The following is a 54,590-nucleotide window of genomic DNA, read 5'->3' on the forward strand; positions in this document are numbered from 1 at the left end:
CGCGGCGTCGAGCGCGACGTTGTAAGTCGTCGCACCCACCTGCACCTGCGCGCTCGCTGCCCCTTGCGGCGGGTGATCGAGCTGGATCGTGAAGGTCACGCCGAGGTCGTCCTCGGTCACGTCCGCGGCCGAGATGCTCACCGTCGTCACGTCGGTCGTGTCGCCGATCGCCACCACCGCCGGCCCCGGGTTCACCGCGAGTTGTTCGAAGTTGCCGCCGCTCGCGCCGGTGATCGTCACCTCAGCGTTGGCAGGGTCGACATAGACGTCGTCGCTCGCCGCGAAGGTGTACTCGACCGTGCCGCTCGTCGCCCCGTCCGCGATCGTGATCGTCTGCCCGTTCGACAGCTTCACGCTCACCGCCCCCTCGGCCGCGTGCGTAAGCGTCGCGGTGTAGGTCACCGTGCCGCCCGCTTCAGTGATCGACGCCGGGCTCACCGCGAGGCTCACCGTCGTCGGGTCGAGCGTGTCAGCGACATGCGAACTGACTGGGCCGGAGACAGCGAGCTTGTCGTACCCTCCGCCAGCACTGCCCTCGATCGTCACGATCAATGTTTCAGCGTCCAGATATACGTCGTCGCCCGGCGCAGCGACCTGGACGCTCCCCGAATTTTCTCCCGGCAAAATAACGATTTCCGCGCCGTTCGACAGCGTCAAGACGAGCGGCGTTCCCGCGGGCGGGTTATCGACGGTTGCCACATAAACGATCGCACCTCCCTCGGAAGCAGTTTCGGGCGCGCTCAAAGCGACATTTCCGACATACGGAGGCGGGGCAATCTCGACTTGTACTGACGTCGCCGCCCCAGTTTCGACCGCTTCGACCTCCCGAGTGGCCGCTGAGTCGAACTCGAAGTCAGCGGGATTTACATCTTCAGAGATCCGCAGCAGCCTCACGAAGCTGCTGCCCTCGCCGCCGCCGCCACCGGCGAGACCGGCTGCGGGGGCCTCGATGACGTCGTCGAGGCTCGCCCCCTGATTGATCGCGTCGATGACCTGGTCGATCGTTCCGTCGGCGAGGTGCGCGTCCTGGGCGTCGGGGCGGGACGCTTCGCTGAGGTCGGTACTCAGTTTGAACGTGACGTTCTCTTCGACGCCGAACGTTTCGCCGTCGGGCATCGCGATCTCGACGCGTCCGCCGGCGGAGGTGATGATGGATTCGCCTTCCTTCAGCGTATCGCCCGGTTTGAGGGGGCGAAGGTTGCCGTCGATGTCGCGGGCGAAGGCGTTGCCGGTGACGGCGACGACGGTGGCGGTCAGTGCAGTCATGATTGCAGCTCCGAAAGATTGGGGTGGCCCGCCAGCGCGCGGGGGTTGATGTCTTTGTCCTGATTCGACCCTACGTGGGACGGCGGCCCCGTTCTATTGGACCGGAGGACAGGCGGCGCGAAAAATGTCACACCGATATGCAGAAAGGCGGGGATCGGACGCCGACGTGAAGCGCTGCTGAGAGGAACGGGCCTGCCGGACATCGTTATTCCCGTCGCCGGCGCCCGCCCCGGCAGTCAGACTGGCCCGCGACTCGCGCGCGAGTCCGCTCAACGGGCAGATCCGTTCAGATGACGCCGTCGTCTTCGAGCAGGCTGGAACGCTGCATCGCCTCGCGCGACCCACGGCGCTCGAGCAGCTTCGACTGGGCGGGCAGCGGCAGATCGGTGAATCGGATGACGGCGCGGTCGACGAGGAGATCGATGAGATCCTCGAGCACTCGCACCAGCCCCAGGTCGGACGGGCTCATCGGGTTTCCCGCCTCGACGATCGCGCGCGAAAACGCGAGCACTTCCGGCTCGGCGCCGCTCACCGGGTGCCAGTCTTCGCCGCCGTCGCCCTCGACGGGGCCCCGGCTGACGGCCGTCACATCTCCGTTTGCATTGCGTTTCACGAAGATCATTGCGACTCCGGATAGGGCACGTCCGCCGGCACGCGCAGGCGCAGGACGAGTTGGAGCCGGTCGCGCACGCCGAGCTTCTCGAAGATCGCTCCGAGGTGTGCCTTGACGGTCCGTTCGGTGATGCCGAGTTTGGCAGCGATTTCCTTGTTGCTGAGGCCGGCCGCGACCTCGTGCGCGACCTCCCGTTCGCGCGCGGAGAGGCCGTCGAGGCAGGCGTCGGCCGGCGGAGGAGGCAGTTTGCGACGCGCGGCGTGCACAACGCGGGCCATCAGTTCCGACCCGATCCACAGCCCGCCGTGATGCACGACGAGCGCGACTTCGCGCAGCAGCGTCGGAACCGACAGCGCGTGGCAATAGCCGCGTGCGCCGTGTTCGAGCGCTAGCATCGCTTCCGCGACATCGGGCGCGAAGCTGAGCACGACGAGCGGGCATCGAGGCAAGCTGCGAGTCAGCTTCGCGACGAGGTCCTGCCAGCCGGGATGCGCGGTCACGAGCCAGATCACGTCGGAAGGTCTCGCTGCGGCGGCAAGCGAATCGAGGCCCATCACCGCGCCAAGGGGAAACGCTTCGCGCCAACGCGCGGTCGGCTCGACTTTCGCGGAGTACAGGAAGAAGTTCTGACTCATCGTTCGGACAGGGCGTTGGCCTTGGCCCGCAGCACGGGCTTCAGCAGGTAGGACAGGACAGTCTTCTTGCCGGTGAGGACATCGACCTCGGCAACCATCCCGGGAATGATCGGCAGGTTTTCGCCGAGGCGTGATTCGAGCGTGCGCACGCGCACGGTGTAGAACGCGTTGCCCTTGTCATCGGTGACGGTGTCGGCGCCGATGTGTTCGACGACCGCGTCGAGCCCGCCATAGATCGCGAAGTCGTAGGCGGAGAACTTGACGAGCGCTTCCTGCCCGGGTCGCAGGAACGCGATGTCCTTCGGCTTGACCTGCGCTTCGAGAATCAGCGCGTCATCGAGCGGAACGATCTCGACGACTTCCTTGCCGGGCTGCACGACGCCCCCGACCGTGTTGACGAGCAGGCGCTTGACCGTGCCGCGCACGGGCGATCGCACCTCGGCGTGCTTCACGCGGTCTTCGAGCGCGCGGCCGCCTTCGGTCAGCGCGCCCAGTTTCGCCATCGTGTCGGAGAGCTCGTTGCGCAACTGGTTGCGCACGTTCAGTTCGACTTCCTGGACCTTGCGCGTCGCTTCGGAAATTGCCGACTGGATGCGCGAGATCTGCGCGGCGGATTGGTCGCGCTCGCCGCGCAGCCGGGACACGTCGCGCTCGAGACGGAGGATGTCGACTTCAGACACGGCGCCCGACTGCACGAGCGGACGCGTGACCGAAAGCTCCTGCTGCGCGAGCTGGTAGCCCCGGCTCGCCTGCTCGTGACGCGCACGCACTTCGTTGAGCTCCTGTTCCCGCTGCATCAGTTGTTGACGCGCGATCGACACCTGGGCGTCGAGCTCGGCAACGCTCGACTCGTACAGCCGGCGCTCGTGCGCGGCGATCTCGGGGACTTCGCGCGCAATCTCCTCCGGAATCTGGAACGGCTTGCCGCCCGTCAACGCCTCGAGCCGTGCCGCCTTCGCGCGCAGCGCGAAATACTGCGAGCGGTTCTCGGCGAGCGACGAGACGAAACGGGTCGGATCGATTTTCAGCAGCAGCGTCCCCGCTTCGACGTTTTCTCCTTCGCGTACCAACATTTCCTCGACGACGCCGCCGTCGACACTCTGGATGATCTGCACCTGCGACGACGGGATCACCTTCGCCTCGCCGCGGGTGACTTCGTCGACCTTCGCGAACCCGGCCCAGACCAACAACAGCAGCAGGACCACCGCGGCGCCGCGCAACAGCAGGCGGGCGCGCAGCGGCTCTTGCTGGATGCGCGCCCAGTCGGCATCCGCGGACCAGTCGAGGCCGGCTTGTCCGGCGGGTGCGATCAGCCTCGCGAAAAAGCGCTCGAGCAGCGGACGTGCGGGCTTCGCGATGCGCTCGGACACGCTGCCGATGCGTTCGAAGGCTTTCTGGCCGGGCGCGCCCATCAGACGCCCCTCCCGATACGTCCCTGGCGCAACGCTTCGACGACCCGGTCCTTCGGCCCGTCGGCAACGATGCGCCCGGCATCCACGACGACGATGCGCTCCACCAGGTCGAGCAACGACGTGCGGTGCGTCACGACAATCAACGTCTTGCCCTGCGCGAAGTCGCGCAAATTGCGCTTGAGCGCTTCTTCGCTCGAGTGGTCCATCGACGCGGTCGGCTCGTCCAGCAGCAGGATCGGTGGATCGTGGATCAGCGCGCGTGCGATCGCGACGGCCTGCCGCTGACCGCCGGACAGCTGCGCGCCGCGCTCCCCGACCTGCATGTCGAATCCCTGTGGATGCGTGTTCGCGAAGTCGGTGATGCCGGCGACTTCCGCAGCGCGGATCACCGTCGCGTCATCGGCGAGCGGCGCGGCGATCGTGATGTTGTCGCGCAACGTGCCGTAGAAGAGCGTCACGTCCTGCGGCACGTAGCCGATATGACGACGAAGTTCGGCCGGATCGAGCTGACGCTGGTCGATGCCGTCGATGAGCACGGCACCGCCGGTCGGGCGGTAGAGACCGAGAATCAGCTTTTCGAGCGTCGTCTTGCCCGAGCCAACCCGCCCGAGGATCGCGAGGCGTTCGCCTGCGCGAATGCGCAGCGAAACGTTGCGCAGCGCGTCGACGCCCTGCCCCGGGTAATGGAAGCTCACGTCGCGGAATTCGATCTCGCCGCGGAACGACTGCCGGCTGATGAAACTGGTGTCTTCCGGGCGCTCGACTTCCTGCTTCATCAGCGCGTCGAGCGAGGCCAGCGCGGTCGCGGCGTTGTGGTACTGGACGAGGAGGCCCGCGACCTGGCCGATCGGCGCCATCGCGCGCGACGACAACATGTAGCACGCGATCAGGCCGCCCATGCTGAGCGCGTTGTCACGGATCAGGTAGACGCCGGCGATGATGATGACAACGCTGACCGTCTGCTGCACCCATGCGGCGCCGTTCGTCGTCGTCGCCGACAACAGCCGCAATTGCGCGCCGACGCGGGCGAGCAGCGCGGCGCTCTTTTCCCACTTGCGCTGCAGCGGCGCCTCGGCCCCGAGCGCCTTCACCGTCTCCATCGCGACCAGCCCCTCGACGAGGGTCGCGTTGCGTTGCGCTCCGGCACGGTACGTCGTCTCCGCGAGCTCGTGCATCCGTCCCTGCACGGTCATTGCATAGACCAGCACCAATACGACGCCCACCGCGAACGGCAGCATCAGCGGCCACGCGATCCAGCCGATGACGAGCAGGAACACCAGCGCGAACGGCACGTCGATGAATGCGACGACGGACGCCGAGCCGATGAAGTCGCGCACCGACTCGAACGCGCGCAGGTTCGCGGCGAACGAGCCGGCGGACTCGGGGCGCTGCTCCATGCGCAGGCCGAGCACGCGCTCCATGATCGCGGCCGACAGCTTGACGTCCGCGCGGCTGCCGGCGAGATCGACGAAATAGCCGCGCATCGAGCGCAGCACGGCGTCGCCGGTGAGCGCGAGCAGCACGCCGACCGCGAGCACCCACAGCGTCTCGACCGCGTGGTTCGGTACGACGCGGTCGTACACGTTCATCACGAACAGCGGCATTGCGACGGCGAACAGGTTGATCATGAACGCCGCGAGCAGGATGTCGCGATAGAGCGCGCTGTTCTCGGCGATCACCCCCCAGAACCAGTGGCTGCGCCTCGCCGGCCGGACTTCGGGCGTGCGCGCGTCGTAGCGGTGCAACGGCCGCGCGTAGATCGCATCGCCGGCGTAGCGATTCGACAGCTCCGCGAGCGGAAGATCGACGGCCGATTCGTTCAGTTCGGGGAAGATCACGCGGGCGCTCTCGCGGTCGCGGCTCCAGCCGGTCAGCACGCAGGCCTTGTCGCCGGCGAGAAGCAGCACCGCCGGGAACAGCGCATCGTTGAGTGCGTCGAGTGGCAGTCTGACGGACTTGCTGTTCAGCCCGGCCCGCTTCGCTGCGCGCGCGAACAACGACGGCGAGAGGCGGCCTTCCTCGAGCGGCAGCCCCGCAGTCGCAGCGTCGGCGGTCAGGCTGTTGCCGTGCGCCCGCGCAATCAACATCAGGCATTCGAGCAGCGGATCGGCCAGATCGGTCGGATCGGCACGCCCTCCGCCTTCGTCCGCGGCACGCTGCGACACCTGGGGGCGCGACCGCCCCCGCACGCGCTCGTCCGCGTGTTCCAGCACTCCCGTGAGTCCGTCTGCCTCTGCCAAGCGACACTCCCTCCGACGCGGAATTCCGCAAGGGTCGCGGGTTCGCGCCCTCGTTCTTGTCCGTGGGAAATTCTTGCACGTGGCGCCGCAAGTCCCCGTGACAGGCTGCTCACTCGGGAAGCTTGCGGTGCGGCGGCACTCCTTGCAGAATCGCCGCCGCATGAATCGTCATAATCGGCAACAGAACAAGGGAACGAAGGGGATCGGGCATGCAGCACGAACAATCGCACCGAGCGCAGCGGCGCCTCTATTCCCGCATCCCGTTCCGGACGACCGCTACGTTCTCGATGGGCGACGTAACCGTCGACTGCGAGCTGTGCGACCTGTCCCTGAAGGGCGCGCTGGTGAAACCGGACGGCTTGCCACCGCTCGTGCCCGGGCAGCATTGCGAACTGGAATTGCGGCTCGACGACCGCGAAACGGTGATCCGGATGGGCGCGAGTGTTGCTCACGCCGAGCACGGTCGGGTCGGGATCGTGTGCCGCGAGATAGACCTCGACAGCCTGACGCACCTGCGCCGGCTGCTGGAACTGAACCTCGGCGACAGCGAGGCGCTTTACACCGAACTCGCCGCCTTGCTGTCGACTTGAACTGCGCGAGGCCGCTGGAGTATTCGCAGCGCAAAATGCTACACTGTTGCATTAGCATTTTTACGTCCTCGAACTCCGCGCCATGTCCGCGACGCTTCACCCGCCCCGAAACAGCGCCGAGCTGATCGCCGCCCACGGCGGCCGCATCACCCGAACCCGCCTGGCAGTACTCGAAATCCTGCAGAGCAGCGGGCACTCCCTGAGCCACGATGACCTTGCCGCGCGGCTCTCCGCCGCGGCCGTGCCGCACGATCGCGTCACCCTCTATCGAACGCTCGATTGGCTCGTCGAACAGGGGCTCGCTCACCGCATCAAGGGGCCGGACCGAGCATGGCGCTTCAACTTCGGCGGCGAAAATGCCGCACCGCACGCGCATTTCCATTGCGATCGTTGCGGTCACGTGCTGTGCCTCGAATCGGTCCGACCCGACGAAGGTTTCGCGCTGCCGGAGGGCTACCGCCCCGAACGCACTGAACTCGTCTTCCACGGCACCTGCGCAGACTGCGGGCGACAGGTCGGCCGCAACGAAGCCGGCGGAAGCTGAGCGTACTGCCCTTCCGCCGTTTCGAATTCTCCGACGCAGCCCGATGAATCATCCTTTCCATTCTCCCGCACCCGCCGATCCCGACGTCCGGCCGCCCCACGCTCACGCCGGCAAACGAGGCACTCCACCGAGCCCCCTCGTCACGTCGGTGCTCACGCAAAGCGTCGGGGTGCGACTCATCATGGCCGCGGCGGCGGCGGCACTGCTCTGGATCACCGTGGGATGGGCGCTCGCATGACCGCCACCGGAACCGTTCCCGCCGTACGTTTCGAAAACCTGACGCTCGGCTACGACCGTCACCCGGCGGTGCACCACCTTAGCTGCGAAATCGCGAGCGGCGCGCTGGTCGCGGTCGTCGGACCGAACGGCGCGGGGAAGTCCACGCTGCTGAAAGCCCTCGTCGGCGAACTCTCGCCGCTGCAGGGCAGCTTCCGACTGAAGAACGGGCGCGACGGCATCGCCTACCTGCCGCAGCAAAGCGAGCTCGACCGCAGCTTTCCGGTGTGCGTGTTCGACATGGTCGCGATGGGGTTATGGCGCGAGATCGGCGCGTTTGGGCGGCTGCGCCGCGAGCAGGCCCAACGCGTCGAAGCCGCGCTCACCGCGGTCGGACTCTCCGGGTTCGAATCGCGGCAGATCGGCGCGCTCTCCGGCGGCCAGCTGCAGCGCGCCCGTTTCGCGCGGATGATGCTGCAGGACGCGCCGCTGCTGCTCCTCGACGAGCCGTTCAACGCGATCGATGCGCGGACGATCGAAGACCTGGTCGCGCTCGTCGTCGGCTGGCATGCCGAAGGGCGCACCATCCTCGCCGTCCTGCACAACCTCGAACTCGTCCGCCGGCATTTCCCGGACTGCCTGCTGCTCGCCCGCGAACCGGTCGGGTTCGGCAAGACGTCCGACGTGCTGACCCCAGAGCGGCTCGCCGCCGCGCGCCGGCTCGCCAGCGAATTCGACGCGGCGGCGGGAATCTGCCACCGCCATCCGGCGGCGGAGGTCGCATGACGCCCGAAAGCCTCCTCGCGCCGTTCATCGAATTCGAATTCATGCGCCGCGCGTTCGCAGGCTGCCTCGCGCTCGCACTCGGCGCCACACCGGTCGGCGTGTTTCTGCTGCTGCGCCGCATGAGCCTGATGGGCGACGCGATGGCGCATGCGATCCTGCCGGGCGCCGCACTCGGATATCTCGCGTTCGGCCTGTCGCTCGGCGCGATGACGATCGGCGGCATCGTTGCGGGACTGGTCGTCGCGCTTGGGGCCGGCCTCGTCGCGCGCTCTTCGCGGCTCAAGGAGGACGCCAGCCTCGCGGCGTTCTACCTGCTATCGATCGCCGCCGGTGTGATGATCGTGTCGCTGCGCGGGCGCAATCTCGACCTGCTGCACGTGCTGTTCGGCTCGGTGCTCGCGCTCGACGACAACTCGCTGCTGCTGATCAGCGCGATCTCGACCCTGACGCTGATCGCGCTCGCGCTGCTCTACCGGCCGCTCGTGCTCGAATGCTTCGACTCTGCGTTCCTGCGCAGCGTGAGCCGCGCAAGCCCGCTCGCGCATTACGGCTTCCTGATCCTCGTCGTGCTGAACCTCGTCAGCGGTTTCCACGCGCTCGGCACGCTGATGGCGGTGGGCATCATGATCCTGCCTGCCGCGGCCGCGAGCCTATGGGCCAGGAGCCTGCCTGGCATCCTCGGGCTCGCGATCCTTATCGCGCTCGCGAGCGGGGTGGCGGGCCTGCTCGTCTCGTTCCACGCCGACGTCCCGGCCGGGCCGTCGATCATTCTCGTCGCCGGTGTCGCGTACCTGCTGTCGCTCGCGTTCGCCCCCGGCGGCATGCTCGGCGCACGGTTCGTCCGGCGCCCCCACCTCGAATCCTGACTCGCTCCCTACTTCCATGTCCGTCCGACGCGCCCTTCTCGCGGCATTCGCCCTCGCTTCCGCCCTCGCCGCCGGCGCCTTGCGCGCCGCCCCGCTCGAAGTCGTCGCGAGCTTCAGCATCCTCGGCAATCTGGTGAGCGAAGTCGGCGGCGAGCGTGTCGCGGTCACGACGCTCGTCGGGCCCGACGCCGACGCGCACAACTACCAGCCCCGCCCGTCCGACGCGCGGCGACTCGGCGCCGCGACGCTGGTCGTCGCGAACGGGCTGGGCTTCGACAGCTGGGTCGAGCGGCTCGCCAAATCGGCGGGTTACAAGGGCCGATTGCTCGTCGCGAGCACCGGGATCGAACCACTGGCGAACGCGGAAACGTCAGAGCACGCGCACGACCACAACGAGCCCGCTGTCGATCCCCACGCGTGGCAGGACGTACGCAACGTCGTGCGCTATGTCGGCAACATCGCCGACGCTCTCGCCGAAGCCGATCCAACGGGCGCCGCCACCTACCGCGCGAACGCCGCGCGTTACAGCGCCGAACTCACGTCGCTCGACGAGACCATCCGGCAGACCTTCGCCGCGATCCCACGCGAGCGCCGCAAGGTCGTGAGTTCGCACGACGCCTTCGGCTATTTCGGTCATGCCTACGACATCCGCTTTCTCGCTGCCGTCGGCATCAGCAACCAGGCCGAACCGTCGGCGTCCGGGATCGCGCAGCTGATCCGGCAACTTCGCCGCGAAAAGGTGCCGGTAGTATTCGTCGAAAGCATCAGCGATCCGCGCCTCGTCGAACGGATCCGGAAGGAAAGCGGCGCCAAGCTCGGCGGCACGCTTTACTCCGACGCGCTCTCGGGGCCCGGCGGTCCCGCACCGACCTATATCGCACTGATGCGGCACAACCTGCGCACCTTGATGGCAGGCTTCGAAGGCGGGAACGGCTGAAGACAGGACCTGTGGAGCAGGCCGAAAGGTATGCTCCACAGGTTCATGCATCGATTCGCGAGTGCCGCGGCACGCCGCAGGAGCTGCCCCGTCGTCCGCGTCCGGCGCTGCAAGCGCCCGTTGAATCCGCTCAATCCGCGTCGGCGGCGAGGCGCAGGCCCTGGAACTGCCAACGCTCGTGCGGGTAGAAGAAGTTGCGGTAGCTCGGCCGGATGTGATCGGCCGGCGTTACGCACGAGCCGCCGCGCAGCACCATCTGACTGGACATGAACTTGCCGTTGTATTCGCCGAGCGCGCCCTCGGCCGTGCGAAAGCCCGGGTACGGAAGGTAGGCCGACGCGGTGTGCTCCCACACGTCGCCGTAGAGCTGGCGTAGCCCCTCGCCCGCGCCTGCGGCAGCCGGCTCCAGATAGCCACGATCGCGGAGATTGCCTTCGATCGGCCGGCCTGCTGCGGCGACTTCCCATTCGGCCTCGGTCGGCAGCCTCCGCCGCGACCACGTCGCGAACGCGTCCGCCTCGTAGTGGCTGACGTGGCACACCGGCTCGGCGGGATCAACGGGGCGCATCCCGCCGAGCGTGAAGCGCCACCAGTCGCCGTCGATCCGCTCCCAGTACAGCGGAGCGTTCCAAGCCAACTGCCGCACCCGCGCCCAGCCATCCCACAGCCACAGCGCCGGATTCGAATAACCGCCCGCGTCGATGAACGCGAGAAATTCCCCGTTCGTGACCGGGCGCGACGCGAGCCGGAACGGTTCGAGCCAGACGCGATGGCGAGGGCGCTCGTTGTCGTACGCGAAACCATCGCCGACCTTGCCGATCTCCACGAGACCGCCGGGAAAATCCAACCATTCGACCGGCGACGCGGACGCTGCCGGCCGCTCTGGGAGGTCGAGGCGATAGGCCGGACGCAGCGGATTGACGCTGAAGTTGCGCTTGATGTCGGTCAGCAGGAGCTCCTGGTGCTGCTGCTCGTGGTTGAGCCCGACCCCGAGCCGTTCGAGGATTTGTGGCCACGGCCGCTCGCCCGCGCCGTCGAGCAAGGCCTCGATGTGCCGGTCCACGTGCGCGCGGTAGCGATACACCTCTTCCACCGTCGGCCGCGACAGGAAACCGCGCGCGTCGCGGGGATGAAACGCGCCCACCTGCTCGTAATAGGAGTTGAAGAGGACGCGGAAGGATGCGTCGAATTCGCGGTAACCCGGAAGGAAGGCCCGCAGGATGAAGGTCTCGAAGAACCAGCTGACATGCGCGAGATGCCATTTCGCCGGGCTCGCCTCCGCGGTCGTCTGGATCACGTAGTCCTCGACGGCGAGCGGAGCGCACAGCGCTTCGCTGTCGGCCCGGACCCTGCGGTACTGTGCACGCCAGGCCGCAAGCGTCGCGGGCTCCTCCGTGGTGATCGATTCGTCCGTACGCGCTCGCTGCATGTGCCGTCCTCCTTCGCGTGGCGCCAACGGCGCGAAAGCGGCAGGGGACGGCGACTCCGGCTCGACCGGGCGCGCCGGCCGCAGCCGCGCGGATCAGTAGAAGATCGAATGCAGCATCTTCGCACTCAGCAGCATCAGCACGACGGCGAAGATCTTCTTCAGCGTTGCGACCGGCAGGCGGTGCGCGAGTTTCGCGCCGAGCGGCGCGGTGAACATGCTCACCGAGCTGACGAGCACCAGCGCGGGCAGATAAACGAAGCCGAGGCTGTACGCCGGCGTCCCGCCCGCGTTCCAGCCATTCACCAGGTAGCCGAGCGTGCCGGCGAGCGCGATCGGCAGCCCGATCGCGGCCGACGTGCCGATCGCGTTATGCACCTTGACGTTGCACCACGTCATGAACGGCACCGACAGCGAGCCCCCGCCGATCGCGACGAGCGCGGACACTCCGCCGATACCGACGCCCACCGCACCCATGCCGAGCGGCCCCGGCAGTTCGCGCGACGGCTTCGGCTTCACATTCACGAGCATTTGCAGCGCCACGTAAGCCATGAAGCAGACGAAGAAGATCGCGAGCGGCGCGGACGCCACCCGGGACGCGATGAACGTCGCGCCGAAGGTGCCGAGCAGGATGCCGGGGGTGATGAAGCGCACGATCTCCCAGCGCACTGCGCCGTGGTTGTGGTGCGCCCGCAGGCTCGACATCGAGGTCATCACGATCGCCGCCATCGAGGTGCCGAGCGCCAGATGCACGACCCCGCCCGCGGGAAAGCCCTGTGCGATGAAGAGGCTGGTCAGGACCGGCACCATGATGCCACCTCCGCCCACGCCGAGCAGGCCGGCGAAAAAGCCGACGACCGCCCCCAGCACCGGGTAGCTCAGCCACCAGACATCGAAATTCATTTCTCCAGCCTCGGGTCGAACAGGATCCGTCGTTCGGAAGCGGCCTGCGCGGAGTGTCGCGGTGCGCGGCGTCGCCGGCGGGACGGAGACGAAAACAGGGCGCGCCCTTGCGTCCGCTCCTGCCCTTCATCCGTCTCCGCCCGGTCCGCCTGCACAGGCGATGCGGGAGCCGAAATTCCTTGCGACGCCAGCACCTCGAGCAACTCGCATATACGCCGGCTCTGCGCAGGCGATGCACGGGCCGAGCCCCGCTGCGGCTCCGGCCCCGCTTTCACGCAGTGCGAGGATCTGCCCGGAACAGTGGCTTCCGATTGACGACGAAAAACAAAAGAGGCGCGGATCGGAATCCGCGCCTCATGAATGGTCCCCCACCTGTGCCGTCTCCGCCGGCATCCTGAACCTAGGGTTCAGGGAGGTCGCTTTCCTTCCGCTTAAGGCTCACCCGGCTAGGGGCGGGCACACCAGCGGCATCCATGGTCTGCGACCAAGTCTCTCGACATTGGTCCAAGGAATCTACGACTTCAACGACCAGGCGGGGGATTGATCTTCACGCGCCATCGCCTCGCGCCAAGCCCTTGTTAAAAAAGCTTTTCCTGCTGCGCGAGCACCCCGTCGAGGCGTGCATTTACGAGACCGATTCTACGCTTCACGGCCTGCATGTCAAACCCACCGGAACGCTGGAACTGCAAAAACTCGTGCGCGATGTTGAGCGCCGTCATCACCGCGAGCTTCTCGCCGGACGAGCCGGTTTTGATCGCGAGGCTGTTCAGTTTTTCGTCCAGATAGGACACCGCTGCGAGGAGTGCGTCCTTGTCTTCGGGCCGACAGGCGACACTGTAGGCTTTGCCCAGCAGCGTGATATCGAGTGTGTCGTTCTGCATCTCAGGCTTCCGGCAATTGCTCGAGCAGGGCTTCGAGCTTCTCGGTCGCAAGTCTGACCTTGTCGGCGAGCACGTGATTGTCGGCCTCGAGACGGGCGACGCGAGTGCGCAACTCGCGCGCCTCGACCTTGCCCGCTTCATAAAGGCCGATCAGTTGTTCGAGCTGATGTTCGAGCTTGTTGAGTTCTGCGTCCATGCGACGGATGGTAGAGGGGCGCCCAGAGGCGGTCAAGGAACGGCCCGCCGCGTCGATCAGCGCACGGGCCGACCGGGAAACGGCGGATCCGGGACTTCGCGCAGGCGCGAAAAGCCGCAGATCCGCCGAGCTTCGCGTCTAGCGCTCGACTTGCGTCACGTCGCGCACCGCGCCGGTGTCCGCGCTCGTCGTGAGCGCGGCGTAGGCGCGCAACGCGGCCGACACGACGCGTTGACGATTCGTCGGCTTCCAGGCCTTGCTGCCCTTCGCGTTCATCGCCACGCGACGCTGCGCGAGGACGTCGTCCGACACTGCAAGATGGATCCGCCGGTTCGGGATGTCGATCTCGATCGCGTCGCCATCCTCGACGAGCGCGATCGCGCCGCCGCACGCCGCTTCGGGCGACGCGTGGCCGATCGACAGCCCCGACGTGCCGCCCGAGAAGCGCCCGTCGGTGAGCAGCGCGCATTCCTTGCCGAGCCCTTTCGACTTCAGGTAGCTCGTCGGATAGAGCATCTCCTGCATGCCCGGCCCGCCTTTCGGCCCTTCGTACCGGATCACGACGACATCGCCGGCGACGACACGGTCGCCGAGGATGCCTTCGACCGCGGCTTCCTGGCTCTCGAACACGCGCGCACGACCGGTGAACGTCCAGATCGACTCGTCCACGCCGGCCGTCTTCACGATGCAACCCTTCTCGGCGATGTTGCCGTAGAGCACCGCGAGCCCGCCGTCTTCGGTGAACGCGTTCGCACGATCGCGGATCACGCCGTGCGAGCGGTCCATGTCGAGCTCCTTCCAGCGCCGGTCCTGCGAGAACGCGACCTGCGTCGGCACGCCGCCGGGTGCCGCCTTGTAGAAGTCGAACACCGCGTTGTCGTGCGCCTGCATCACGTCCCAGCGCGACAGCGCTTCGGCCATCGTCTTGCTATGCACCGTCGGCAGGTCGGCGTGCAGCAGGCCAGCGCGATTGAGCTCGCCGAGAATCGCCATGATGCCGCCGGCGCGATGCACGTCCTCGACATGCACGTCCGCGACGGCCGGCGCGACCTTGCACAGGCACGGCACCTTCCGCGAGATGCGATCGATGTCGGCCATCGTGAAGTTCACTTCCGCCTCACGGGCGGCAGCGAGGAGATGGAGCACGGTGTTCGTCGAGCCGCCCATCGCGACGTCGAGGCTGATCGCGTTCTCGAAGGCCTTGAACGTCGCGATCGAGCGCGGCAGGACCGAGGCGTCGTCCTTCTCGTAATAGCGGCGCGCCATATCGACGATCGTGCGCCCGGCGCGACGGAACAGCTGCTCGCGGTCGGCGTGCGTCGCGAGCACGGTGCCGTTGCCCGGCAGCGACAGGCCGAGCGCTTCGGTCAGGCAGTTCATCGAGTTCGCGGTGAACATGCCAGAACATGAACCGCAGGTCGGACAGGCCGAACGCTCGATCGCGTCGACTTCGGCGTCGGAGCAGCTGCTGTCCGCGGCCTTGACCATCGCGTCGACGAGGTCGAGCGAGATGACTTTCGCCTCCCACTTGACCTTGCCGGCCTCCATCGGGCCGCCGGAGACGAAGATTGCCGGGATGTTTAGCCGCAGCGCAGCCATCAGCATTCCGGGAGTGATCTTGTCGCAGTTCGAAATGCACACCAGCGCGTCGGCGGTGTGCGCGTTGACCATGTATTCGACGCTGTCGGCGATCAGCTCGCGCGACGGCAGCGAGTACAGCATGCCGCCGTGGCCCATGGCGATGCCGTCGTCGACCGCGATCGTGTTGAACTCCTTGGCAACACCGCCGGCCGCCTCGATCTCGCGCGCGACGAGCTGGCCGAGGTCCTTCAGATGGACGTGACCGGGAACGAACTGCGTGAAGCTGTTCGCGATCGCGATGATCGGCTTTTCGAAATCGCCGTCCTTCATGCCGGTGGCGCGCCACAGCGCGCGGGCGCCCGCCATGTTGCGGCCGGCGGTGGAGGTACGGGAACGGTACTGGGGCATGATTTCCTCGACTCGGATGCGGGCGCGGCGTCAGGCGCGCGCCACTTCGGTTCAGACCGGGAATTCTACCCGATGCCAAACGCCGCTCGGCTATCATTGCCCTCCCGCCGCGGTATGTCCGACTCACGATTACTGGTAAAGCGATGACCGAGAACACCCCGACCGCCTCCGACATCGAAGGCTACGATCTCGACCCTGTCGAAATCCGCGTCCTCGGCGTGCTGATCGAGAAGGCCTTCGTCACACCCGACAACTATCCGCTATCGATCAATGCGATCGTGACCGGCGCGAACCAGCTCACCGGCCGCGATCCGGTGATGAACCTCTCCGAAGCCGACGTGCAGGACGCCATCGACAGCCTCATGGCACGCAAGCTCGTGTCGCGCCGCGACCAGGCCAGCGCGCGGGTATCCAAGTACGAACACCTCGTCCGCCTGCGTCATTCGCTGCCGCCCCCCGAACAGGCCGTGCTCGCGACGCTGATGTTGCGCGCCGCGCAGACCGTCGGCGAAATCCGCCAGCGTTGCGAACGGATGTATCGCTTCGACGACATCGCCGCCGTCGACAAGGTGCTGGAGCATCTCGGCGAGAAGTACCCCCCGATGGTCGCCGCGCTGCCGCGGGCGCCGGGTACGAAGGAAACGCGCTACGCGCACCTCCTGGGCGGCAGCGACGCGTTCGCGCAAATGGGCGAAGCGCTCGCGGCCGGGTTGTCGGGCGGCGCGGCGGGCCGCAGCCGCACCGCCGAACTCGAAGACGAAGTCCGGCGCCTGCGCGACGAGTTCGAGTCGCTGCGCAGCGAGTTCGACAAATTCCGCTCGCAGTTCGACTGAGTCCGCTTTGCGGATCGGATTTCCCGAGCTCGCCGCTGCGTCTTCAATCCTGTCCTTATCTGCCTGCCGCCCATGCTGATCCACCCGCAGTTCGATCCCATCGCGATTTCCCTCGGCCCCCTCGCCGTGCGCTGGTACGGCCTGATGTATCTCGTCGCATTCGTGCTGGTCATCGTGCTCGGCCGTATTCATGCGCGCCGCCGCCCCGAACTCGGCTGGAATGCGCAGCAGATCGACGACCTGCTGTTGTACGGCATGATCGGCGTCGTCGTCGGCGGACGCCTCGGTGAAGTCCTGTTTTTCCAGCCCGGGTATTACTTCGAACATCCGCTCGAGATCCTCGCGGTATGGAAAGGCGGGATGAGCTTCCATGGCGGCTTCCTCGGCGTGCTCGTCGCGATGTGGCTGTACGGGCGCCGCGCCGGGAAGGGCTTCTGGCAGGTCACCGATTTCATCGCGCCGCTAGTGCCGACGGGGCTCGCAGCCGGGCGGCTCGGCAACTTCATCAATGGCGAACTGTGGGGTCGCCCCGCCGATCCCGACCTTCCGTGGGCGATGGTCTACCCGTGGGTAGACGCCCTGCCCCGCCACCCGTCCCAGCTCTATCAGATGGCCGGCGAAGGTTTGCTGCTCTTCGTCATCCTGTGGATCTATTCGGCGCAGCCGCGACCGCGGAAGGCGGTCTCCGCCGTGTTCCTGATCGGGTACGGCGTCCTGCGCTTCGCGGCGGAGTTCTTCCGCACGCCCGACCCGGGGATCTTCGGGACGCTATCGCTCGGGCTGTCCACTGCGCAATGGCTGTGCGTACCGATGGTCGCCGCCGGCGTCGCCCTGCTGATGGCGTCGGGGCGACGCGCGGCCTCCGTCCAGTAAGCCGCACCCCTTCGGCACCGTTGCGGCCGGGCGACATTGACACTTGTGCGTCCGACGCGAGTGGCAGAATTCAGGTCATATTCGACGCCGGCAGTGCGCGGAGCATGTACGCCGTTCAAGCCCGAGCGGGGCGCTCGGCCGACCCGACGTTCGCGCCTTCACGCAGTCGCTGGGGCAAGGCGCAGAGGCTCGTTTCTCCCGAAGCGGAAATAACTCACGGGCAGCCCCAATTTGGGTCGAAATAATTTTTCCGGCCCGGTATCCTGCGTTCTCAGCGAAGTCGAGCCGATGACATAATCATAGCCGTCGACCGCAAAAAGGAGACAGCATGGCATCCGGACTGGTAGCACGCAGCCTCTCGAAGGTTCGGGCGATGATCGCCGGCGCGGGCGGCGCGAAGAGCGTCGAGCCGACCGAGAAGGTGCTCACCCGCATCCGCCGTCAATTGAAGGAATGCGCGGAAGGGCACGGCGGTGAAGTCTCGACGCGGCTGCGCGCGGCACGGCTCGCGGAAACCTATCTCTCGCTCGACGACGCCGGGCGCATCGCCTTCCTGCGCATGATCGCGGTCGAGTTCGGCCCCGACACCCGGAAAGTCGCGAAAGCCCACGAAGCCTACCAGGCGGCGGTCGGAACCGATCGACAGTGGGATGCCGAAGCGCAGCTGCGCGCGGCAATGCGGTCCTCGCGCATTCGCATTCTCACGCAGTTCAACGCGATTCCGCAGGGCGTGAAATTCCTCGTCGACCTGCGGGTCGACCTGCTGCGCTACCTCGAGAAGCACAAGGATCTCAAGTCGCTCGACCGCGAACTCGAAGCGCGTCTCACCGCGTGGTTCGACGTCGGCTTCCTCGAACTCGCACGCGTCACCTGGAATTCTCCGGCGGCGCTGCTCGAGAAGATCGTCGCGTACGAGGCGGTGCACGAGATCCGCTCCTGGCGCGACCTCAAGAACCGGCTCGGTTCCGACCGGCGCTGCTATGCGTTCTTCCACCCGCGGATGCCCGACGAGCCGTTGATCTTCGTCGAAGTCGCGCTGATGGAGGATCTCGCCGACAACGTGCAGAAGCTCCTCGACGAGAACGCTCCGGTCGCCGACGCCGCGCGTGCGACGACCGCGATCTTCTATTCGATCAGCGCGACCCAGGAAGGGCTGCGCGGCGTCTCGTTCGGCAACTTCCTGCTCAAGCGCGTCGTCGACGACGTGCAGCGCGATTTTCCGCGCATCAAGACGTTCGCGACGCTGTCACCGATTCCCGGCCTTGTGCGCTGGGCAACGAAAAACACGGCAGCCGTGCTCGCGGCCTTTTCCGACGCCGACTGGAAGCGGCTCGCCGCCGTCGGGATCGACGGTCCGGATTCGCCGCAGCTCAAACTCGTGCTCGACGGCACGACGGCGTGGCCGGGCGACGAAGCGCTCGCGAACGCGCTGCGCGAGCCGCTCCTTAAAGTCGCTGCAGGCTACTTGCTCGAGGCGAAGCGCGGCGATGCGCCACTCGACCCGGTCGCGCGCTTCCACCTCGGCAACGGCGCGCGCGTCGAACGGCTCAACTGGCTCGCGGACATCTCAGAAAAGGGTCTCGGCCAGTCCTGGGGGATCATGGTCAATTACCTGTACGACCCCGACCGCATCGTCGATAACGTCGAAACCTTCGCCGGCAAGGGCGGCATCGACGCCGCCCCGGCCGTGCGCCGCCTCGCACGGCGCTGAGCGTCACGGGCAACACGTGAACCTGCCGTTTCAGCACACCTCGATCCGGATCCGGCTGCTTCTCGCGAGCACCGTGGTCCAGGTGCTGCTGCTGACGCTGCTGCTCGCGAACAGCGTCCGGCTGATGAACGAAGCGACGTCGGCGAGCCTGCACACGCTCGCCGACCAGAACGCCACGATGCTGCACGCGATGGCGACGGCCTATGCCGAACAGGGTCAGCTCGACGCGCTCCAGGATATTCTCGGCGAGCTGCTCGCCGAATCCGAAGAAGGACTCGTCTACGTCCGGATCGGCACGCCCGACGGGCGGACGCTGATGCAGGCGGGCATGCCCGAGATGACAGCGCTGCCGGCGGAGGGCGTGGCCGGTGACGGCAACACCGGCCAGCCTCGCCTCCTCCATGTCCGCCGACCGCTGCTTCTCGACCGCAACGAGATCGGCTACCTGCAGTTCGGCGTCTCGGTTTCGACGCTCGCCGCCGCGCGCCGCGCGATCACCGAACAGGGAGCGTTCATCGCGCTGATTGAAATCCTGCTCACGTTCGCGCTCCTTTCCGGCATCGGCTATCTGCTGACCCGCAACCTCAGTCGCCTTCTCGCCGGCAGCCAGGCGATCGCGGAAGGGCGGCTCGATCACCGGCTGCCCGAAAATGGCGGCGACGAACTCGCCCGGCTCGCGCGGCGCTTCAACATCATGGCCGCGAACCTGCAGGACCGCATCGGCGAACTCCAGGACACCGCCGCACGGCTGAAGACGAGCGAGCAGCGCTACGAACTCGCGATCCAGGGCTCCAACGACGGCCTCTGGGACTGGGACATCACCGCCGGCACGGTCTACTGTTCGCCGCGCTGCTGCGAAATCGCCGGCTTCGCGTTCGACGACCTGCACCGCGCGCCTCAGACAATCCTCGACGCGATCCACCCCGACGACGTGCAGGCCTATCGCAACAAGCTCGTCGAACACCTGAAGGGTTACAGCACGCAGTTCAAGTTCGAATACCGCGCACTCCAGGTGGACGGCACTTATCACTGGGTGATGAAACGCGGCGTCGCGCTGCGAGACGCCAGCGGGCGCGCGTTCCGGATGGCAGGATCGATCAGCGACGTGCATCTGCACAAGCTCGCCGAAAACCAGCTCCAGTTCGACGCGCTGCACGACCGCCTCACCGGTCTGCCTAACCGGGCGCTGTTCCTCGAGCACGTTCGCAGCGCGCTCGGGCAGCAGCGCCGCGCGGACCGCCATGGGTTCGCGGTGCTGGGCATCAATCTCGAACGTTTCCGGCTCGTCAACGACAGCTTCGGCCATGCTGCGGGCGACGAGTTGCTGCGCCGCATCGCCGCCGCGCTCGTCGAGATGCTTTGCGAAGGCGACATCGTCGCGCGCGTCGGCGGCGACCAGTTCGCGCTGCTGCTGAACGGCATCGAGGACCCAGCCGACTCGCTGCGCGTCGCGGCCAATCTCCGCGAGAAGCTGGCGCAGCCGACCGACGTCGCGGGACAGCGGCTGTATCCGAAATGCCGCGTCGGCATCGCGCTCAGCAGCGACTACGACGACGACGCAGAAGCGCTGCTGCGCGATGCCGACAACGCCCTTCAGCGGGCCCGCGACGGTGGTGACAGCAGCATCTCGATGTTCCACGCGTCGATGCACGCCCAGGCGCTGCAGAGTCTTCGCCTCGAAAGCGACCTGCGCGCGGCCTTGCGCGACGGCAGCCTCGCGGTCCATTTCCAGCCGATCGTCTCGCTCGCCGACGGTCGTATCAGCAGTTTCGAAGCGCTGGTCCGCTGGCCTCATCCCACCGAAGGCCTGCTCCCGCCAAACCTGTTCATCCCGCTTGCCGAGACTCTCGGCCTGATTCACGACCTCGACATGCTGGTGCTCACGCGCGCATGCGAACGGATCGTCCGCTGGCAGCAGCAGGCGAATGGCGTCGAAGTGCCGAAAGTCGGCGTCAATCTGTCGGCGATGCAGTTTTCGCGTCCGGATCTCGCCGGCGAGATCATCGCGGAGATCGCGCGACATGGCCTTCCCGCCGAAATGCTGCGCTTCGAGGTCACCGAAAGCGTGCTCGCGCAGCCCGAAGGCCCAGCGAGACAGGTTCTCGAGCGCCTTCGCGGCGCCGGCATGTCGGTGCTGATCGACGATTTCGGCACCGGCTACTCGGCGCTGAGCTACCTGCACACGATCCCCTGCGACGCCGTCAAGCTCGATGGATCCTTCGTCCGCTCGCTCGACAAGGACCGGCGATTGCGGACCATCGTCGCGGGCAGCATCGCCCTTGCGCACGACCTCGGCATGCGGGTCGTCGCCGAGTGCATCGAGACGCCGCAGCAGGCGGCGCTGCTTCAGGCGATGGGCTGTGACTACGGCCAGGGCTACCTGTATTCGCGGCCGCTCGACGACGCGGGGGTCGAAAAACTTCTCTTTGCCAGTCCGCCGGCCGGAGCTCTCGCATGACAGTCGATCTCCTGCGTCGGGCGGGCCGCATCGTCCTGCTCGCGATGCTCGCGGTTGGCGCACCGGCACTGGCGGCGCCGTCGAACGCGTCGCCGCTCGTGCAGGTGTCCGGATTCGCCACGCTCGGGGCGGTCAAGACCGACCGCGACGACGTGTGGTTCACGCGCTACGGCGTCAATTACCCCGGCGACTCGGACCCGGATTTCAGTCCGGACTCGCTTCTGGGGCTGCAGGCGAGCCTGCGCCTTTCCGCGTACAACGACATCACGGTGCAGATGCTCATGCGGGAGGACGGCGAGGAGTCCTACGACCCGCGCATCACGCTCGCGTTCTTCCGCCAGACCCTCGCGCCCGGGCTGTCGCTGCGGCTCGGGCGCCTGCGCGTCCCCTTCTTCATGCTGTCCGACTCGCTACACATCAATTACGCGAACCCGTGGGTGCGGCCGCCGGTCGAGGTCTACAGCCTCAACCCTTTCAATGACCTCGACGGCGTCGATCTCGTTTATCACACGCGACTCGGCGCGCTCGACACCGAACTGCACCCGTATTTCGGCCGCGGCCGCGTTCCGTTTCCAATGGGCAGGGCACGGCTGAAAGCGACCTGGGGTCTGAATGTCGCGCTGTCGCGCGGGGATTTCTCGCTGCATCTCGGGCACGGCGATGGGCGTTTCTCGATGGTTCGGGGCGATCCCGAAACGCATTCGTTGGTCGCCGCGCTCTCGCGCGCCGGACTATCGGGTGTCGCCGCCGACCTGTCGGGGACCGACGGTAGCACGAGGTTCGATTCGGTGGGCCTGCAATGGGACGACGGAACCTGGCAGGTCGTCAGCGAATACGCGCGGCGTCGCGCCAACCGCTACGCGACCAGTTCGAGCGGCTGGTACGTAAGCGTCGGACGGCGCTTCGGCCCGCTCACGCCGTATGCGGTCATTGCGCGTCAGCGCCTCGACGAGCAGATGGCCGAGGCCGCGGTACCCGCCGGACTGCAGCACGCCTGGGACGAGTTCCTCACCTCGCGCAACAATGCGCAACGCAGTTTCACGGTCGGCACACGCTGGGACGTCACGAGTTTCGCGGCGGTCAAGGCGGAAGTCACCCGCACGCGGGTCGATAGTGATTCATGGGGCTCGTATTTCCCGCGGGGCGGCCGGAACGAGGCCGCGATTGCCGGGAAGCGTATGAACACGTTCAGCCTATCGCTCGACCTGACGTTCTGAGTCCGCGTACAGTGCCCCGCCTTTTCCTCGCAATCATGCTCGTGCTGACGCCAGCCCTGTCGGTGACGGACACTCTCGCACAAGCCGAAGCGCCGATCGTCATCGTCGCCGGGGCAGCAAGCACGATCTCCGAACTGTCGAAAGAGCAGGCCGAGCAACTCTATCTGGGTCGTGCTTCGACGCTTCGCGGTGGCACGCCGGTTTCGCTGGCGGACCTTCCGCCCGGGCCGACGCGCGACCGCTTCTACGCCAAGCTGACGGGCAAGAATCCGAGCCAGATCCGCGCGTACTGGTCACGGATGGTGTTCACCGGCCGCGCGCTACCGCCGCGGGAAGTCACCGACGCCGAGCAACTACGCTCGCTCCTCGCGGCGAATCCGGACCTCATCGGCTACCTGCCGGTGACCGCCGCCGACGACCGCCTGAAAATCCTGCTGCGCCTACCCTGATCGCCGCGCCGGCAGCCTTCCGACCTCGGCAGCCACCCAACTCTGCAAGCCTCCCGGCTCGGCAGCGCGCGTACTGTTTCCGGCGCGGCCAGCGTTTGCGCGCAATTCACGGCGCAGCGGTTTGGGCCGCCATCGTTCTCCGCGCGAAACGTGCGCACGGTTGCTTGACCGCGCCTCCTCTCGATGTTGTAATGCGAATCGTTCCTATTCGTTTTACTCAAACCATGGCAAACGAACGGTCGCCTTCCTCGCTTCGGTCCCAGTCCCGCCCTGTCGCCGGAGCCGGCAACAACGGGGATTGGCCGGAACGCGGACAGGCAGCGATCGCGAGCGAGTCGCTCCTTCTCGGACGGGCGAGCGTGACGATCGCGCACGAAGGCATGAACTACATCCTGCGCGCCACCCGCGCGGGGAAACTTATTCTGACGAAATGACGCCGCGGCAATCCGGCGAACAAATGGGATAACGAGGCTAGACTATGTACGTCTGCGTTTGCAATGCGGTCACCGAACGCCACATCGGCCTCGCCGTGAGCGAAGGGGCGAAGACGATGCGCGACCTGCGCCAGACGCTCGGCGTCGCGGGGGAATGCGGTCGCTGCGCGTGCTGCGCGCGCGACTGCCTGCGTTCGGCGCTGGCGGAGCAAACGGAGACCGCGGGACCGACGGTAGTCGGCCTCGCGCCCTCGTTCTCCTTTGCCGCGGAGGCCGTATGAAAGGCGACGTAAAAGTCATTCAGTTCCTCAACAAGCAACTAACCACCGAACTGACCGCCATCAACCAGTATTTCCTGCATGCGCGGATGTTCAAGAACTGGGGGCTCGAGCGACTCGGGCATCACGAGTACAAGGAATCGATCGAGGAAATGAAGCACGCCGACAAGCTCATCGAGCGCGTGCTGTTCCTGGAGGGGCTGCCGAATTTGCAGAACCTCAACAAGCTGATGATCGGCGAGGACGTCCCCGAGTGCCTGCAGGCTGACCTCGGTCTCGAACTCGGCGGCCGCACCGATCTCCTCGAAGCGATCGCCTACTGTGAGATCTGCAAGGATTACGTTTCGCGGGAGATATTCGAAGACATCCTCGAGGAAACCGAGGAACACATCGATTACCTCGAAACCCAGCTCGAACTTCTCGACAAGGTCGGGCTGCAGAATTACCTGCAGTCCCAGATGGAAGGCGGAAGCTGACGCCCGCCGGCGCCGATTGCCGGCTTTTTCCCACCCCAGCCAGCCAGTTCTCCCGCGGAACGAGCCAGCGACGAAACCCGACGGAGAACTGGCATGAACAGAACTGCCCCGGCATCCCGCCCCGGCCCGCGTGCCGTGGACGTTCCCGCGTTCGCGACGCATCGCCTCGCGCTGTACCTCCTCGTCGCGGCGGCCTTGATCAACCAGTTGATCGGATGACAGCCGGCACAGAGGCACCGCACTTTCGCGGTCGCGACGTCGTCCCGTTTTCGCAATAGATTGAAATGGCGCTCTCCCCCACGCTCCCAACGGCGCGCTTTCCCGCCGAGCCCCGTACCGACGAGCGACCGTCCCCGGCCTTCGCCGCCGCACGCGCGACACCGGAACGCGACCAGGCGCTGCACCGGGAGGCGGCGCGATCCAATCGAGCCCGCGCCGGTGCCCCCCGGCCGCGCGAACGGCGCCTGATCCTCACCCTCGTCGCCGCAACGCATCTGGGGGCCGCGATCGGTGTCTCGCAGTGGCGCGCCGAGCCGGTCGCCCCGCCGCCACCTCCGATTTCGGTGGCGCTGATCGAGCCGCCCGCCGTCATCCCGACGCCCGTACCGCCCCCCCCGGCGCCGACACCACCCACGCCGGAAGTCCGCAAGGAACTGCCGCGCCCGAAACCCGTCGTCAAACCCGCGCCGCCGAAGCCGGTCAAGGCTCCGGTGCCGCCCGCGCCGGTAACCGAGGCGGCGACCGCGATACGCAACGAGGAACCACCTCCGCCGCCGGCTCCGGCGCCAGCCACTCCGCCTGTCGCGGCCGCGCCGACGCAAGCCGACGCCCCGCCGCGCGTCGCCGAGACGGTCCCGGCGCGCTTCGACGCGGCCTACCTGAACAATCCCGCCCCCGCCTACCCGCCGCTCGCGCGCCGGATGCGCGAGGAAGGCAAGGTGCTGTTGCGCGTGTTCGTGACCGCCGACGGCGCGCCGGGCAAAATCAGCGTTTCCAGCAGTTCGGGCTCGAGCCGGCTCGATACCGCCGCCGAAAACGCAGTCGCCCGCTGGCGCTTCGTGCCGGCCAAGCAGGACGGCCGCAATGTCGAAGCCTGGGTCGTCGTGCCCATCGTTTTCAAACTCGAAGGATAAAGAAGATGCCTGTCGACAACTTCGGCCTCGCCCATCTGTGGGGGCAGTCGGACCTCATCATCAAACTCGTCGCCTTCACGCTCGTCGTGATGTCGGTCGCGAGCTGGTACCTGATCGCGGTGCGCGCGCTGCGTCAGTTCCGGGCACGCCGTTTCGATGCCGGCGTCGAGGCATTCTGGAACGCGCCGACCCTCGACGAAGGCCTCGGCCGCCTGTCGCGAACTGCCCCGGATTCGCCGTTCGAAGCCCTCGCACGCCAGGGCGCCGCGGCGGCCGAACATCTGCGTCGCCACACGCAGGAAGAGACGCTCGGCGGCAAGCTCGACGCCGACGAGTTCGTCACCCGCGCGATGCGCAAATCCATTGCGCTGTCGACGGCCCAGCTCGAATCCGGGCTGACGGTGCTCGCGTCGATCGGTTCGACGGCGCCCTTCGTCGGGCTCTTCGGCACCGTCTGGGGCATCTACCACGCGCTGATCGGCATCAGCGTCTCGGGCATGGCGACGCTCGACAAGGTCGCCGGTCCGGTCGGCGAGGCGCTGATCATGACCGCGTTCGGCCTGTTCGTCGCGATCCCGGCGGTGCTCGCGTTCAACGCCTTCACGCGCGCCAATCGTCTCGAACTGTCGGAGCTCGACGCGTTCGCGCACGACTTGCACGCTTGGTTCACGACCGGCACGCGTCTCGCGAGCGCCCCGACCGGCGAGGCCGCGAATCGCTCCGCGCGCACTGCAGCGCCCACCGCGACGCTCCGCGCGTCGACGCCGGGAGCGGCGTGATGGCGTTCGGCAGCTTCAGCCAGGAGGGGCGCGGCGCCCCGATGAGCGAAATCAACATGGTGCCGCTGATCGACGTGATGCTCGTGCTGCTGATCGTGTTCATGATCACCGCGCCGCTGCTGACCCACGCGGTCAAGATCGACCTGCCGACCGCCGCGAGCGCGGCGAACAACGAGAAACCGGAAACCGTCACGCTCGCCGTCGACGAGGCGGGCGTCCTGTACTGGAACGACCGCCGGATCGAGGACGCCGAGCTTGCGACCCGCCTTGCCGAAGCCGCGGCGAAACCGGTTCAGCCGGAACTGCATCTGCGCGCCGACCGCGAGACGCGCTACCAGAAGCTCGCCGAGATCATGTCGGCGGCGCGGCAGGCAGGCATCCAGAAGATGGGATTCGTCACCGTTCCGGAGCAGTAGCCCCCCGCTTTAGCTCACACCCCGCCGGCCGCCGTTCGCGCGGCCGCGCCCCGGCCACCCCACCCGGCCGGCATGCCATAATTCACGGCCCCGCGGCACCCGCCGCGGAACCTCGGCCTGCAATACGATACAAACCGGCGACCACCCTTCGCTTAATCTTTGGCCGCCCTTCACGCCTGCCAGGCGTGCCGTCCCAACCCTCGTTCAGACACCGTCATGACCACCCCCGCCCCGGCCCCGCTGCAAGCGAAGCGACGCTCGCGTTACACGATCCTGGCGCTGATCTGCGTCGTAGTGCTGGGGACCGCCGGCTATTTCGTGTGGTCGAAGTATTTCGCGAAGCCCGACGAGCTGTCGCGCTTCCAGCTCACCGCGGTGTCGCGCGGCGACATCGAGGACGTCGTCACCGCGACCGGGACGCTGCAGCCGCGCGAGTATGTCGACGTCGGCGCACAGGTTTCCGGGCAGCTGAAGAAGATCCACGTCGAGGTCGGGACCGAGGTCAAGGCCGGCGACCTGCTCGCCGAAATCGATCCGGTCGTGCTGCAGAGCCGCGTGGACGCGACGCGGGCGCAGTGGCGCAACCAGCGCGCGCAGCTGATGGCACGCGAATCGGACCTCAGGCTCGCCCAAACGCAACTCCGCCGCCAACGCAATCTGATGGCTGAAGACGCGACGACGACCGATGCGCTGCAGACCGCGGAAGCGACGCAGCTCGCCGCGCAGGCCCAGATCGAAGCGCTGAAGGCGCAGATCGACCAGACCGAGTCGAACCTCCGCGCCGACGAGGCGAACCTGAATTACGCCCGGATCTACGCGCCGATGGCGGGCACCGTCGTGTCGATCACCGCACGGCAGGGGCAGACGCTGATCGCGAGCCAGCAGGCGCCGGTGATCCTGCGCATCGCGGACCTGTCGACGATGACGGTGCAGACGCAGGTGTCCGAGGCCGACGTCAGCCGACTCAAGCTCGGCATGCCAGCGTACTTCACGACGCTGGGCGCCAGCGGTCGGCGCTGGGAAGGCACGCTGAACAAGATCGAACCGACGCCGGTGGTGCAGAACAACGTCGTCCTCTACAACGCGCTGTTCGACGTCGCGAATCCGAACCAGGCGCTGATGACGCAGATGACCGCACAGGTGTTCTTCGTCGTCGCCGCGGCACGCGATGCACTGCTCGTACCGATGGCGGCGTTTGCGTCCCAGTCTCCGCGCGCCGCGCGCATGTCGGCGCCGGGCAATCGGTCGGCTGCCGAGCCTGCGCGCAAACGACGCGACGCGAACGCCGGCGAGGCCGCACCGCGCCAACGTACCGTGCGCGTCGCGACTGCGGCCGGAACCCTCGAGGAACGCCGCGTCGAAGTCGGCGTCACGAACCGCGTTGAAGCGCAGGTGCTGGCCGGACTCGAAGAAGGCGAACGGGTCGTGTCCGGGGTCGCCCTGGAAGCGGGCGGACCGGCCGGCGCGCGCCGCCCTCCCCGCCTATGAAGCACGAACCCTTCATCGGCGAGCTGAAAGTCGACGCGACGCCCGCCGTCCCGCTGATCGAGCTGTCGGGCATCACGAAGACCTTTTACAACGGCGAGCTCGCGGTCGAGGTGCTGCACGGCATCGACCTGACGATCCTGCCCGGCGAATTCGTCGCCATCGTCGGCACATCCGGCTCGGGCAAATCGACGCTGATGAACATCCTCGGCTGCCTCGACCGCCCGACAACCGGCCGCTACCGCTTCCTCGGCCGCGACGTCGCCGATTTCGACCGCGACGACCTCGCGCGGCTGCGACGCGAAACCTTCGGCTTCGTGTTCCAGAGCTACAACCTGATCGGCGGATCGACCGCGCGCGAGAACGTCGAAGTGCCCGCGGTGTACTCGGGCATGCCGCCCGCCGAGCGGCACGCGCGGGCGATGGAACTCCTGACCGCGCTCGGCCTGGGCGACCGCACCAGCCATCGCCCGAACCAGCTCTCCGGCGGCCAGCAGCAGCGCGTGTCGATCGCGCGCGCGCTGATGAACGGCGGACGCGTGATCCTCGCCGACGAGCCGACCGGCGCGCTCGACAGCAAGAGCGGCGCGGAAGTCATGCAGCTGCTGCACAAGCTGTCGGCCGACGGTCACACGATCATCCTGATCACGCACGAGCGCGAAGTCGCCGAACAGGCGCAGCGCATCATCGAGATCCGCGACGGCAACATCGTCAGCGACCCCGGCCCGCGTCGGCGCGCAGGCGGCGAACCGGACTTCGCGCCGCACATCGACCGCACGTCGCCGCTGTCCGACGTGGTCGAGGCGTCGCGGACGGCCCTGCGCGCGCTGCGCGCGAACGTGTTCCGCGCCGCACTGACGCTGCTCGGCATCGTCATCGGCGTGGCCGCGGTCATCGCGATGCTCGCGATCGGCGACGGCGCGAAGCAGTCGGTGATCGACCAGATCAGCTCGATGGGCACGAACCTGCTGACAGTGCGCCCCGGCGCGCCGAACCAGCGCGGGCGCGACACGACCGCGACCCTCGTGCCCGACGACGTGCGCGCGATCGGCGAGCTACCGAACGTGCTCGCAGCCGTGCCCGAGCAGAGCGCGACCGTCACCATCCGCTACGGCAACGCCGACCACCGTACGTCGGCGACCGCGACCGGCGCCGACTTCACGATCGCGCGCGACTGGCCGATCGCACGCGGCACGTTTTTCAGCGCCGCCGACGAACGCAGCTACGCGACCGTAGCCGTTCTCGGCCAGACCGTCGCGAACGCCCTGTTCGGCAACGCGGATCCGGTCGGCGAATTCGTCGTCGTCAATAGCATCATGTTCCAGATCGTCGGCGTGATGGGGCCGATGGGCGCGACGCCGTGGGGCTCGGACCAGGACGACGTGATCTTCGTGCCCTACTCGACCGGCAGCCTGCGGCTTTTCGGTCAACGCTACCTGCGCAGCGCCACCGTCGCCGTCGAGGACGTCGCGCAGATCGACGACACGCAGGATGCAGTGCACGCGCTTCTGCTCGCGCGCCACGGCGGCGTCGAGGACTTCCAGATCCGCAACATGGCGTCGATCATCGAAAGCGCTTCCGAGACGCAGAACACACTGACCGTGCTGCTCGGCACCGTCGCCGCAATCTCGCTGCTCGTCGGCGGCATCGGCGTCATGAACATCATGCTGGTGTCGGTCACCGAGCGCACACGCGAGATCGGCATTCGCATGGCGACCGGCGCGCGGATGAAGAACATCCTGCAGCAGTTCCTGATCGAGGCACTCGTCGTATCGGCGCTCGGCGGCATCATCGGCGTCATCGTCGGGCTCGGCGCCGCGGCCATCATCGAAGCCTTCGACACGCCGATCGTGTATTCGCTGCCGCCGGTCGTGCTCGCGTTCGGTTGCGCGTTCGCGACCGGGCTGATTTTCGGCTACCTCCCGGCGCGCAAGGCCGCTCGCCTCGATCCCGTCGTCGCGCTCGCGTCGGAATGATCCCGCTCATGCTCTCGATACGTCATCCCGCCTCCGCGGTGCCGGCAGCCAAGTCTTCGCTGCGCTCCCTCCCGTTCGCCGCCGCGCTCGTGCTCATCGCCGGCTGCGCGATCACCGAGCCGGCGACGCGCCCCGAGCTCGCGGTGCCCGCAGGATGGACCGAAGCCGCGCCCGCCGCGGCCGCGCTTCCGGGGTCGGGCTGGTGGCGCGATTTCGGCTCGCCGTCGTTGCAAGAGCTCGTCGACGCGGCGCTCGCCGCAAACCCGGACATCCGCATCGCCACCGAACGGGTACGCCAGGCCGAGATCCAGCTTCGGGCCGCGGGCGCCTCGTTGCTGCCGTTGGCGACCGCCGGCGGCGATACCGCCTGGCGGCGTTCGGACGCCGGCAGCGGCAGCCGCACAATCGAATCCGAATCCACCGGCGCGAGCCTCGAGATCAGCTACGAGGTCGACCTGTGGGGCCGCCTCGCGGCCGGCGTCTCAGGCGCCGACGCGTTCCTCGCGGCGAGCCGCTACGACTTCGAGACGGTCCGCCTGACGCTGGTGAGTGGCGTCGCCAACACGTATTTCCAGTTGCTCGCGGCACGCGCGCGCCTCGACATCGCACGCGAGAACCTCGCGATCGCCGAGCGCGTGTTCGGCGTCGCCGAGGCGCGCTACCGCAACGGCGCAGCGTCGGCGCTGGACGTCAGCCGCCAGCGCAGCATCGTGCTCGCGCAGCGCGCGGCGATCCTGCCGCTCGAAACCGCCGAACGCCAGACGCTCGCCGCGCTCGCGGTGCTGCTCGGTCGCCCGCCTCAAGGCTTCACGCTCGCCGGCGAGACGCTCGGCGCGCTCGCGATTCCGGCGGTCGCACCGGGCCTGCCCGCGGATCTCCTCGTGCGCCGCCCCGATCTCGCGAGCGCCGAGGCCCGGCTCGCCGCCGCCGACGCGGACGTTACCGCCGCGCGCGCCGCGCTGCTGCCGTCGATCCAGCTATCCGGCTCCGCCGGCCTCGCGAGCACCGCGCTGCTGTCGCTCGCAAATCCGGGAAATTCGGTCGCGCTCACCGCAAGCCTCGCGCAGACGCTGTTCGACGGCGGCCGGCTGCGGGGCGAAGTCGAAACCGCGCGATCGCGTCGCCGCGAACTCGTCGAGACCTACCGCAACGCGGTGCACGTCGCGCTCCAGGAAGTCGAGAACGCGCTCGGTAACGCGGAGCGCGATCGCCGCCAGGAAGATGTCCAGCTGCTGGTCCGCGACGAGGCCCAACGCAGCCTGCGCCTCGCCGAGCTGCGCTACCGCGAGGGTGCCGATGACCTGCTCACGGTGCTCGACGCGCAGCGCACGCTGTTCCAGGCGCAGGACCAGCTCGCGCAGTTCCGCCTCGCCCGCCTCGCCGGCGCGGTCAACCTCTTCAAGGTGCTGGGGGGCGGTTGGGAGCAAGTCGCCGTGCCAGAGGGCCAGACGCCGGCAGCCGACACGACGAGCACTCGACCCGGAACCCCGTCCGCCCCGAACGCCGCCGCACCCGCCGCGTCCGCGGCGTCGGCGGCGTCCGATCGAGTCTGAGCGGAGGCGCCCCGGCGCCCGACCGCCCCACCCGCCGCGACACTTCGGCCCCTTCCGAAATCCGCTATTAACCCGACAACTACATACCCTTCGGACTGAGCTTGTCGCAGCCCTTCCAACGCCGTTCGGCAAGCTCAGGGCGAACGGTTGTATAGATTTGCCGCGTTGATAGTCTCGCTCGCCCGGTCACGGCGCCCGCGCAACCCTTCGCAAGACCTGCACCCGCGTATTCGGTCGCCCCGACCGGACGCCGGCCTTGCGTCAGCCTGGCGGCAGGATCCGGGCGCAGCTTGTGCGCGAGGCGCCCCGACCCGTCATCAGCATTCGTCCGACGCTTCATAGATTCGGAAACGCCGGTGCGCCCTGCTTCCGGCCAGAGGTGACGCCGTTCGCGGCGCGCCGGCCGCCGCGGAAATCCCCCCGGATACCCCATCCGCGGCACAGGGATGCAAATCTTCTATTGCGAACACTTCTCATTCTTTTTATCATCACCAAATGGTCGGCACCCGCCACCGCACCGCCCCTCCCAAACTTCGCCGAGGAACATCGATGACCCGCTATCCGCTCCGCGCGCTCGCCGCCGCGACCCTGACCGCCCTGTCGTTCGCCGCGAACGCCCTGGAATATCCGATCGGCAAGCCGGTCCAGCGCGGCGGCATGGAAGTCGCCGCCGTGTATCTGCAGCCGATCGAGATGGAGCCGGAGGGCATGATGAAGAAGGCCTCCGAGACCGACATCCACATCGAGGCCGACATCCGCGCATTGGCGAACAACCCGAACGGCTTCGAGGAAGGCAGCTGGATTCCGTACCTGACCGTGAAGTTCGAGATTTCGAAAGTCGGCAGCGACTGGAAGCTAGACGGCGAATTCATGCCAATGGTCGCGAGCGACGGGCCGCACTACGGCGACAACGTGAAGCTCTCCGGACCGGGCAAGTACAAGGTCAAGTACACGATCCTGCCGCCGGGCGGGAACCACAGCTCGCACTTCGGTCGCCACACCGACCGCGCTACGGGCGTACGTCCGTGGTTCAAGCCGTTCGAGGTCGAGAACGAGTTCACTTACGCAGGTGTCGGCAAGAAGGGCGGGTACTGAGATGCGGCCTGCTCCACGCCTTGCGCGCACCGCGCTGGCGGCCGCCCTTATCGCCGCTGCCGGGGCTTCGCAGGCCGCGGCGCCCACCCAGGACAAGGTGCTGGCCGAGCTCAAGCGGCTCGCCGAGCGTGTCGAGAAGCTCGAGAAGCGCAATGCCGAGCTCGAGTCCCGACTCGCCGCGAGCGCCGAGCCCGCGCTCGCGACCACCGCCGCTACCCCTGCGCCGGCGCTCGCGCAGCGCGTTGAGGCACTCGAACAGGCGAACCGCGACCTCGCCGCGGGTCTCGCCAGCGATCGCATCAGCGAACGCGAACCCGAGCTCGCAATCCGGTTGAAGGCGATCGAGGAACGGACCAACTCGATCGGCGCGCCCGCGAAGCTCGCCACGGCGCTCGAAGGCATCAGCGTCGAAGGCTCGGTCGCAGCGGTTGCGCAGCACATCGACGGCGATGGTCGCGACTCCGGGCGCTCCGAGTCGCAGCTTTCCTGGCGCGGCGACATCGGCATCACGCTGCCGGCCGGCTCGGTCGGGCGCGGCGAAGGCGAATTTTTCACCCAGTTGCGGGTCGGCCAGGGCGACAGCTTCACCGGCTTGCGGCCGACTTTCACCGGCGCGTACAACAGCCTCGCGTTCCAGACCGCCGGGGGCTCGGAGGAGACCTACGCGATCGTCGCGCAGGCGTGGTACCAGTTGACGATGCCGCTCGGCGATGACGTGGAGTCGCCGCACAGCCTGCAGCTGACCGTCGGCAAGATGGACCCGTTCGTGTTCTTCGACCAGAACGCGATCGCCGACAACGAGGCCGAGAAATTCCTCAACAACGTGTTCGTGCATAACCCGCTGCTCGACTCGGGCGGCGCGGTCGGCGCCGACAGCTACGGCTTCACTCCCGGCCTGCGCCTCGCGTACCGCAACGAATCCGACAGCCCCGACTGGTGGCAGGCGTCGGTCGCGGCGTTCGGCGCCGGCGAAGGGGCGCGCTTCGGCCGCAGCTTCACCAAGCCCTTCGTGATCGGCCAGCTCGAATACGGTCGCAAGTCCTTCGGCTTCGACAGCACCTACCGCCTGTATGCGTGGCGCAACGGACAGTACGAGGGCTTCGACGGCAGCGTCGAGAGCGCCTCCGGCTGGGGCGCGAGCGTCGACCAGCGCGTGCACGAGGACGTGACGCTGTTCGCCCGCTACGGCCAATCGACGTCGGATCACACGGCGTTCGATCGTGCGCTCACGGTCGGCGCGGAGATCGCCGGCAACGCATGGGGCCGCGGCGCGGACGGGGTCGGCGTCGCGTGGGGCTGGCTGCGCGCGAGCGACGAGTTCCGCGACGCCGCACCGACCCTCGACGGCTACGGCTTCAACGCCCGCGGCGCCGAGCAGGTCGGCGAGCTGTACTACCGCTGGTATCTGAACGACCAGCTGTCGCTCACGCCCGATGTGCAGTACGTGCGCCGCGCGGCGGCGAATCGCGACGCGAAGACGATCACCGCGTTCGGACTTCGCGCGTTGTATGCGTTCTGATTCCGCCACCGCCATCCACCCCGCCGGCCTCCCGCCGCGCGGGGTTTTCGTCCGTCTACGGGCAAGGATCCGCCAAACCATGAAATCGCCCCGCTTCCTCGCTTCCGCCGTTGCGATCGCCGCATTCGCTGCGACCGCCACCGCGCACGCCGACATGCCGAGCTTCGAGGTCGTCGCCGAGAACGGCCGCTTCACGCCGGACACGATCGTCGTGCCGGCAAACACGCGCTTCCGGCTGACGCTGACGAACCGCAACGCCGGCCCCGAGGAGTTCGAGACCTCGAACCCGTTCAAGGAGCTCGTCGTCGCGCCCGGCGTGTCGCGCAGCACCGTGTTCCCGCCGCTCAAACCCGGCACCTATCCGTTCTTCGGCGAGTTCCATCCGGACACGGCGAAGGGCCAGTTCGTCGCGAAGTAACCTGGAATCGAGGAAGCCGTCATGGGTAATGCCCTGTTCATCGTGTGGCGCGAGAGCGTCGAGGCGATTCTTGTCGTCAGCATCCTGTACGCGTGGATCAACGCGCGCCGCGAGGGGCCGATCGGCTTGCGCCACCTGTGGGCCGGTATCGGCGGGGGACTGGTCCTCGCCGGCGCGCTCGCCCTCGCGATGCTCGGCCTGCAGAGCCAGCTCGCCGGCGACGCGCTCGAAGTTTTTCAGGCGGCGATCGTGTTCGTCGCGGCCGGGCTCATCACGCACATGGTGCTGTGGATGCGCAGCCACGGCCGGCAGATGAAGCGCGAGCTCGAGGCAGGGCTGTCGCGCGCGGCGGCATCGGCGGGCGGCATGCCGGTCGCGCTGCTCGCAGCGATAGCGGTCGGACGCGAAGGCGCCGAGACGGTGCTGTTCCTCTACGGACTGGGCGTCGAGCAGTCGGGCGGCACGCTCGGCCGGATGTTCGCCGGCGCCGGCATCGGCTTCGCGCTCGCGCTCGCGACCGCGTGGCTGATCCAGCGCGGCGCAAAATGGCTGCCGAGCCGGCTGTTCTTCCGCGCGACCGAGATCGTGCTGCTGCTGCTCGCCGCCGCGATGCTGGTGTCAGGCATCGAGCGGCTGATCAACCTCGAATGGCTGCCGCCGCTCGTCGAGCCGGTATGGGACAGCTCGGCGCTGCTGTCCGACGGCAGTGCGGCCGGCGGCATCGCGGCGGCATTCGCCGGCTACCGCGCGCAGCCGTCGCTGACGGTGCTGGTCGCGTGGTTCGGCTACTGGCTTGCCGTCGCTTGGCTCGGACGCCGGAGGACATGATCATGCCGAGCTGCACGCTGCCCACCCCCCGTTCGCCGTGGCTCGCGCAGGCGGGCGAGCTGATGCGCCGCCATCGCCGCTGGATCGTCGGCGTGCAATGGGTGGTGCTCGCCGCCTACCTGTTCCTCGTCGTCACGCCGGCGTTCCTGCCGCTGCCCGAATCCGGCGCGCACCTGTGGAACGACCTGACGCTGTTCGCGCAGTTTGCCTTCTGGGGCATCTGGTGGCCGTTCGTTCTCGTGTCGATGATGCTGATGGGGCGCGTTTGGTGCGGCGTGCTGTGTCCGGAAGGCTTCGTGTCGGAGCAGGCGTCTCGCATCGGGCTCGGCCGGCCTGTCCCGCGCTGGATCAAGTGGGGCGGCTGGCCGTTCGTCGCGTTCCTCGGCACGACGATCTACGGCCAACTCGTCAGCGTGTATGAATATCCCAAGGCGGCGCTGCTCGTGCTCGGCGGCTCGACCGTCGCGGCGATCGCGGTCGGCCTCGTCTATGGCCGCGGCAAGCGCGTGTGGTGCCGTCATCTGTGCCCGGTCAACGGCGTGTTCGGCCTGCTCGCGCGGCTCGCGCCGGTGCATTTCCGCACCGACCGCGCGGCGTGGGACCGCCACCCGGTGAAGAAAGTGATCCCGATCGACTGTGCGCCGCTCGTCGACATCCGGCGGATGGAAAGCGCCGCGCAATGCCACATGTGCGGGCGTTGCAGCGGTCATCGCGGTGCGGTCGGACTCGCGGCGCGCGTTCCCGGCGCCGAGGTCGCGAAGCTCGCCCCGCGGGACGCGGACCGCTGGGAAGCGCGCCTCCTCGTGTTCGGCGTCATCGGCACTGCGATCGGCGCGTTCCAGTGGTCGGCGTCGCCGTGGTTCGTGCGCGCGAAGCTCGCCGCCGCCGAATGGCTCATCGAGCACGATGCGTTCGCGCTGCTCGGCGACGACATCCCGTGGTGGCTGCTGACGCATTACTCGGAAGTGAACGACGTCTTCACGTGGCTCGACGGACTGATGATCGTCGGCTACATCGCGACCGCCGCGGTCGTCATCGGCGCGTGGATCAGCGGCTGGCTGCGCGTCGCCGCGCGCGCCCTCGGCGAGCCGGCCACCCAACTGCGGCTCGCCTACGCGCTGATTCCGCTCGGCGGCGTCGGCGTGTTCCTCGGGCTGTCGGCGCTGACGGTCACTCTGCTCACCGCGGAAGGCGTGACGCTCACCCAGCTTCCCGAACTGCGCGGCGCGCTGCTCGCCGTCGCGACCGCCGCCAGCCTCGCGCTCGCCTACGTGCAGATCGGTCGTAGCGCGGCGTCGCCCCTCCGCCGGGCAGCCGCGTTGCTCGCGTTCGCAACGGCCGCGGCGGGCGCGGTCGTGCCGTGGGTGATGATGTACTACGTGTGGTAGCGGCGCGACAGAGTCGCGTCAATTGCGATTGATTCGCATTTGTAACTAGAGATAGAATCGCCGCATCAGCCAGCCAGTCCGCCAGCCTCCGGCCGGATCGCCAGCCAATAACGCTTCCGACCGGAGTCCCCATGCACCTTCGCACCCTCGGTGCGGCCATCGCGGCCGCCCTGCCCGCGCTCGCGACCGCCCAGAACGCGCCCCAGGCGACCACACTACCGACCGTCACCGTCACCGATCAGGCGGGAGCCGTCGCCCCGTCCTACAACCCGCTGGTGTCCTCGTCAGCGACGAAAGGCACCGCGCCGCTGCGCGACATCCCGCAGACCGTCAACGTCGTCGGCCCCGAACTGATCGCCGACCAGGGCGTACGCTCGCTGACCGAGGCGCTGCAGAACGTCCCCGGCGTCATGCTGAACATGGGCGACGGCCAGCGCGACCAGGTCGTAATCCGCGGCTTCACGGCGATCGGCGACACCTTCCTCGACGGCGTGCGCGACGACGCGCTGTACTTCCGCGACCTGTCGAACACCGAACGCATCGAAGTCATCAAGGGACCGGCCGCGGTGCTGTACGGTCGCGGCTCGTCGGGCGGCATCATCAACCGCGTCAGCAAGATGCCGACGAAACAGGCGATCCGCGAGATCACCGTCCAGTTCGACAGCGAAGGGCAGAAGCGTGCGAGCTTCGACCTCGGGGGCGGGCTCGGCGAAGCGGGCCACAGCTTCCGGCTGACCGGCGCGTTCGAGGATTCCGATGGTTTCCGCGACGAGTCCTTCATCAAGCGCGAAGCGATCGCGCCGTCGCTCTCGCTCAACCTCGGCGAGAACACCAAGCTGCTGCTGCAGATCGCCCACAACCGCGACCGCCGCCCGACCGACTTCGGCATCCCCGACAACAACGGCCGCCCGCTCGACGTCGATCACGACACGTATTACGGCTCGGGCAACGCCGAGCGCGACGACGAGACGAACGCGACGATGGACACCGCGACGGCGACGCTGACGCACCGCCTCAACGACAGCTGGTCGCTGCGCAACGTGCTGCGCTACTACGATTTCAAGCTCGATCGCGACAACACGCTGTACAGCTCGCGCACCCCCTACACCCTGGTCGGCGGCCAACTCTTCATGCAGCGCACGCACGGCAACGTCGTGCGCGACGAGGACGGCTGGTTCAACCAGTTCGAGCTGACCCAACGCGTCAAGCTCGGTGACGTGCAGCACACGCTGCTGTACGGCCTCGAACTGAGCCGCCAGGAGAAGGGCCTCGACAACATCAACTGGGCGGGTATCGACCGCGTGCCGCTGCTCAACCCCGGGGGTGCGATCCCGCCCTACGCGAGGACCGCGCCGACGTCACGCTCGCTCGACAATGTCACCGACCAGGACAGCACCGCGCTCTACGTGCAGGACCAGATCGCATTCGGCGAACAGTGGAAGGCGCTCGTCGGCGTGCGCTACGACGAATTCCGGCAGGAAACCAAGCAACCCGGACAACGTGACTTCGATCGCACCGACCGCGAATGGAGCCCGCGCGCCGGCCTCGTCTGGCAGCCGGACGCGGTGCAGTCGTACTACGTATCGGTGTCGCGCTCGTTCCAGCCGTCGGCCGAGCAGTTCCAGCTGACCGCCAGCAATGCCGATGCGGATCCTGAAATCTCGACGAACTACGAGGTCGGCGCGAAGTGGGACTTCCTCGGCGGCGCGCTGTCGGCCGGCGCGTCGGTGTTCCGGCTCGAACGCGACGACATGAAGATCACCGACCCGATCTCGCGCCTGACGATCAACGCCGGCAAGCAGCGCACCGACGGTTTCGAGCTGTCGCTCTCCGGTCGGCCGGCGCAAGGATGGCAGATCCACGCCGGCTACGCGTTCCTCGACACCGAGATCGTCGAGTCGACCGCGACCGAGGGCGCCAACTTCGGCGCCAACAACTTCGTGCGCGTGCCGATCGAGGGCAAGGACGCCGCGCTTACGCCGCGGCATAGCGGTTCGTTGTGGGTGATGCGCGACCTCGCCCTCGGCTGGCGCGTCGGCGGTGGCGTGCGCGCCCAGTCGTCGCAGTACGCCGCGCCCGGCGCGCAGGTGCGCCTGCCCGGCTTCGCGGTCGTCGACGCTGCGCTGCTCTATCGCGGCAAGACCTACGACCTCGCGTTCAACCTGAAGAACGTGTTCGATCGCGAGTACTGGGCCTCTGCGCACGGCAGCGTCAATGGCCTGAACCAGCCGGGCGCCCCGCGCACGCTGCAGGCCACGGCGACCTACCGATTCTGAGCGCCGATTCCGCACCGCCCGCGGGCCCACTGCAGCAGCGCGGCGGTGCCCGATGGGGCGCTTTTCAAGCTACGACCTCGGCGCCCGCTATCGGACGAAGCTCGGCGCGAACCAGTTCGACAGCGACGCTTACCTCGAGAACGGGACCGACGAGCGACAGGCCGCAGCGGGCGACAGCCGTGTGAACATGAACTCGCCGCTGCTCGCGACCCGCATGCCGCGCACGCGGCGGTTCACGCCGAAGTTTTCGTTCTGATTTCCCTCGCGCAATCCGATTGACGGAGAGTCTGACGTGATCCACCTCCATTCCCGCCCCGCTGCGCAGCGCGGCAACTCCCAGAAATGGCTGCGCCGCATCCACGCGTGGTTCGGCCTCGCGATCGCGTCGATGCTGCTGCTGTTCGTGGTGACCGGGTTCCTGTTGAACCACCGCGCAGTGATGAAGATCCCGGCGCTCGATCGCAAGGAGGTGACGCAGGTCGTGCCGGTCGAGGGCGCGCCCTCCGATCCGCAGGCACTAGCGGCTGCGCTCGGGCCCGAGCTCGGGGTCGACGCGAGGGCATTGACGCCGAAAGTCGACCCGGCCCGCGCGGTGAGCTGGGGCGACGGCGAATTGCGTCAGCCGGAACGCTGGACGCTACGCGCGGACACCCCATCCGAGACGGTGCAGGTCGAATACTGGCTCGGCAGCCGGCAAGCCGAAGTCAAGCGCACGCAGCCGAACCTGTGGCTGCATCTCGCGCGACTGCACATGTCGATCGGCACCGGCCCGGCGTGGGCCCTGCTGGCCGACGCCGCGGCGCTCGGTCTCGCCTTCCTCGGCATCTCCGGCTTCTGGCTGTGGGGTCGGCTGCACGGCTCGCGCCGCCGGCTGACGCTGATCGCCAGCGGCGGCCTCGCGCTTGTCGGCGGCCTCGCGTTTCTCGCCGGTTGAGCGACGCGCCGCGAGCGGCCGCCGCGGAAGCGGCCGTCAGCTTCCCGGCGAGCCGTCCATCTGGCTCTGCAGGTAATTCTCGAGCCCGACCATGTCAATCAGCCGCAGCTGTTTTTCGAGCCAGTGCGTGTGGTCCTCTTCGGTGTCGTCGAGCATCTGCTCGAGGATTTCGCGGCTGACGTAGTCGCGCTCCCGCTCGCACAGCGCGATCGCTTCGCGCAGGTTCGCGACGACCGTCATTTCCAGCGCGAGATCCTTGCGGAAGATGTCGGGCAGGTCGGTGCCGACGGTCAGCGGCGCCGGCGTCATCTGCGGCGTGCCTTCGAGGAACAGGATGCGACGGATCAACGCGTCGGCATGTTCCGCCTCCTCGTCCTTCTCGTGCGACAGACGCTCGGCCGCGCGGTGCAGGCCCCAGTCCTGCAACATCCGGGAATGAATCAGGTATTGGTCGCGTGCGGCCAACTCGCCCGGCAGCAAGGCGTTCAGCGCAGACAGGACTTGCGGGTTGCCTTTCATCGGTCTCCTCCCGATATCCGAATGTCGAATTTGAATGGGCTTTGGATGCGACTGCAGCCTGAAGGCTCTACCGCGACTATAGATCACGTGCGACGAAGGGGACAGGCAGGCAGCCCCCGTGAGCGCAACGGGTTAACCCGCGTCGCTATCGACGGAATGGCTGGCCGCAAAGGTCTCCGCGAGCCATAAAAACGGGGACGGCCGACGCGATCGCAACGGATCGACAGGCGTCCTTTGGCCGCGTGCGCGCACGCGGCAAGCCCCTTCAAGCTTCGGATCGACTTCCACGCGGAGCCGAAAACAAACGCCGGAGCCGGCTACCGATACCTGCCCGCAGAGTCGATAATGCCGCCGCGCCGCCGACCGAAGCGGTTCCCGCCCACCCCCCGAAATCTTCCGGAGCCTGTACCGATGTCACCGCTGCGCCGCCTCTGCGGCCGATTCCTCGTTCTTGCCGCGCTTCTGGGTCCAAGCGCGTTCGCGGCTGCGGCACCAGCCGAAATCACACCGCAGGAAGCCCAGGCGCGCGCGAGCGCCGGCGAGCTGACGCTTGTCGACGTGCGCACGCCACGCGAGTGGCGAGAAACCGGCGTCGCACGCGGCGCCGCACGTATCGATATCAACGATCCGGACGGCATCGACGGATTCGTGAAGGCCGTCCTCCAACGTGTCGGCGGCGACCGCAACGCCGCAATTGCCGTCATCTGCCGCAGCGGCCACCGCAGCGGCCAGGTGCAGCGCGTCCTCGTCGCGCAGGGTTTCACGCAGGTGCAGAGTGTCAGCGAAGGAATGTCGGGAAGCCGCGCCGGACCGGGCTGGATCGAGCGCGGCCTGCCGGTCGAGCGTTGCGGCGAGTGCTGAACCGCGGCGCGCATCACCGCCCGCCGCGTGGCCGATACTCGCGAACACGTCTGTCGCATCCGGTAACAATTTCGTTTCGTGCACTGCAGCAAAAGGGGCCCTCGCAGAGCACCGAAACCTGCCAAAATCCTGCCCCTCTCATTACGCATGCGCTCCCTCCCCCCGCCGTGATCGTCCGCCGTCGTCCGCATTGGCTGCATCTGCTGTTCGTTCGTCGCGGGTCGCTCGTTGCCCGCATCCTCCCGCAACAACTGTTCATCTTCGCGCTGTCCTGCAGTGTCGTCCTCGTGCACGGCCACCTCTTCCACTGGAAGGTCACGCTGACCGCGAATCCGTTCTCGCTGATGGGCGTCGCGCTCGCCATCTTCCTCGGCTTTCGCATCAACGCGAGTTACGACCGCTACTGGGAAGCGCGCAAGCTGTGGGGTCAGGTGCTCGTCGAGGCGCGCAATCTCGCGCGCCAGGCGCTGACGCTGACCGACCGCAGCGTCGAAAGCCGCCCTTTCATCCTCGGACTGGTCGGCTTCGCGACCGCGATGCGCAACCAGTTGCGCGGCCGCGAACGCGACGTCGACCTGCTCGGTCTGCTCCCCGCGGACGTGATCGAGCGGATGCGTGGCGCGCGCTCGGCGCCCGCGCTGGTGCTGTTGTGGCTCGGCCAGTGGCTGCGCACGCGCCGCGAAGTCGGGCACCTCGACCCAATGCTCGCGCAGCAGATGGAGCGTTCGCTGAACGAATTGTCATCGGCGCTCGGCGGCTGCGAACGCATCGCGAACACGCCGCTGCCCTTCACGTATTCGGTGATCCTGCACCGCAGCGCCTATCTTTACTGCACGCTGTTGCCGTTCGGCCTCGTCGATTCGATCGGCGTGATGACGCCGCTGATCGTCGCCTTCGTGTCCTACACCTTCTTCGCGCTCGAAGCGCTCAGCGACGAGATCGAAGAGCCGTTCGGAACGATGGCGAACGACCTCGCACTCGACGCGCTCGTCGCCGGAATCAACGCGAGCCTGCGCGAAATGCTCGGCGAAACCCCGCCGCCGGCGCCGGTGCCGGACGAGAACTTTCTCCTCGTCTGAGGACGGGCGAAGCGACGGCCGGCGCTACCAGCCGAGGCCGTTCCGCAACATCACCAGCACGCCCATGCCGGCGATGAACGGCAGCCACGGATTGCGCCAGCGCAGCGCGACCACGAGCACGACGATGCCGGCGGCGAGCTTCGGGTTCGCCGGCGCGAAGCCGCCCGCGTCGACCAGCAGGTCCGGCGCGATCAGCGCCGCGAGCGCCGCCGCCGGCGCGTAGCGCAGCGCGCGTTGCAGCGCCGCCGGCAGGCGGGCGCGTGAGCCGAGCACGATGAAGCTGCCGCGCGGCACGACGGTCGCCGCCGCGATCAGCAGTAGCGTGATCCACAGCCACACGCCTTCGATCATCGTGCCCTCGCGCGACCGACCCAGTGTTCCGCCGCGAACCCTGCAGCGATGCCGATCGCGATCCCGGCGATGACGCCGAGCCGCAACGGCATGTCGCGCAGCAGGACCGCGCCGAGGCCGCCCGCCACTGCCGCGACCAGCATCGCGCGCACCTGGGTCATCGGCACCAGCATCACCATCAGCGCAATCGTCGCCATGAACTCGAGCGACCAGCCCTGCGGGATCGCGTCGGCGCCGAGCACGCCGGCGAGCCCGAACACCTGCCACACGAGCCACGCCCACAGCGCCGGCCCGAGGAAACACCCCCAGCGCCACTCCGGGTCGTCGGAGCGCTTCATCGGTTCGGCGCAGATGATGAACACGGTGTCGACAAGCAGGTAGCTCGACGACAGGCGCCGCGCCCACGACTGCCCCTCAAACGACGGCGCCATCGCGGCGCTGAAGATCACGAAGCGCAGGTTCAGCGCCAGCGCGGTCAGCACGATCAGCCACAGCGGCGCGCCCGACGCGATCAACGGCAGCGTGCCGAGCTGCGCGGTGCCCGCGAAGACGAGCAGGTTCATGCCCGTCGCCTCGACCGCCGACATCCCGCTCGAGCGCATCGCGACTCCGGTCACGAGCGCCCACGGGATCAGGCCGACCGACAGCGGCAGCATGCGGCGCACGCCTTCGGCCGCGCCGCGTTTGAACGAGTCATTCATCGGGTCCGACCTTCGGAATTCACGCGAAAAGCGCGAGAGCGTACCAACAGCGGCGGAACGTCGCCGTGCCGACTGCCGAAGCCGCTACGCTGTGGCCTTATCGCCGCGTCTGCTGGTCGAGCATCCGCTTGCGCTGTTCGCGCACTTCGAAGGGCCAGGTGCTCTGGATGTAGGCGAGGACCGCGCGGATGTCGTCGTCGCCGAGCACCCCTGCGAACGCCGGCATGTCGCTCTGGTAGCCGTCGGGCGCCCACGGCGGTTTCATGCCCTCGCGGGTGATCGCGACGAGGAGTTCGTTGCGGTGATGCCAGGTATGCCCCGACGCGTCGTGCGGCGGGGCGGGAAGCCGGCCGTTCGGCAGCCGTCGACGCCATTCCGGCTGGCCTTCAAGTTGAGCGCCGTGACATGAGGCGCAATGCTGCCCGTACAGCGCGTCGCCGCGCGCGACCTGCGCAGCGTTCGAAGGATCGATGCCGTCTTCCGCTGTCGGCGAGCACCCTGCGATCGTCGCGAGCAGCACCGCAGCCGCCAGTCCGGCGGAAACGATTGGGCGCGTCACCTTCAGTAGCGCGCCCCGCCGCCGCAGGGATGACGGTCGGCGCCGCAATGGTTGAAGTCACCGAGCGGCCGGTTGAAGGTGTATTCGAACGGCTCGCCGATCATCTCGCGCGCCGCATCGCCGGTCGAGCCCGTCGGCAGCGTGAACGGCAGGGACACGACGAACAGTCCGGCGCCGATCACGGTGCCGACGATGCCCAGTGGCCGCACGATCAGCAGGTCGGCCGTCATATCGCTGCCGCGGTCGCCGAGCACCGTGTCCGCCTCCTGCGCGGCCGCGGGGGCGTTCAGCAGGGACACGACAAGCGCCGCGCCGAGCGCGGCTGCGATCCGTCTGTTCATCACGAAGCCCCCGGCGCCTGCGTTGCCGTCAGTGCGACGCGAAGACGCGCGACTTGCCGTCCGCATCGAACGCGACGACGTCGTAGCGATCGGCCTGGTACGGCCCCTCCATCCCTGGCGACCCCATCGGCATGCCGGGCGCGGCGATGCCGGCGACTTTCGGCTTCTCGGCGAGCAGCCGCTTGACGTCGGCCGCGGGAACATGCCCTTCGACGACGTAGCCGCCGACCTTCGCCGTGTGGCAGGAGCCGAGCGCCTGCGGCACCCCGGCATCGCGCTTGATCGCGCTCATCGCGGTCGTCGGTATTTCCTTCACCTTGAATCCGTTCGCCCGCATATGCTCGGCCCACTTGCCGCAGCAGCCGCAGTTCGGGTCCTTGTGCATGACGACTTCCTCGCCGGCGCCGAAGGCCGATGCGGCGCCGAGCGCCACGAGCAGCGCGAGGCCGGAAACGAGACGGGAAACGGGGGTGTTCGCTTTCATGCTGACTCCATGGTTCTGATCCGAAGATCGTGGCGATCGTGTCGCCGGGTTGCTACGCGCGGGCTTTCCGCGGAAATCGCTGTCGCATCGGTGGCGACATTGTGACTCGGAAACGCAGACCCGGGCCTTGAGGCCGAGCAAGCCTCTCCCGACAAGGCGCGGTCGCGGATCGAGGCCAGGGCCACTCAGCCGCGCGGCTTGCTACCCGTCGCGGCCTTGCGCCCGGCGCTGCCACGCGAAGCCTTGTTGCGGGGCTCGCCCGAAGCGCCGCCACCTCGCGACCCCTTGTCGGTGGAAGCTGCGCTCCTCGAGCCGCTGCTGGTCGCGCCATGGCCCGTCGCGCCATTACCAGTCGAGCCATTGCCGCTCGCACGATTACCGGACGCACCATCGCCGGCCGGGAACCGCCCCGAAGGCGCACTGGCCGTCGCGCCGTTCACACCCGTTTTCGCCGCCCCGCTGGCGCTCCGCCCGCCCGCCACCTTGCGCTCACAGCGGCTTCCCGCCGCGCGATCCGCCCGAGCGGTGCGCGCGTTCGACGCCGGTGTCAGCGGCACGCCGGGTTGGTGGCGCGGCACGAGGCAGTTCGGGCCGTTGCCGATCAGGTCGGCGCGGCCCATGCGCTGCAGCGCCTCGCGGATCAGCGGCCAGTTCTCCGGGTCGTGCCAGCGCAGGAAAGCCTTGTGCAGTTTCCTCACCTTGCCGGCGCGCGCGGTCTCGACGGTCTCGGAGTCGACGGACACCTTGCGCAGCGGGTTCTTGCGCGAGTGGTACATCGTCGTCGCCATCGCCATCGGCGTCGGCATGAAGGTCTGCACCTGGTCGGGCCTGAAGCCGTGCGACTTCAGCCACAGCGCGAGGTTCAGCATGTCCTCGTCGGTCGTGCCGGGATGCGCGGCGATGAAGTACGGCACGAGGTGCTGCTTCTTGCCGGCCTCCTGCGAATACCTCTCGAACATCGCCGCGAACTTCTCGTAGCTGCCGATGCCGGGTTTCATCATTTTCGACAGCGGCCCTTCCTCGGTGTGCTCGGGCGCGATCTTCAGCAGGCCGCTGACGTGATGCGTGACGAGTTCCTTCACGTATTCGGGCGAACGCACTGCGAGGTCGTAGCGCAGCCCCGAACCGATCGTCACGCGCTTGACGCCGCGGATCGCGCGCGCCTTGCGATACAGCGAGATCAGCGGCGCGTGGTCGGTGTTCAGGTTCTCGCAGATGCCCGGATAGACGCACGACAGGCGCCGACACGAGGTCTCGATCTTCTTGTCCTTGCACGCGAGGCGGTACATGTTCGCGGTCGGGCCGCCGAGGTCGGTGATGTGGCCCTTGAACTCCGGCGTCTTGTCGCGGATCTCCTCGATCTCGCGCAGGATCGATTCTTCGGAGCGGCTCTGGATGATCCGGCCCTCGTGCTCGGTGATCGAGCAGAATGTACAGCCGCCAAAACAGCCGCGCATGATGTTGATCGAGAACTTGATCATGTCCCACGCCGGAATCCGCGCGTCGCCGTACGACGGGTGAGGCTTACGCGCGTACGGCAGGCCGAACACGAAGTCCATCTCCGGCGTCGTGAGCGGCAGCGGCGGCGGGTTCAGCCACACGTCGCGCCGGCCCGGCCCCTCACCGTGCGCCTGCACGAGCGCGCGGGCGTTGCCGGGGTTCGATTCGAGGTGGAACACGCGCGACGCGTGTGCGTACATCACGGGATCGGCGACGACGGTCTCGTAGGACGGCAGGCGCACGACCGTCTTGCCGCGCGCCGCGCGGCGTGCCGCGACGCGCTCGGTCGCCGGCACGATGCGCACCGGTTGCGCGGCTTCGGCCCCGGGCGAGGCGACCGAGTTTTCCGGCTCCATCGCGTAAGGGTCGGGATGCGATTCGACGCGGCCAGGTCGGTCGAGCGCGAGCGAATCCTGCTCGGTCCACTCGGCGTCCGGCAGCCAGCCCGGCTTCGCGAGGAAGGCGGTGCCGCGCAGGTCGCGGATCGAGTCGATCGGCTCGCCGGCATCGAGCCGGTGCGCGAGCGCGACGAGGGCGCGCTCGGCGTTGCCGAACAGCAGCAGGTCCGCTTTCGAGTCCGCGAGCACCGAACGGCGCACCTTGTCGGACCAGTAGTCGTAATGCGCGATCCGCCGCAGCGACGCCTCGATGCTGCCGATCACCACGTTCGCGCCGTGGAAGGCCTCGCGAGCGCGCTGCGCGTAGACGGTCACCGCGCGGTCGGGCCGCCGCCCGGCTTCGGCATTCGGCGTGTACGCGTCCTCGGAGCGGATTTTGCGGTCCGCGGTGTAGCGGTTGACGAGCGAATCCATGTTGCCGGCCGTGATGCCGAAGAACAGCCGCGGCTTGCCGAGCGCGCGGAACGGCTCGGCGCTCTTCCAGTCCGGCTGGCTGATGATGCCGACGCGAAAGCCCTGCGCTTCCAGCAGCCGCCCGATCAGCGCCATACCGAAGCTCGGATGGTCGAGGTAGGCATCGCCGGTGACAAGCACGACGTCGCACTCGTCCCAGCCCAGCGCCGCCATTTCGGCGCGGGACATCGGCAGGAACGGGGCGGGAACGGCCGGCGGTCGGGCGCTGGCGAGGATGCTGGGGACGGGGTCGGTTTTCATGATCGCGGGCATTGTACTCAGAGGCCTGTAGCCCCCGTTCGGTTCAATCGTTCACGCCGCGTCGCCGCCGAACTCCGCGGCGCGGACCTCGTCGAGCAGCCATGCGCGGAACGCGGCGACCGTCGGAAGTTCGGCCGTCGCCTCGGAGCTGACGATGTAGTACGCGAAACGCCGCCGCACGCCGATGTCGAACGGCACCACGAGCCGGCCGGCGGCGACTTCGGCGGCGACGAGCGGCTTCGACAGCAACGCGACGCCGAGTCCGTCGAGCGCCGCCGCGATCGCGAGACCCGAGTCGCTGAAATGCAGTCCCGCTTCGGGGCGCACCGCCGGCACCCCCGCGACCTCGAGCCACTGCACCCAGGTCGGACGTTCGCGGGAATCGGGGACCGTGTCGTCGTAGATCAGATTGTGCCGCTGCAGATCCGACGGCTGGCGCAATGGAATCTTCGCCCGCAGCAAGGCCGGGCTGCAGACCGCGGTGTATTCGGGCTCGAAGAGCCAGTCGGCGCGATAGCCCGGATAACGGCCGGAGCCGAAACGGATCCACAGCTGGGCGCCGTCGCCGCGCTGCGGCGGGTCGACTCCGAGGCCGCCCGGGTCGCTCGCGTCGATCGCTTTCGTCGCGCTCGCCAGATGCAGTTCGATCCCCGGGTGCAGCCGCGAGAAGCGGTGCAGGCGCGGCACGAGCCAGCGCGACGCGAACGACGGCGGCGCGACGACCGACAGTCGGCTGACCGGGCGCAGCGCGCGGACCGCCTCGACCGACGCCGTGATCGCCGCCATCGCCTCGCGCAGCTTCGGCAGCATCGCCTCGCCTTCCGGCGTGAGTTCGAGCGCGCGCGTCAGGCGGCGGAACAACGGCACGCCGAGGTCTTCTTCGAGCCCGCGGATCTGGTGACTGATCGCGGTCGGCGTCACCGAAAGCTCCTCCGCCGCGAGCTTGAAGCTCAAATGGCGGGCGGCGATTTCGAACGCGCGCAGCGCGTTCAGCGGGGGAAGTCGGACGGACATACGGATGAATTTTTCTAAGCCGTCGCATGATGAACGATCGTTTGTTGCGACGCAACACGGCCCGTAGAGTTGCGCTGTGCCCACACGAAGGGCCAACGTCAAGGAGCCGCAAAATGGACAAGGACTATCGGTATTACCAGGCGAAGATCCGCGACGCGGAACGGCTGCGCAGCGACGCCCTCGGCGAGTTGCTCGCCGCCGGCTGGCTCGGCCTCACCCGCACCGCCGCCCGCACCTTTCGGTCGCTGACCGACAGCGCGCGGGCCGGTCGTCCGGTACATCACTGAGCCCTCGGCGCGTCACGAACGCGCCACCTCCCCGCGGCTGCGCTGGCGCAACCGGCACCGGCGCAGCGCGATCATCCCGTAGATCACGACGTTCACGATCGTCACGAAGAGCCCGAGCGCGAGCTGGTGCTCACGTGTCAGGCCCGGCGGATAGATCAGCGGCGTCAGGTAGTGATCGATGAATCCGCCCGCGTAACCGGCCTGCCCGGCGGCGCGGCGCAACACGTTCTCGAGCGGGGTCAGCGGGCAGACCCACCCGATCAGCTCGATGCCGGCGCCCCACGCGACGAGCGGCAGATGCACCCACGCGAGCCGCGGCCAGCGCAGCGCCAGCAGCCCGCCGGCGACCACGAAAAGGATGAACGCGAAGTGGAGCGCGACGACGAGATCCGCGGCGAAGCCTGCGAGCATCGGAACTCCCTGGAACGGCACGGCTCCCGAGGGCGCGCGAGCCGAAATCTGCCGCATTGAAGCACGCACCCGGTCCGCGTTGTGACCGCTAGTGCGCGTCGAGGATTCCACCCGGATTCCGAAGCGTCCCCACCGATCTGTCGCGAACCGATCCCCGGATACCGATTCCCTAGCGACTGCGCGGGCGAAAAGCGCGCACGCCGAGCAGCACGCCGGCGACGAGGAGCGCGATGCCGGCCGCTTCGGCGAGCGTCGGCCAGCGGCGGTACCACAGGAACGCGTAGGCGAGCGCCGCGAGCGTCTCGAACACGATCAGCTGCCCGACGAACGCCGCCGGCAATGCCTGGCTCGCGCGGTTCCACAGCAGCGTGCCGAGCCACGACGCGGCGAGCCCGGTCGCGAGCATCAGCCCGACGAATGCGAGCGGTCGCGGCCCGAACGGCCAGTCGAACCCCGCGCCCGGCGGGGCGGCGGCGAAGTCCCACAGCGCGAAGCCCGCCGCGGCGGCGAGCGCGAGCGGCAGCGTCACGAGCCCCTGCGCGGTGGCCCAGACCCGCGCGAGACCGGGGCTACGCGCCCGCAGCCAGCGGCCATTGCGGATCGGGTACCACGTCCAGCTCGCCACCGCGACGAGCGCGAGTGCGAGGCCGGCGGCGTAGCGCACGCCGCCCGACGCGTCCGGTACCGACTCCACGTGCGCGGGGCCGAACTGGACGGCAGCGAGCCCGGCGGCGATGACGACGAGCGGCGCGGCGAGCCGCCGCCACGGCACGCCTTCGTCGCCGCCGACGCGCCGATCGAGCAGGTTCGCGGTGACCGCGATGACGACCGGCAAGGTGCCGATCATCAATGTCGGCACCGGCGCGCCCGCAAGCTGGATCGCGGAGGCGAGCGTCGAGTAGTAGATCAGGTTGCCGACGAGCGCGAGCTTCGCCGCCTCGATCCAGTCCGCGCGCGTAAGCCGCGCGAGCGCCGCGCGGTCGACCCACGCGAGCCCGACCGCGAGCACGCCGAACGCGACATAGCGGCCGAACGCGAGCACGACGCCCGGGTACTCGGCGAGCATCAGCGGGACGACGAACACGAGTCCCCACAGCAGTCCCGCGCCGAGCGCGGCGAGCAGACCAGCGAGCATGAAAGGGTTCCGGAGCGCGAAGCGCGGCAGTGTGCCACGGGAAAACCGCGATCCGAGCGCGATTTCCTTCCTGCTATCCTTTCCCGCGCACCGCAACGCCCGCCGGCAGCCAAAGTACGCCCGCCCGCCACCGCGCCCTTGCTACGATTGCGACCGACGTACTATTAAGGCGGCAATCGAATACGGCCGTTCGCCTCGAGCATTTCGAAGGGCAAGCGCAGGGCCTTCGACAGGCTCGGCCCGAACAGTATTTCGTTGCCGGGTTAACAACGACAACCGGAGACCCTGATGACCGATACGCCGACCCGCGGGCCCCGCGTCGGACTGTTCGCGACCTGCCTGATGAACCTCTTCCGGCCGAACGTCGGCTTTGCGGCCGTCAAGCTGCTCGAAGACGCCGGCTGTACGGTCGAAGTGCCGGAGAGCCAGACCTGCTGCGGGCAGCCCGGCTACAACAGCGGCGACTACGACGCGGCGCGCGCACTCGCGCGGCAGGTGATCGAAGCGTTCGAACCGTTCGATTACGTCGTCGGCCCGTCGGGCTCGTGCATGGCGACGATCCGTCACGACTACCCGAAGCTGTTCGCCAACGATCTGCACTGGCTCCCGCGCGCGGAAAACCTGTCGAAGAAGAGCTTCGAGCTGATGTCTTTCCTCACGGACGTGCTCGGCGAGGCGGCGCGGATCGACGCGCGCTTCGACGGCACCGCGACCTACCACGACTCCTGTTCCGGCCTGCGCGGCCTCGGCATCAAGGGCCAGCCGCGCGCGCTGCTCCGCGAAGTCTCCGGCCTGAAAATCAGGGAGATGGAGGACAGCGAAGTGTGCTGCGGCTTCGGCGGCACGTTCTGCGTCAAGTACCCGGAAATCTCCGAGAAGATGGTCGAGGACAAGGTGCGCAACATCCTCGCAACCGGCGCCGGCACGCTGCTCGGCGGCGACCTCGGCTGCCTGATGAACATCGCCGGCCGGCTGAAACGCATCAACGCGCCCGTCCAGGTTTTCCACGCCGCCGAAGTGCTCGCCGGTTTCGCCGACGGCGCCGGCATCGCCGACGCACCGAAGGAGTCGCGCTGATGGAAATCCGCTCGAAGGAGTTCAAGGAACGCTCGGTCTTCGCGATCCACGACGCGAACCTGCAGACTGCGCTCGGTCGAGCGCGCTACGGCTTCGTCGGCAAGCGCGCGCTGCAGGTCGCCGATCTGCCCGAATTCGAGCAGTTGCGCGAAGAGGCGAAGAATCTCAAGAACCACGTGCTCGACCACCTCGACCATTACCTCGAACGCTATGAGCAGGCCGTCGTCGCGGCAGGCGGTCACGTGCACTGGGCGCGCGACGGGGCCGAGGCGCGCGAAATCATCCTCGGCATCTGCAAGCGCGTCGACGCGAAGACGGTCACGAAAGGCAAGTCGATGGTGTCCGAGGAGATCGATCTCAACGACGCGCTTCAAGCCGACGGCATCGAAGTCGTCGAGACCGACCTCGGCGAATACATCATCCAGCTCGCGCATGAGCCGCCGTCGCACATCATCGCGCCGGCGGTGCACAAGACGAAGGACCAGGTGTCCGACCTCTTCGAAGCGGCGCACGGCGGACCGCGCAAGACCGCGATCCCCGAGCTCGTCGACGAAGCGCGCCGCGTGCTGCGGGAGAAGTATTTCCGCGCCGACGTCGGCATCACCGGCGGCAACTTCCTCGTCGCCGAAACCGGCTCGTCGATCATCGTCACGAACGAAGGCAACGGCGACCTCACGCAGACGCTCGCGAAAGTGCATATCGTCACCTCCGGCATCGAGCGCGTCGTGCCGACGCTCGACGATGCGACGCTGTTCCTGCGCCTTCTCGCGCGGAGCGCGACCGGCCAGGAGACCGAGACCTACACGACGATCTCGACCGGCCCGCGCCGCGCCGACGACCTCGACGGCCCCGAGGAATACCACGTCGTGCTCGTCGACAACGGCCGCTCGAAGATGCTCGGCGGCCGCTTCAAGGACATGCTGCGCTGCATCCGCTGCGGCGCGTGCATGAACCACTGCCCGGTGTATGGCGCGGTCGGCGGCCACGCCTACGGCTGGGTCTATCCCGGGCCGATGGGTTCGGTGCTGACGCCGCTGATCAAGGGGCTCGACGCCGCGTACGACCTGCCCAACGCCTGCACGCTGAACGGCCGCTGCCAGTCGGTGTGTCCGGTGAAGATCCCGCTGCCCGACCTGCTGCGCGAGCTGCGCCACGAGCAGCACCGGCAGAACATCACGCCGGTGATGCAGAAGCGCGCGCTCGCCGTGTGGCGCTGGGTCGCGACACGGCCGAAGCTTTACCACGCGATGGAGCAGGTCGCCGCCCGCGCGCTGTCGGGCATCGCGAAGCGCGGGCGCATCCGCCGACTGCCGCTCGCCAGCGGCTGGACCGACGTGCGCGACCTCCCCGCGCCGACCGGGCGCACTTTTCTCGAACTCTGGCAAGGCAAGCGAGGCAAGGAATGAGCACCAGTGAAAACGCCCGCGACGCGATCCTCCGATCGGTCCGCAGCGCGCTCCGGCGCGACGCACTCGACGGCGCCGAGGTCGCCGCGCTCGACGCACGCGTCCCGGCCCACACGCGTCCGGCGCACGAGGAGGACCTCGTCGCGCGCTTCATCCGCAAGTTCGAGAGCCGTGCCGGCACAGTCGAGCGCGTCGCCTCGCGCGACGCGGTGCCCGCCGCCGTCGAAGCGTATCGCGCCGCTCACCAGCTGCCCGAGCGCGCCGCGGTCGGCGCCGGACTGAAGGAGCTCACGTGGCCCGAAGGCTGGCTGATCCACGGTGAGGCCGCGGGCATCACCGAAGCGCTCGCGGTGTCGCCGGCCTTCTGCGGCGTCGCCGAAACCGGCAGCGTGATGCTCGCGTCCGGCCCCGACAGCCCGACGACGCACAATTTCGTCCCCGACGACCACGTCGTCGTGCTCGACACCGGCCGCATCGTCGACCACTTCGAGGACGCGTGGACGCTGCTGCGCGCGCGCCCCCAAGGCATGCCGCGGGCGACGAACATCGTCTCCGGCCCGTCGCGCACCGCCGACATCCAACAGACGATCCAGCTCGGCGCCCACGGACCGCGGCGGATGCATGTGATCCTGGTCGGGTGAAGCGGGGCGACCCGTCGGCAGACGCGGCCGCGGGCGCGGGCGCGGGCGGGCCGTGGGAAATCTACCCATATTCCCTTACAACTCCACGCCAACGATTCGCCGCCGCGTCGCGTTTAATCGGACAGGAGGACCGCCGCGGACACCGCCGCCACGCGTCCGACCCGCTTCGATAAGGAGAATCACGATGAAAACCCGTCCGCTTCACCCGCTCGCCGCGCTGATCGCCGGAGCCGCGATGATCACGGCCCTTCCCGCCTACGCCGACCGCGACGACTGGCGCGACGACGACCGCGACGGCTGGCGCTCGTACGACCGCGGCTGGGGCGATGGCTATCGTCACGGTCACAAGAAGCACTGGAAGCGCGCCGACCGCGAACGCGTCGTGATCCGTGAGCGCATCATCGAGCGGCGCCCGATCGTGCGCGAATACCGCTACTACGAAGAACCCTCGCGCTACTACGGACCGCCGGCGGTGTACTCGCGCGACCCCGCCGTCGTCATCGGCGTCAGCGTCCCGCCGATCGTCATCCCGATCCGCTGAGGGATCCTGGGCGGGGCTCGCGGCCCCGCCGGGCGGCTTCGGCGGCGTTCGAATTCGGAGCACCGAAATCGAAGCCGCTTTACTCGGTCCGGCCCGTGGGCAGTGTGGGCGTCGGACGGAGTCGTCCCCGCGCGCCTAAAGCATCCCCCGCAAGCGTTCCCACTCGAAAAACGGCCCCGGGTCGGTCTTGCGCCCCGGCGAGATGTCCGAATGCCCGACGACGTGTTGGATCGGGTAATGCCCGCACAGCACACGCACGAGTTCGGCGAGTCGCTCGTACTGCATCGGCTCGAACGGCTGCGTGTCGCAGCCTTCGAGCTCGATTCCGATCGAGAAATCGTTACAGCGTTCGCGTCCGCGCCACTGCGACGCGCCCGCGTGCCACGCACGGTCGTCGGCCGACACGAACTGCATCAAAAGACCGTCGCGGCGAATGAAAAAATGCGCCGACACGCGCAGATCGCAGATCGTCGCGTAGTACGGATGTGCATGTGGGTCGAGCGCGTTGGTGAAGAGCTCCGCGACCCCCCGCCCGCCGAACT

57 protein-coding genes (1 of these 57 running past the window's edge) are annotated in these 54,590 nt (G+C 68.0%); 36 read left to right on the forward strand and 21 right to left on the reverse strand.

The window, feature by feature from the left end; translation table 11 throughout:
- The 5 genes from ROZ37_RS16600 to ROZ37_RS16620 all read right to left on the reverse strand — a co-directional run.
- Positions 1–1,266: retention module-containing protein (locus ROZ37_RS16600; protein WP_312660988.1), on the reverse strand; the 1,266-nt coding region annotated here is incomplete at its 3' end.
- Positions 1,267–1,552: 286 nt separating this feature from the next.
- Entirely contained in the window at positions 1,553–1,888 is a 336-nt protein-coding gene (locus tag ROZ37_RS16605) for a hypothetical protein (protein WP_312660990.1), read from the reverse strand.
- The gene (locus ROZ37_RS16610; RefSeq protein ID WP_312660991.1) at positions 1,885–2,514 is read right to left on the reverse strand and encodes a response regulator transcription factor; all 630 of its coding nucleotides are present in this window, start codon (positions 2,512–2,514) and stop codon (positions 1,885–1,887) included. Before ROZ37_RS16610 ends, ROZ37_RS16605 begins: the two co-directional genes overlap by 4 nt.
- The gene (locus ROZ37_RS16615; RefSeq protein WP_312660992.1) at positions 2,511–3,926 is read right to left on the reverse strand and encodes an HlyD family type I secretion periplasmic adaptor subunit; all 1,416 of its coding nucleotides are present in this window, start codon (positions 3,924–3,926) and stop codon (positions 2,511–2,513) included. Before ROZ37_RS16615 ends, ROZ37_RS16610 begins: the two co-directional genes overlap by 4 nt.
- On the reverse strand, positions 3,926–6,040 hold the full coding sequence (locus ROZ37_RS16620) for a type I secretion system permease/ATPase (protein WP_312661191.1): 2,115 nt from the start codon (positions 6,038–6,040) through the stop codon (positions 3,926–3,928). Before ROZ37_RS16620 ends, ROZ37_RS16615 begins: the two co-directional genes overlap by 1 nt.
- Before the next feature lie 335 nt (positions 6,041–6,375).
- On the opposite strand from ROZ37_RS16620, the gene ROZ37_RS16625 reads away from it, so the two are divergent.
- The 5 genes from ROZ37_RS16625 (at position 6,376) to ROZ37_RS16645 (ending at position 10,105) form a co-directional block, all read left to right on the forward strand.
- Positions 6,376–6,756, forward strand: a complete 381-nt coding sequence (locus ROZ37_RS16625; protein ID WP_312660995.1) for a PilZ domain-containing protein — start codon at positions 6,376–6,378, stop codon at positions 6,754–6,756.
- Between the two features lie 82 nt (positions 6,757–6,838).
- Positions 6,839–7,300, forward strand: coding sequence for a Fur family transcriptional regulator (locus tag ROZ37_RS16630; RefSeq protein WP_312660997.1), 462 nt, complete (start codon positions 6,839–6,841; stop codon positions 7,298–7,300).
- A 234-nt stretch (positions 7,301–7,534) separates the two neighbouring features.
- Positions 7,535–8,302 carry a zinc ABC transporter ATP-binding protein AztA gene (gene aztA, locus ROZ37_RS16635; protein ID WP_312660999.1) on the forward strand — a complete coding sequence of 256 codons (768 nt, stop codon included), beginning with the start codon at positions 7,535–7,537 and terminating at the stop codon, positions 8,300–8,302.
- Positions 8,299–9,168: a metal ABC transporter permease gene (locus tag ROZ37_RS16640; RefSeq protein ID WP_312661001.1), complete on the forward strand. Its 870-nt coding sequence runs from the start codon at positions 8,299–8,301 to the stop codon at positions 9,166–9,168. Before aztA ends, ROZ37_RS16640 begins: the two co-directional genes overlap by 4 nt.
- Before the next feature lie 16 nt (positions 9,169–9,184).
- Positions 9,185–10,105 carry a metal ABC transporter substrate-binding protein gene (locus ROZ37_RS16645; RefSeq protein ID WP_312661003.1) on the forward strand — a complete coding sequence of 307 codons (921 nt, stop codon included), beginning with the start codon at positions 9,185–9,187 and terminating at the stop codon, positions 10,103–10,105.
- Positions 10,106–10,235: 130 nt separating this feature from the next.
- On the opposite strand, the gene egtB is transcribed toward ROZ37_RS16645, so the two are convergent.
- From egtB to ilvD, 5 genes are all read right to left on the reverse strand, one after another.
- Entirely contained in the window at positions 10,236–11,534 is a 1,299-nt protein-coding gene (gene egtB / locus ROZ37_RS16650; protein WP_312661006.1) for an ergothioneine biosynthesis protein EgtB, read from the reverse strand.
- Positions 11,535–11,627: 93 nt separating this feature from the next.
- The gene (locus ROZ37_RS16655) at positions 11,628–12,434 is read right to left on the reverse strand and encodes a sulfite exporter TauE/SafE family protein (protein ID WP_312661009.1); all 807 of its coding nucleotides are present in this window, start codon (positions 12,432–12,434) and stop codon (positions 11,628–11,630) included.
- A 578-nt stretch (positions 12,435–13,012) separates the two neighbouring features.
- Complete coding sequence (locus ROZ37_RS16660) at positions 13,013–13,315, reverse strand: cell division protein ZapA (RefSeq protein ID WP_312661012.1); 303 nt, start codon at positions 13,313–13,315, stop codon at positions 13,013–13,015.
- 1 nt (position 13,316) lies between these two features.
- Positions 13,317–13,511 carry a hypothetical protein gene (locus ROZ37_RS16665; protein WP_312661014.1) on the reverse strand — a complete coding sequence of 65 codons (195 nt, stop codon included), beginning with the start codon at positions 13,509–13,511 and terminating at the stop codon, positions 13,317–13,319.
- 138 nt (positions 13,512–13,649) lie between these two features.
- Complete coding sequence (ilvD, locus tag ROZ37_RS16670) at positions 13,650–15,500, reverse strand: dihydroxy-acid dehydratase (RefSeq protein WP_312661015.1); 1,851 nt, start codon at positions 15,498–15,500, stop codon at positions 13,650–13,652.
- Between the two features lie 143 nt (positions 15,501–15,643).
- Between ilvD and ROZ37_RS16675 the strand changes: the two genes are divergently transcribed.
- From ROZ37_RS16675 to ROZ37_RS16790, 24 genes are all read left to right on the forward strand, one after another.
- Entirely contained in the window at positions 15,644–16,333 is a 690-nt protein-coding gene (locus ROZ37_RS16675) for a YceH family protein (RefSeq protein ID WP_312661016.1), read from the forward strand.
- 72 nt (positions 16,334–16,405) lie between these two features.
- Entirely contained in the window at positions 16,406–17,206 is an 801-nt protein-coding gene (gene lgt, locus ROZ37_RS16680; RefSeq protein ID WP_312661017.1) for a prolipoprotein diacylglyceryl transferase, read from the forward strand.
- Between the two features lie 328 nt (positions 17,207–17,534).
- A complete protein-coding gene (locus tag ROZ37_RS16685; protein ID WP_312661020.1) occupies positions 17,535–18,917 on the forward strand; it encodes a malonyl-CoA decarboxylase in 1,383 nt (460 codons plus the stop codon).
- A 16-nt stretch (positions 18,918–18,933) separates the two neighbouring features.
- The gene (locus ROZ37_RS16690; protein ID WP_312661021.1) at positions 18,934–21,375 is read left to right on the forward strand and encodes an EAL domain-containing protein; all 2,442 of its coding nucleotides are present in this window, start codon (positions 18,934–18,936) and stop codon (positions 21,373–21,375) included.
- Positions 21,372–22,592 carry a hypothetical protein gene (locus tag ROZ37_RS16695; protein WP_312661022.1) on the forward strand — a complete coding sequence of 407 codons (1,221 nt, stop codon included), beginning with the start codon at positions 21,372–21,374 and terminating at the stop codon, positions 22,590–22,592. Before ROZ37_RS16690 ends, ROZ37_RS16695 begins: the two co-directional genes overlap by 4 nt.
- 11 nt (positions 22,593–22,603) lie before the next feature.
- The gene (locus tag ROZ37_RS16700) at positions 22,604–23,041 is read left to right on the forward strand and encodes a hypothetical protein (protein ID WP_409449972.1); all 438 of its coding nucleotides are present in this window, start codon (positions 22,604–22,606) and stop codon (positions 23,039–23,041) included.
- Between the two features lie 224 nt (positions 23,042–23,265).
- A complete protein-coding gene (locus ROZ37_RS16705) occupies positions 23,266–23,475 on the forward strand; it encodes a hemin uptake protein HemP (protein ID WP_312661195.1) in 210 nt (69 codons plus the stop codon).
- Between the two features lie 44 nt (positions 23,476–23,519).
- Positions 23,520–23,756: a (2Fe-2S)-binding protein gene (locus tag ROZ37_RS16710; protein WP_312661023.1), complete on the forward strand. Its 237-nt coding sequence runs from the start codon at positions 23,520–23,522 to the stop codon at positions 23,754–23,756.
- Positions 23,753–24,229, forward strand: a complete 477-nt coding sequence (bfr, locus tag ROZ37_RS16715; RefSeq protein ID WP_312661024.1) for a bacterioferritin — start codon at positions 23,753–23,755, stop codon at positions 24,227–24,229. Before ROZ37_RS16710 ends, bfr (ROZ37_RS16715) begins: the two co-directional genes overlap by 4 nt.
- Positions 24,230–24,322: 93 nt before the next feature.
- Complete coding sequence (locus tag ROZ37_RS16720; RefSeq protein ID WP_312661027.1) at positions 24,323–24,448, forward strand: hypothetical protein; 126 nt, start codon at positions 24,323–24,325, stop codon at positions 24,446–24,448.
- A 65-nt stretch (positions 24,449–24,513) separates the two neighbouring features.
- Positions 24,514–25,362 (forward strand): energy transducer TonB, encoded by an 849-nt coding sequence (locus ROZ37_RS16725; protein WP_312661028.1) that lies wholly within the window; start codon positions 24,514–24,516, stop codon positions 25,360–25,362.
- 5 nt (positions 25,363–25,367) lie between these two features.
- Complete coding sequence (locus tag ROZ37_RS16730) at positions 25,368–26,141, forward strand: MotA/TolQ/ExbB proton channel family protein (protein WP_312661030.1); 774 nt, start codon at positions 25,368–25,370, stop codon at positions 26,139–26,141.
- Positions 26,141–26,557, forward strand: coding sequence for a biopolymer transporter ExbD (locus tag ROZ37_RS16735; RefSeq protein ID WP_312661032.1), 417 nt, complete (start codon positions 26,141–26,143; stop codon positions 26,555–26,557). Before ROZ37_RS16730 ends, ROZ37_RS16735 begins: the two co-directional genes overlap by 1 nt.
- A gap of 216 nt (positions 26,558–26,773) precedes the next feature.
- A complete protein-coding gene (locus ROZ37_RS16740; protein ID WP_312661033.1) occupies positions 26,774–28,045 on the forward strand; it encodes an efflux RND transporter periplasmic adaptor subunit in 1,272 nt (423 codons plus the stop codon).
- Positions 28,042–30,018, forward strand: coding sequence for a MacB family efflux pump subunit (locus tag ROZ37_RS16745; RefSeq protein WP_312661034.1), 1,977 nt, complete (start codon positions 28,042–28,044; stop codon positions 30,016–30,018). The genes ROZ37_RS16740 and ROZ37_RS16745 overlap by 4 nt, the downstream gene beginning before the upstream one ends.
- An 8-nt stretch (positions 30,019–30,026) precedes the next feature.
- Positions 30,027–31,571, forward strand: a complete 1,545-nt coding sequence (locus ROZ37_RS16750; RefSeq protein ID WP_312661035.1) for an efflux transporter outer membrane subunit — start codon at positions 30,027–30,029, stop codon at positions 31,569–31,571.
- 549 nt (positions 31,572–32,120) lie between these two features.
- Entirely contained in the window at positions 32,121–32,666 is a 546-nt protein-coding gene (locus ROZ37_RS16755) for an iron transporter (protein WP_312661036.1), read from the forward strand.
- Position 32,667: 1 nt separating this feature from the next.
- Positions 32,668–34,185 (forward strand): carbohydrate porin, encoded by a 1,518-nt coding sequence (locus ROZ37_RS16760; RefSeq protein ID WP_312661038.1) that lies wholly within the window; start codon positions 32,668–32,670, stop codon positions 34,183–34,185.
- A gap of 79 nt (positions 34,186–34,264) precedes the next feature.
- Positions 34,265–34,603, forward strand: a complete 339-nt coding sequence (locus ROZ37_RS16765; RefSeq protein WP_312661040.1) for a cupredoxin domain-containing protein — start codon at positions 34,265–34,267, stop codon at positions 34,601–34,603.
- A 21-nt stretch (positions 34,604–34,624) separates the two neighbouring features.
- Positions 34,625–35,431, forward strand: coding sequence for an FTR1 family protein (locus ROZ37_RS16770; protein ID WP_312661041.1), 807 nt, complete (start codon positions 34,625–34,627; stop codon positions 35,429–35,431).
- Between the two features lie 2 nt (positions 35,432–35,433).
- Positions 35,434–36,819: a 4Fe-4S binding protein gene (locus tag ROZ37_RS16775; protein WP_312661042.1), complete on the forward strand. Its 1,386-nt coding sequence runs from the start codon at positions 35,434–35,436 to the stop codon at positions 36,817–36,819.
- A gap of 131 nt (positions 36,820–36,950) precedes the next feature.
- Positions 36,951–39,095 (forward strand): TonB-dependent siderophore receptor, encoded by a 2,145-nt coding sequence (locus ROZ37_RS16780; protein WP_312661043.1) that lies wholly within the window; start codon positions 36,951–36,953, stop codon positions 39,093–39,095.
- Positions 39,096–39,147: 52 nt separating this feature from the next.
- Positions 39,148–39,351, forward strand: a complete 204-nt coding sequence (locus tag ROZ37_RS16785) for a hypothetical protein (protein WP_312661044.1) — start codon at positions 39,148–39,150, stop codon at positions 39,349–39,351.
- 36 nt (positions 39,352–39,387) lie between these two features.
- Positions 39,388–40,029, forward strand: a complete 642-nt coding sequence (locus ROZ37_RS16790) for a PepSY-associated TM helix domain-containing protein (protein WP_312661045.1) — start codon at positions 39,388–39,390, stop codon at positions 40,027–40,029.
- Between the two features lie 36 nt (positions 40,030–40,065).
- Here the strand turns inward: ROZ37_RS16790 and bfr (ROZ37_RS16795) are convergent, their stop codons facing one another.
- Complete coding sequence (bfr, locus tag ROZ37_RS16795; RefSeq protein WP_312661046.1) at positions 40,066–40,548, reverse strand: bacterioferritin; 483 nt, start codon at positions 40,546–40,548, stop codon at positions 40,066–40,068.
- A 411-nt stretch (positions 40,549–40,959) separates the two neighbouring features.
- Between bfr (ROZ37_RS16795) and ROZ37_RS16800 the strand changes: the two genes are divergently transcribed.
- Together ROZ37_RS16800 and ROZ37_RS16805 are read left to right on the forward strand one after the other, a co-directional pair.
- Positions 40,960–41,409 (forward strand): rhodanese-like domain-containing protein, encoded by a 450-nt coding sequence (locus ROZ37_RS16800; protein ID WP_312661048.1) that lies wholly within the window; start codon positions 40,960–40,962, stop codon positions 41,407–41,409.
- 167 nt (positions 41,410–41,576) lie between these two features.
- Entirely contained in the window at positions 41,577–42,488 is a 912-nt protein-coding gene (locus ROZ37_RS16805; RefSeq protein ID WP_312661049.1) for a bestrophin family ion channel, read from the forward strand.
- A 24-nt stretch (positions 42,489–42,512) separates the two neighbouring features.
- Here ROZ37_RS16805 and ROZ37_RS16810 read toward each other — a convergent pair whose 3' ends face one another.
- The 7 genes from ROZ37_RS16810 to gcvA all read right to left on the reverse strand — a co-directional run bounded on the left by ROZ37_RS16810 (position 42,513) and on the right by gcvA (position 48,550).
- Positions 42,513–42,839 carry an AzlD domain-containing protein gene (locus ROZ37_RS16810; RefSeq protein WP_312661050.1) on the reverse strand — a complete coding sequence of 109 codons (327 nt, stop codon included), beginning with the start codon at positions 42,837–42,839 and terminating at the stop codon, positions 42,513–42,515.
- On the reverse strand, positions 42,836–43,540 hold the full coding sequence (locus ROZ37_RS16815) for an AzlC family ABC transporter permease (RefSeq protein WP_312661052.1): 705 nt from the start codon (positions 43,538–43,540) through the stop codon (positions 42,836–42,838). The genes ROZ37_RS16810 and ROZ37_RS16815 overlap by 4 nt, the downstream gene beginning before the upstream one ends.
- A 97-nt stretch (positions 43,541–43,637) precedes the next feature.
- Positions 43,638–44,099, reverse strand: a complete 462-nt coding sequence (locus ROZ37_RS16820) for a cytochrome c (RefSeq protein ID WP_312661053.1) — start codon at positions 44,097–44,099, stop codon at positions 43,638–43,640.
- 2 nt (positions 44,100–44,101) lie between these two features.
- Entirely contained in the window at positions 44,102–44,440 is a 339-nt protein-coding gene (locus tag ROZ37_RS16825) for a hypothetical protein (RefSeq protein ID WP_312661054.1), read from the reverse strand.
- A gap of 28 nt (positions 44,441–44,468) precedes the next feature.
- A complete protein-coding gene (locus ROZ37_RS16830) occupies positions 44,469–44,924 on the reverse strand; it encodes a DUF411 domain-containing protein (protein WP_312661056.1) in 456 nt (151 codons plus the stop codon).
- Positions 44,925–45,109: 185 nt separating this feature from the next.
- Positions 45,110–47,464, reverse strand: coding sequence for a YgiQ family radical SAM protein (locus ROZ37_RS16835; protein WP_312661196.1), 2,355 nt, complete (start codon positions 47,462–47,464; stop codon positions 45,110–45,112).
- A gap of 123 nt (positions 47,465–47,587) precedes the next feature.
- Positions 47,588–48,550 carry a transcriptional regulator GcvA gene (gene gcvA, locus ROZ37_RS16840; RefSeq protein ID WP_312661057.1) on the reverse strand — a complete coding sequence of 321 codons (963 nt, stop codon included), beginning with the start codon at positions 48,548–48,550 and terminating at the stop codon, positions 47,588–47,590.
- A 113-nt stretch (positions 48,551–48,663) separates the two neighbouring features.
- Here gcvA and ROZ37_RS16845 point away from each other — a divergent pair, with 113 nt between their 5' ends.
- Complete coding sequence (locus ROZ37_RS16845) at positions 48,664–48,837, forward strand: hypothetical protein (protein WP_312661059.1); 174 nt, start codon at positions 48,664–48,666, stop codon at positions 48,835–48,837.
- A gap of 12 nt (positions 48,838–48,849) precedes the next feature.
- On the opposite strand, the gene ROZ37_RS16850 is transcribed toward ROZ37_RS16845, so the two are convergent.
- Complete coding sequence (locus ROZ37_RS16850) at positions 48,850–49,248, reverse strand: DUF2784 domain-containing protein (protein WP_312661060.1); 399 nt, start codon at positions 49,246–49,248, stop codon at positions 48,850–48,852.
- Between the two features lie 169 nt (positions 49,249–49,417).
- Entirely contained in the window at positions 49,418–50,383 is a 966-nt protein-coding gene (locus ROZ37_RS16855; protein WP_312661061.1) for a DMT family transporter, read from the reverse strand.
- 288 nt (positions 50,384–50,671) lie between these two features.
- On the opposite strand from ROZ37_RS16855, the gene ROZ37_RS16860 reads away from it, so the two are divergent.
- From ROZ37_RS16860 to ROZ37_RS16875, 4 genes are all read left to right on the forward strand, one after another.
- Positions 50,672–51,460, forward strand: coding sequence for a (Fe-S)-binding protein (locus ROZ37_RS16860; protein WP_312661062.1), 789 nt, complete (start codon positions 50,672–50,674; stop codon positions 51,458–51,460).
- On the forward strand, positions 51,460–52,866 hold the full coding sequence (locus ROZ37_RS16865; RefSeq protein WP_312661063.1) for a LutB/LldF family L-lactate oxidation iron-sulfur protein: 1,407 nt from the start codon (positions 51,460–51,462) through the stop codon (positions 52,864–52,866). The genes ROZ37_RS16860 and ROZ37_RS16865 overlap by 1 nt, the downstream gene beginning before the upstream one ends.
- The gene (locus tag ROZ37_RS16870) at positions 52,863–53,507 is read left to right on the forward strand and encodes a lactate utilization protein (protein WP_312661065.1); all 645 of its coding nucleotides are present in this window, start codon (positions 52,863–52,865) and stop codon (positions 53,505–53,507) included. The genes ROZ37_RS16865 and ROZ37_RS16870 overlap by 4 nt, the downstream gene beginning before the upstream one ends.
- Positions 53,508–53,691: 184 nt before the next feature.
- Positions 53,692–54,048, forward strand: coding sequence for a hypothetical protein (locus ROZ37_RS16875; protein ID WP_312661066.1), 357 nt, complete (start codon positions 53,692–53,694; stop codon positions 54,046–54,048).
- Positions 54,049–54,183: 135 nt separating this feature from the next.
- Here ROZ37_RS16875 and ampD read toward each other — a convergent pair whose 3' ends face one another.
- Positions 54,184–54,590 carry the 3' portion of a 1,6-anhydro-N-acetylmuramyl-L-alanine amidase AmpD gene (ampD, locus tag ROZ37_RS16880; protein ID WP_312661067.1) on the reverse strand. It continues 181 nt past the right edge of the window, so only the last 407 of its 588 coding nucleotides appear in the window; its start codon lies off the right edge, out of view; the stop codon is at positions 54,184–54,186.

This window comes from Aromatoleum sp., assembly GCF_032027225.1.
Lineage (GTDB): Bacteria > Pseudomonadota > Gammaproteobacteria > Burkholderiales > Rhodocyclaceae > Aromatoleum.

What these genes read in the sequence shown, in the direction of transcription:
- gcvA (WP_312661057.1), bottom strand. Translation starts at nt 48,550, where the DNA reads ATGTCCGTCCGACTTCCCCCGCTGAACGCGCTGCGCGCGTTCGAAATC.
- ROZ37_RS16605 (WP_312660990.1), bottom strand. Translation starts at nt 1,888, where the DNA reads ATGATCTTCGTGAAACGCAATGCAAACGGAGATGTGACGGCCGTCAGC.
- ROZ37_RS16665 (WP_312661014.1), bottom strand. Translation starts at nt 13,511, where the DNA reads ATGGACGCAGAACTCAACAAGCTCGAACATCAGCTCGAACAACTGATC.
- ROZ37_RS16615 (WP_312660992.1), bottom strand. Translation starts at nt 3,926, where the DNA reads ATGGGCGCGCCCGGCCAGAAAGCCTTCGAACGCATCGGCAGCGTGTCC.
- ROZ37_RS16855 (WP_312661061.1), bottom strand. Translation starts at nt 50,383, where the DNA reads ATGCTCGCTGGTCTGCTCGCCGCGCTCGGCGCGGGACTGCTGTGGGGA.
- ROZ37_RS16760 (WP_312661038.1), top strand. Translation starts at nt 32,668, where the DNA reads ATGCGGCCTGCTCCACGCCTTGCGCGCACCGCGCTGGCGGCCGCCCTT.
- ROZ37_RS16785 (WP_312661044.1), top strand. Translation starts at nt 39,148, where the DNA reads ATGGGGCGCTTTTCAAGCTACGACCTCGGCGCCCGCTATCGGACGAAG.
- egtB (WP_312661006.1), bottom strand. Translation starts at nt 11,534, where the DNA reads ATGCAGCGAGCGCGTACGGACGAATCGATCACCACGGAGGAGCCCGCG.
- ROZ37_RS16765 (WP_312661040.1), top strand. Translation starts at nt 34,265, where the DNA reads ATGAAATCGCCCCGCTTCCTCGCTTCCGCCGTTGCGATCGCCGCATTC.
- ROZ37_RS16705 (WP_312661195.1), top strand. Translation starts at nt 23,266, where the DNA reads ATGGCAAACGAACGGTCGCCTTCCTCGCTTCGGTCCCAGTCCCGCCCT.
- ROZ37_RS16695 (WP_312661022.1), top strand. Translation starts at nt 21,372, where the DNA reads ATGACAGTCGATCTCCTGCGTCGGGCGGGCCGCATCGTCCTGCTCGCG.
- ROZ37_RS16630 (WP_312660997.1), top strand. Translation starts at nt 6,839, where the DNA reads ATGTCCGCGACGCTTCACCCGCCCCGAAACAGCGCCGAGCTGATCGCC.
- ROZ37_RS16810 (WP_312661050.1), bottom strand. Translation starts at nt 42,839, where the DNA reads ATGATCGAAGGCGTGTGGCTGTGGATCACGCTACTGCTGATCGCGGCG.
- ROZ37_RS16870 (WP_312661065.1), top strand. Translation starts at nt 52,863, where the DNA reads ATGAGCACCAGTGAAAACGCCCGCGACGCGATCCTCCGATCGGTCCGC.
- lgt (WP_312661017.1), top strand. Translation starts at nt 16,406, where the DNA reads ATGCTGATCCACCCGCAGTTCGATCCCATCGCGATTTCCCTCGGCCCC.
- ROZ37_RS16780 (WP_312661043.1), top strand. Translation starts at nt 36,951, where the DNA reads ATGCACCTTCGCACCCTCGGTGCGGCCATCGCGGCCGCCCTGCCCGCG.
- ROZ37_RS16610 (WP_312660991.1), bottom strand. Translation starts at nt 2,514, where the DNA reads ATGAGTCAGAACTTCTTCCTGTACTCCGCGAAAGTCGAGCCGACCGCG.
- ROZ37_RS16735 (WP_312661032.1), top strand. Translation starts at nt 26,141, where the DNA reads ATGGCGTTCGGCAGCTTCAGCCAGGAGGGGCGCGGCGCCCCGATGAGC.
- ROZ37_RS16775 (WP_312661042.1), top strand. Translation starts at nt 35,434, where the DNA reads ATGCCGAGCTGCACGCTGCCCACCCCCCGTTCGCCGTGGCTCGCGCAG.
- ROZ37_RS16730 (WP_312661030.1), top strand. Translation starts at nt 25,368, where the DNA reads ATGCCTGTCGACAACTTCGGCCTCGCCCATCTGTGGGGGCAGTCGGAC.
- ROZ37_RS16750 (WP_312661035.1), top strand. Translation starts at nt 30,027, where the DNA reads ATGCTCTCGATACGTCATCCCGCCTCCGCGGTGCCGGCAGCCAAGTCT.
- ROZ37_RS16850 (WP_312661060.1), bottom strand. Translation starts at nt 49,248, where the DNA reads ATGCTCGCAGGCTTCGCCGCGGATCTCGTCGTCGCGCTCCACTTCGCG.
- ROZ37_RS16865 (WP_312661063.1), top strand. Translation starts at nt 51,460, where the DNA reads ATGGAAATCCGCTCGAAGGAGTTCAAGGAACGCTCGGTCTTCGCGATC.
- ROZ37_RS16835 (WP_312661196.1), bottom strand. Translation starts at nt 47,464, where the DNA reads ATGTCCCGCGCCGAAATGGCGGCGCTGGGCTGGGACGAGTGCGACGTC.
- ROZ37_RS16720 (WP_312661027.1), top strand. Translation starts at nt 24,323, where the DNA reads ATGAACAGAACTGCCCCGGCATCCCGCCCCGGCCCGCGTGCCGTGGAC.
- bfr (WP_312661024.1), top strand. Translation starts at nt 23,753, where the DNA reads ATGAAAGGCGACGTAAAAGTCATTCAGTTCCTCAACAAGCAACTAACC.
- ROZ37_RS16710 (WP_312661023.1), top strand. Translation starts at nt 23,520, where the DNA reads ATGTACGTCTGCGTTTGCAATGCGGTCACCGAACGCCACATCGGCCTC.
- ROZ37_RS16745 (WP_312661034.1), top strand. Translation starts at nt 28,042, where the DNA reads ATGAAGCACGAACCCTTCATCGGCGAGCTGAAAGTCGACGCGACGCCC.
- ROZ37_RS16625 (WP_312660995.1), top strand. Translation starts at nt 6,376, where the DNA reads ATGCAGCACGAACAATCGCACCGAGCGCAGCGGCGCCTCTATTCCCGC.
- ROZ37_RS16860 (WP_312661062.1), top strand. Translation starts at nt 50,672, where the DNA reads ATGACCGATACGCCGACCCGCGGGCCCCGCGTCGGACTGTTCGCGACC.
- ROZ37_RS16815 (WP_312661052.1), bottom strand. Translation starts at nt 43,540, where the DNA reads ATGAATGACTCGTTCAAACGCGGCGCGGCCGAAGGCGTGCGCCGCATG.
- ROZ37_RS16725 (WP_312661028.1), top strand. Translation starts at nt 24,514, where the DNA reads ATGGCGCTCTCCCCCACGCTCCCAACGGCGCGCTTTCCCGCCGAGCCC.
- ilvD (WP_312661015.1), bottom strand. Translation starts at nt 15,500, where the DNA reads ATGCCCCAGTACCGTTCCCGTACCTCCACCGCCGGCCGCAACATGGCG.
- ROZ37_RS16875 (WP_312661066.1), top strand. Translation starts at nt 53,692, where the DNA reads ATGAAAACCCGTCCGCTTCACCCGCTCGCCGCGCTGATCGCCGGAGCC.
- ROZ37_RS16685 (WP_312661020.1), top strand. Translation starts at nt 17,535, where the DNA reads ATGGCATCCGGACTGGTAGCACGCAGCCTCTCGAAGGTTCGGGCGATG.
- ROZ37_RS16800 (WP_312661048.1), top strand. Translation starts at nt 40,960, where the DNA reads ATGTCACCGCTGCGCCGCCTCTGCGGCCGATTCCTCGTTCTTGCCGCG.
- ROZ37_RS16640 (WP_312661001.1), top strand. Translation starts at nt 8,299, where the DNA reads ATGACGCCCGAAAGCCTCCTCGCGCCGTTCATCGAATTCGAATTCATG.
- ROZ37_RS16660 (WP_312661012.1), bottom strand. Translation starts at nt 13,315, where the DNA reads ATGCAGAACGACACACTCGATATCACGCTGCTGGGCAAAGCCTACAGT.
- ROZ37_RS16770 (WP_312661041.1), top strand. Translation starts at nt 34,625, where the DNA reads ATGGGTAATGCCCTGTTCATCGTGTGGCGCGAGAGCGTCGAGGCGATT.
- ROZ37_RS16825 (WP_312661054.1), bottom strand. Translation starts at nt 44,440, where the DNA reads ATGAACAGACGGATCGCAGCCGCGCTCGGCGCGGCGCTTGTCGTGTCC.
- ROZ37_RS16830 (WP_312661056.1), bottom strand. Translation starts at nt 44,924, where the DNA reads ATGAAAGCGAACACCCCCGTTTCCCGTCTCGTTTCCGGCCTCGCGCTG.
- ROZ37_RS16645 (WP_312661003.1), top strand. Translation starts at nt 9,185, where the DNA reads ATGTCCGTCCGACGCGCCCTTCTCGCGGCATTCGCCCTCGCTTCCGCC.
- ROZ37_RS16655 (WP_312661009.1), bottom strand. Translation starts at nt 12,434, where the DNA reads ATGAATTTCGATGTCTGGTGGCTGAGCTACCCGGTGCTGGGGGCGGTC.
- ROZ37_RS16675 (WP_312661016.1), top strand. Translation starts at nt 15,644, where the DNA reads ATGACCGAGAACACCCCGACCGCCTCCGACATCGAAGGCTACGATCTC.
- ROZ37_RS16755 (WP_312661036.1), top strand. Translation starts at nt 32,121, where the DNA reads ATGACCCGCTATCCGCTCCGCGCGCTCGCCGCCGCGACCCTGACCGCC.
- bfr (WP_312661046.1), bottom strand. Translation starts at nt 40,548, where the DNA reads ATGAAAGGCAACCCGCAAGTCCTGTCTGCGCTGAACGCCTTGCTGCCG.
- ROZ37_RS16740 (WP_312661033.1), top strand. Translation starts at nt 26,774, where the DNA reads ATGACCACCCCCGCCCCGGCCCCGCTGCAAGCGAAGCGACGCTCGCGT.
- aztA (WP_312660999.1), top strand. Translation starts at nt 7,535, where the DNA reads ATGACCGCCACCGGAACCGTTCCCGCCGTACGTTTCGAAAACCTGACG.
- ROZ37_RS16845 (WP_312661059.1), top strand. Translation starts at nt 48,664, where the DNA reads ATGGACAAGGACTATCGGTATTACCAGGCGAAGATCCGCGACGCGGAA.